Origin of the sequence: Marinomonas ostreistagni, from assembly GCF_016461785.1 — a bacterium.
In the GTDB taxonomy this organism is placed as follows: domain Bacteria; phylum Pseudomonadota; class Gammaproteobacteria; order Pseudomonadales; family Marinomonadaceae; genus Marinomonas; species Marinomonas ostreistagni_A.
Genome location: NZ_JAEMUH010000013.1, coordinates 1 through 57,671 on the forward strand (window position 1 = coordinate 1; position 57,671 = coordinate 57,671).

The following is a 57,671-nucleotide window of genomic DNA, read 5'->3' on the forward strand; positions in this document are numbered from 1 at the left end:
CAGAGCCAGAGCCAGAGCCAGAGCCAGAGCCAGAGCCAGAGCCAGAGCCAGAGCCAGAACCAGAGCCAAAATCGCAAACATCAAAGTCTTGGGTGTCAGGCCTGAGTAAATTGTTTCGTCGCCAGCAAAAAGCTAACGATTACGAAGGGAATCTTGCGCCTGCAAGTGCTTCCGAAACAAGCATGCATCATTCCGTTGTTGATTCTAATACGACGAGTGAGGGAGCTGAAAACGCCACCCCTTATGAAACAGAGATTCTGCATAAAGAAAATATTTCTGCTAAGCAGTCAAATGCGAAGAGGCAAAAAGAGTCCTGGGATCAGGACGTTGAACATTTAGAAAGCGTTGATCCTTTGTTAGATTGTTTAGTTTCGCTGTCTCGCTATTATGACAACCCTTATACAGCGGATGGTGTAAAAGCAGGTATGCCAGTATCTAATGAAGGCATGACGCCGGAACTCTTTATGAGAGCAGCCAAGAAAATGGGCTATGTGACTCGTTTTGTGAAGCGTCCGGTTGATAAGATCGCAGATGTATTGATGCCTGTAGTATTGCTTTTAAATGACAAGAAAGCCTGTATTTTACTTCATGTTGATCAGAAAGCGGACTCCGCTCGGGTATTGTTACCTGAGTCTGGGGATGGAGAGGTTTCGATGTCGTTATCGAAGCTAACCTCTCTTTACTCCGGTTATTGTTTTTTCATCAGACCTCAGTTTCGGTTTGATAAACGTTCGGGTATTGAAGAAAGCGCTGCGTCAGATAAGCATTGGTTTTGGGGGACTTTGGTTAGCTCTTGGCGGATTTATCGTGATGTATTTATCGCGTCACTATTGATCAATATATTTGCTTTAGTCAGCCCGCTTTTTGTCATGAATGTTTACGATCGAGTTGTGCCAAATAACGCGTTTGATACGTTGTGGGTTTTAGCGGCGGGCGTATCCGTTGTCTATATTTTTGATTTTATTTTGAGGTCTTTGCGCGCCTATTTTATAGACGTAGCAGGAAAAAAATCAGACATACTGATATCCGCGAATATTTTTGCCAAAGTGAATAATATCACGATGGCATCTAGGCCCACCTCTGTTGGTGGCTTCGCCAAAAACCTGCAAGACTTCGACAGTATTCGAGACTTTATTACATCAGCTTCGGTAACTACTCTAGTTGATATCCCATTTATGTTTTTGATTGTGTTCGTCATTTATTTGGTGGGTGGCCCGTTAGGCTTAATCCCTATCGTGACGATACTTTTAGTGCTGATCTATTCTCTGGCGATCCAAAAGCCTCTTCGACGCTCAATTGAAGAAGGACAAAAGACATCGGTTCAAAAGAATGCTGTTTTGATTGAGAGTTTATCGAATGCTGAAATTGTGAAGCTTAATAATGCGCAAGGCACACTACAGCAACAATGGGAGCAGGCCGTTGGTAATATTGCTGATTGGGGGTTAAAAACACGACAGTTAGCTCAATCATGTTCCTCTTTTGCAATGGTTGCTCAGCAGATGACCACTGTTGCTATGGTCATTTTAGGAGTGTACATGATTTCTGAGCGCGAAATGACCATGGGAGCCTTGGTTGCTTGTGTCATGTTAACTGGGAGAGCATTGACACCGATGGCACAGTTCGCGGCATTAGCGGCTCGTTATAATCATGCCAAGAATGCTTTTGATGGTCTAAAAACCATTATGGGGTCCCCAGTAGAGCAACCTGAGAATATTAAGTTTGTACATCGACCAAAGTTTGATGGTGCTTTTGAATTCGACAACGTGGCCTTTGAATACCCTGAGCAGGAACAAAATGCCATCTCGGGAATTAACCTCAAGGTTAAAAAAGGTGAGAAGATAGGCATCATAGGGCGTATTGGCTCTGGGAAATCTACTCTTGGTAAATTAATGATGGGGCTATATGAGCCTAAAGAAGGTGCTGTACGAATCGATGGCGTCGATTTAAGACAGATAAATCCAGTGGATCTTCGACGAAATATCGGTGCCGTGTCGCAAGATGTTTCTTTGTTCTATGGCTCTATTAAAGAAAATATTTGTTTTGGTGTCCCGTACATAGAAGATGAAGCAATTATCAGAGCTGCAAATTTGTCGGGTGTGTCAGAGTTTGCTAACCGAAAAGCTTCAGGGCTTGATAGCATCGTTGGTGAACGGGGTCATAAGCTCTCTGGAGGTCAAAGACAAAGTGTCGCTATTGCGCGAGCGTTACTATTTGATCCAAATATTTTGATTTTGGATGAGCCAACTGCATCAATGGATAATACAACTGAGACAAGAATGCGCCGTCGCTTAGCGGAAGTGATCGAAGATAAAACATTTATTTTGATTACTCATAAATCTTCTATGTTGGATCTAGTGGATAGATTAATTGTGATGGACAATGGCCGGATTCTTGCTGATGGACCTAAGGCTCATGTGTTTGATGCATTACGCCAAGGCAAGCTTAAAGTGAGCTAATGATGTTTAATAAGTTAAGTTCTAAACAAACCATTGAGCAATCTGATTTAGATTTCCTGAGTGATCGCAATGCCGCAATGATGTTAAAGACACCACGAGGCGGTAGGCTGTTACTTTGGAGTGTGTTTGCATTTTTAGTTTGTGCTCTGGTTTGGGCAAATTTTACATATCTAGATGAAGTAACGGTAGGGCAAGGAAAGGTTATTCCATCTAGCCAAGTTCAAGTTATTCAGAACTTGGAAGGTGGTATTTTAAAAGAAGTGAACGTTAGAGTTGGCCAGTCTGTTGCTCAAGGCGAGTTGCTCATGACGATTGAGAATACGGAAGCTCTTTCGTCGTTAAGAGAGCGACAAGTCGAGCGAATGAACTTGATGGTTAGGGCCGCGCGGTTAGATGCGGAAGCGAATGGAGAGGAGCCAAAGTTTACGACGGAAATGCAAAGTGGCTATCAAGAGATTATTAATCGTGAGATGGATTTGTATCGAAACAGGCAGATCTCTTTGACCACTAATCAAGCGATTTTTGAGCAGCAAATTGCTCAGAAAGAACAAGAAGTGGTGGAGCAAAATGCTAAGCTCAGTAATTTAGAAGACAGCTTCCAACTGGCAAGTGAAGAGCTGAGATTAACGCGACCTGCATTTGAACAAGGTGCCGTATCCCGAGTTGAGCTTTTGCAATTAGAAAGGCAAGTCAACCAATTGCAGGGCGACCTCCAGGCTACCAAGCTGGCGATTCCAAGAGCAAGATCTGCATTGCAAGAAGCTCGTACCAAACTAGCGGAGAGTACCGCGAAGTTTAGAGCGGATGCGCAAGAACAATTAACCGATGTTAGGGCTCAGCTGGACCAATTGAGGGAGTCCAGCGTGACGCTTGAAGATAAAGTTGATAGAACCTTAGTGCGTTCGCCGGTGAAAGGTATTGTAAAGCAAGTTCAAATCAATACGGTGGGCGGTGTTATCAAACCGGGTATGAGTTTAATGGAAATCGTTCCCGTCGATGACTCACTATTGATTGAGGCAAAAGTACGCCCTGAAGATGTCGGCTTTATAAAACCTGAGCTTAAAGCGGTCGTTAAGCTATCAGCCTATGACTTTTCAATTTATGGTGGTTTAGACGCTGAGGTTGAGAATATTTCAGCGGATACCATCTTAGATGAAGAGGGAAACAGTTTTTATGTTGTTCGTGTTCGAACGAATAAGAACTTTCTAGGACCCTCTGATGCTCCTCTCAATATTATTCCTGGTATGCAGTCTACGGTAGATATTATTACAGGTAAGAAATCAGTGTTGGATTACCTAATGAAACCGATTTTCAAGGCACAGCAGAATGCATTGCGTGAACGATAGTTACAATATTTTCGTCATTTTTTACAAAAGTTAACAATTGTGTGATGCGTTCATTAATAGAATTAGGTGTTAGTAACGCTTGTATTAAGGGGCTTAACTTGAGAGTACTGTGCTGGAATGTAAATGAATCTGTTTGGGATCATTGGAATAAAGTCTGTCCGACAGGTGCTGCATTAGTGAGAAGCCAAAGTTTTGAGCAAACCATTGAATCTATTGAGAGCAATGAATTTGAGTTTTGTTTTGTTTATCTTGATGATGCGGAGTTTTCCTTAAAAGTTGAACAAGTTGTTAGTCTTCGAGAGCGTTTTTCAAATATCAAAATCATTGCATTTCCATATTTAAGAAGTCAAACCGCTGCCATGCGAATGTTGTCAATGGGAGTGAATGGGCAATGTTCACCCTTTATTGCGAAAGAGCAGTTGAAGCTAGTTTTGTCTGTGGTGGATTCAGGTGAAATCTGGGGAGGAAAAGATTTCATCCAGCAGTTAATTAAACAATCTAGTGCTCCGATTGAATCTCAAAGTGATTTGCTCATGTTTGAGCATTCAGACTTACTTTCTGATCGTGAACTAAGTGTGGCTGATTTAGTGGCCAAAGGCATGTCGAACAAAGAAATTGCACGTCGATTAGAAGTAACTGAAAGAACGGTGAAAGCTCACCTAACGACTGTGTATAAGAAGTTAAGTATTAAAGATCGGTTGTCTTTAGCATTATTGGTAAACAACTCGCGTGATTCTGTGGAAGCGTCTGTTATCCATCATTAATTTTGTGCATTAATTAAGGTCGTCACTAGAAGGCTGGTGATCAGTGATTGTGCGTTTTGATGATTTTGTTTGAGTTTTTTTAGTCTGATTTTTTTAATGCATTGAAAAATATAAATTTATTTTTTTGGCATGTAAAGTGCTTATATAAAATTGTTAATTTTGGATGTTTGCTTTGATACTACAAAGGTGTAGTCAAAGCTTCATTTAGAGTAGAAAGATTTGGCAAAGGCGCCTGCGACCAGTGATGGATGCAGGCGCTTTTTTTGTTTTTGGACTTTGAAATGGTATTGGAGTAATAGCGAATGAAGGCCGTATTTAATACTAAACATGTTCTATCGAAAGTAATGGGAGCAGTCAAAGTTGCAACGTTAGGTGCAACATTGTCTGTATGCTTTTCAACTCAAGCACTGGCAGAGTTAGGCTACCCTGAAAAAGAAGAATTGAAATTTGGCTTTATAAAGCTGACTGATATGGCCCCTTTGGCGATCGCTTATGAGAAAGGCTACTTTGAAGATGAAGGTCTGTATGTGACGCTGGAAGCACAAGCAAACTGGAAAGTGTTGCTAGATCGAGTCATTGATGGCCAGCTAGATGGTGCGCACATGTTGGCTGGTCAGCCACTGGGTGCAACGATTGGTTTTGGTACACAAGCACATATCATTACGGCATTCAGTATGGATTTAAACGGTAATGGTATTACTGTTTCTAACGAAGTCTGGGATGAAATGAAGAAAAATATCCCAGTCGGCCCAGATGGCAAAGTCGTTCATCCCATTTCTGCTTCCGCTTTAAAGCCAGTGGTTGAGTCTTACAAAGCACAAGGTAAGCCATTTAACATGGGTATGGTATTTCCAGTGTCAACTCACAATTACGAGCTTCGTTACTGGTTAGCGGCTGGTGGTATCAAGCCAGGTTACTATGCACCGCATAATGGCGATACCAGTGGTCAATTGGATGCAGATGCTTTGTTATCTGTCACGCCACCACCTCAAATGCCAGCAACGCTAGAAGCCGGCACTATCTATGGTTACTGTGTCGGTGAGCCATGGAACCAACAAGCTGTGTTCAAAGGTATCGGTGTACCAGTCATTACTGACTACGAAATCTGGAAAAACAATCCAGAGAAAGTGTTTGGTGTGAGCAATGAATGGGCTGAAGAGTTTCCAAATACGCATATCCGTGTTGTGAAGGCGATGATTCGTGCTGCGAAGTGGTTGGATGAAAACAACAACGCGAACCGCCCTGAAGCAGTAGAAATCCTATCTCGCTCTGAATACGTAGGTGCGGATTACGACGTTATTGCAAACTCTATGACGGGTACATTCGAATACGAGAAAGGCGACAAACGTGAAGTGCCTGACTTCAACGTATTCTTCCGTCACAACGCAACTTATCCTTACTACAGTGATGCAATTTGGTACCTGACTCAGATGAGACGTTGGGGGCAAATCTCTGAGCAAAAAACTGATGGCTGGTATATGGATATTGCTAAGAAAGTATACCGTCCTGATATCTATGCAGAAGCAGCGAAATCGTTAATTGAGGATGGTGTGATGAATGCCTCAGAGTTCCCTAATTTCGAAACAGAAGATGGATTTAAAGCGCCACAATCTGACTTCATCGATGGTGTGGTGTTTGATGGGAAAAAACCAAACGATTACATCGATAGTTTTGAAATTGGTTTAAAAGGTGATGAAACACTTTAAGTGTTGATTCCCGTAATAGATCAAGAAGCCTACGGGCTTCTTGAATCTTCGGAGTAGAAAATATGAGTGCATTGGTACAATCAATTCGATCATTTGGTATGCAGAAATTGGAAGCATTTCAGCTGAAAAACCTGTTTATGCCCCTTATTGGGATCGTAGTATTCCTGTTTGTTTGGCAAGTGGGGGCAGATCGCATCGATACTTCTTTAGGTAAGTTTCCAGGTCCTGTTGCTGTCTATGAACAATGGCAAGGCTTAGTGGCTGATCATCAGCGTGAACGTAGCAAAGAGAGTTCTTTTTACGAGCGTCAAGAAAAGCGCAATGCAGATAGAGTTGCCAAAGACCCAAATTACGTACCAAAAATTCGTGAATATACCGGCAAACCTACTTTCTTTGATCAAATTTTTACTAGTTTGTATACCGTATTGGCAGGATTTGGTTTGGCCACATTGATTGCCATTCCTTTGGGTATTGTTATTGGTCTAAATAGTATGGTGTACAGTGCGCTAAACCCAGTCATACAGATATTTAAACCTGTTTCACCTCTCGCTTGGTTGCCATTGGTGACGATGGTGGTCAGTGCGACCTATGTGTCTAATGATCCAATGTTTTCGAAGTCGTTCTTGACCTCAATGTTTACTGTCACCATGTGTTGTATGTGGCCTACGTTAATCAACACTGCAGTAGGTGTTGCCGCTATTGAAAAAGATCTTTTGAATGTATCAAAGGTGTTGCGTCTAAGTTGGTTGACTCATGTCGTCAAGATTGTCATCCCATCTGCAATGCCAATGATGTTTACTGGTCTGCGTTTGTCTTTGGGTATTGCTTGGATGGTGTTGATTGCGGCAGAGATGCTCGCGCAAAACCCTGGTCTAGGTAAATTTGTTTGGGATGAATTCCAAAACGGAAGCTCAAGTTCATTAGGTCGCATTATGGTAGCTGTATTAATGATCGGCTTCATCGGATTCTTACTCGACCGCGCAATGCTGTTTGCTCAGCGTTACTTCTCTTGGGACAAAACTCAGGTACTTCGTTAAGGGAGCATTAAAAATGACACATTTAGACATTAGTCAGGTATCTATTGAATTTCCTACACCTAAAGGCTCCTTCAAAGCATTAGACGGTGTAAATCTAAAGATCGAAAAAGGTGAGTTTGTTTCGCTGATTGGTCACTCTGGTTGTGGTAAATCTACAGTTCTTAATATTGTTGCGGGTTTATATGATGCAACAGAAGGTGGTGTGTTGTTGGATGGCAAAGAAGTTCGTGGCCCAGGCCCTGAGCGAGCAGTGGTTTTCCAAAACCATTCATTGCTTCCATGGCTAACCTCTTATGAAAACGTTGAGCTAGCGGTTAAACAGGTTTTCAAGGGTAAAAAAAGCAAGAAAGAAATGCACGATTGGATTATGCATAATCTTGAGCTGGTTCACATGACTCACGCAGCAGACAAACGTCCTTCTGAAATTTCAGGTGGTATGAAGCAGCGTGTTGGTATCGCACGAGCACTGGCGATGGAGCCAAGTGTGCTGTTGATGGATGAGCCATTTGGGGCATTAGATGCTCTGACGCGTGCTCACCTACAAGATTCATTGATGGAAATTCAAAAAGATTTGAATAACACCGTCATTATGATTACGCACGATGTTGATGAAGCGGTGTTGCTATCTGATCGTATTGTAATGATGACCAATGGTCCAGCCGCAACCGTAGGCGAGATATTAAAAGTAGATCTTGAGCGGCCTCGTGATCGTCTTGCTTTGGCAGATGATCCTAAATACGTAGATTATCGCGCACAAGTATTAACATTCTTGTATGAGAAACAACGTAAAGTTGAGCCAATTAACAAGGCGTCACATACGACAAAAGACGATAAGCTAGCATCAAACGGTTAATTTTTGAGAGACAATCAATGGCCAAATTACATGTAGTCATTATTGGTGCGGGCATGGCAGGTTCAAAACTGGCATTTGAATTAGCGCATTTACCTGGAATGCCTTTTGATGTGACCTTGGTTGGAGAAGAAGCTCAAATAGGGTACAACCGCATTATGTTGTCTTCAGTATTGGCTAAGGAGGTGTCAGAGGATGATATCTCGTTGGTTGATGTTGGTGCAATGACGCAAAATGGTGCAAGAATTATTGCCAGTGATCCCGCTGTAGAAGTCAACAATGCAGCAAAAACCGTTCTATTAGACAGTGGTTTAAGATTGCATTTTGATGCTTTAGTGTATGCCACAGGGGCGCGTTCCTATTTGCCTGATTGGGCAAGAGTAGCGGCAAAAAATGTGGTTGGTTTTCGTGACTGGAAAGATGTTAACGCATTGTTATCCTTAGGTTTAGGGGATAAGGTTGCAGTGATTGGCGGTGGTCTATTGGGGCTTGAAGCAGCGGTGGGTTTGGCTAAGAATGGCCAGCATCCTACGGTTATCCAGCGTTCATCCTATATCTTAAACAGACAATTAGATGAAAGATCGGCACACTTGTTGCAAGATTGTTTGCAGGATAAAGGTGTTTCATTTTTTACCAGTGCGACACCAATAGGATTGAATGTTGATCAAACTACTTCTTTGGTGACATCAGTCGAGACCGACAGAGGCTGTATCGAAGCGGATATGGTCGTGGTCGCAACGGGTATTGCTCCAGAAGTTGCATTGGCGAAGTCCAGTGGGCTGGATGTGGACAAAGCGATACTAGTGAGTTCGGATATGCAGACATCACATCCTGGTATTTATGCCTTAGGGGAGTGTTGTCAGTTTAAGCACCATACATTTGGATTAGTCGCTCCGATTTGGGATCAACTAGATGTTTTGCTTAAAACCTTACTCGGTGCAGATGCCGAGTTTGATGTAAAGCCTATTCCAACTAAATTAAAAGTTTCTGGCGTCGACCTATATTCTGTAGGGCAAATAGACGCGGAGCCTGAGCAAGAAATTACTTTTCTTGATCGTGGCTTAAATCATTATCGCAAACTGGTGGTCAAAGATGATCTCTTAGTAGGCGCAATTCTTTATGGCAACGTCGCCGATGGTAGCTGGTATAGCCAGCTTATTCAGAACCAAACCAATATTTCTGAAATGTTGGAGTTTCTGGCCTTTGGCGAAGCGTACTGCCAGTCTTAAACGCTTTTAGAACTCCAACGTCAGATGTTGCTAGCCCGAAAGGGTGTATGTAAGGGGAACATAATGACGTCACTCACAGATTCAAAACAACAGGTTGTTGTTGTCGGTAATGGCATGGTTGGCCACCATTTTGTCGAGCAAATGGTAGAGCTTGGTGGCCTAGATGAATACAAGGTAACTGTCTTTGGTGAAGAGACTCATCTAGCTTACGACCGTGTGCATTTGAGTGATTACTTTAATGGTGCGTCAGCGGCTGATTTAGCCATGACGACCAGTGAGTACTATGAAAGCAATGGTGTTGCATTTAATACAAATAGCAAAGTGGTTGCGATTGATCGTTCGGCAAAATTAGTAGAACTTGAAAACGGTGAAAAAGTTGCATACGACAAACTGGTATTAGCTACGGGTTCTTATGCTTTCGTACCGCCTATTCCAGGTCATCAACGTGAGAACACGTTTGTTTACCGTACTATCGAAGATCTAGATGCCATCAAAGCGTACGCTAAAAATGCGAAAACCGGTACGGTTGTTGGTGGTGGTCTATTAGGTCTGGAAGCGGCCAATGCGCTGAAAAACCTTGGTTTAGAAACGAGTGTTGTGGAGTTTGCTCCACGTCTAATGCCGGTTCAGTTGGATGAAACTGGTGGTTCGCTACTTAAAGAGATGATTGAAGGGTTAGGTGTGTCCGTACTAACGGCAACTGCAACCAATGACATTACTGATGGTGAAACGGCATTCCACCGAATGAACTTTGCGGGTGGCGAATATCTTGAAACAGATCTCATTCTTTTTTCAGCGGGTATTCGTCCTCGTGATGAATTAGGCCGTCAGTCTGAATTGGAAATGGGTGAGCGCGGTGGAGTTGTCGTTAATAACCAGTGTATAACAAGTGATGCTGATATTTTTGCAATTGGTGAATGTGCGCTTTGGGAAGGGCGTATTTTCGGTCTGGTTGCACCTGGCTATATGATGGCAAAAACAGTCGCAGGATACCTAATGCGCAATGCTGCAGCTTCATTTACTGGCGCAGACATGAGCACTAAATTAAAACTACTCGGTTGCGATGTTGGTTCAATTGGTGATGCGCATGCAATGAGTCAAGGGGCTCGTAGTTTTATATATCAAGATCAGCTGAACCAAGAATACCGGAAATTGGTGGTTAGCGAAGACGGTAAGAAATTGATTGGTGCGGTATTGGTGGGTGATAACTCCTACTACGATACGTTAATCCAATATTATCTAAATGGGATTGACCTTCCTGCACAACCACAAGCATTAATTTTACCAGCAAGTAACGGTGAGTCGGTTGGTTTAGGTGTGGATGCACTACCTGCGACGGCATCTATTTGTTCATGTCATAACGTTACCAAGCAAAGCATTGCCGATGCGGTTGCAGATGGCGCAATGTCCGTTGCTGATGTTAAAAGCGTAACCAAAGCTGCAACAGGTTGTGGTGGTTGTGCTGCGTTGCTGAAAAAAGTGGTTGATAATGAGTTGACCGCTCTGGGTGTTGAAGTCAGTACAGATATTTGTGAGCACTTTGCTCATACGCGTCAGGATTTATATAACATTGTCAAAGTAGAGGGTATTCGTACTTTCTCTGAATTGCTGCATAAGCATGGAAAAGGGCATGGGTGTGAAATTTGTAAACCCGCTATTGGTTCTATCTTAGCCTCTGTTTGGAATGATTACGTTCTAACGAGTGATCATATTAGTTTGCAGGATACTAATGACCGTTTCTTAGCGAATATGCAAAAAGACGGTACTTATTCCGTTGTGCCTCGTATTCCTGGCGGTGAAATTACGCCTGAGAAGCTGATCGCTATCGGTGAAGTTGCAAAAGAGTACAAGCTTTACACCAAAATTACGGGTGGCCAGCGTATTGATCTATTTGGTGCAACTTTGCCTCAACTGCCTGAAATTTGGAAGAAATTGATCGATGCGGGATTTGAAACAGGTCAAGCTTACGGTAAGTCAGTGCGTACAGTGAAATCATGTGTCGGCAGTACATGGTGTCGATTTGGTGTCAAAGACAGTGTTGGAATGGCGATTGATATAGAAAATCGTTACAAAGGTCTTCGTGCACCACATAAGTTGAAGTTTGCTGTGTCTGGTTGTACCCGAGAGTGTGCGGAAGCCCAGAGTAAAGACATCGGTGTGATTGCAACGGAAGGTGGTTGGAACTTGTACGTCTGTGGTAACGGCGGTATGAAGCCTCGTCATGCAGATCTGTTTGCAACAGATCTTGATGATGAAACCTTGATCAAGTACATCGATCGTGTACTCATGTTTTACATCAAAACAGCTGATCGTTTGCAACGTACTTCCGTGTGGATGGACGGTTTAGAAGGCGGTTTGGATTATCTTAAAGAAGTGGTAATCAATGATGCTTTGGGGATTGCTGAAGAGTTAGAGCAACAAATGAATCACGTAGTAGATACCTTCCAATGTGAATGGAAAACTACGATTGATGATGAGCAAGCTCTGAAGAAATTCCGTCAATTCGTGAACTTCGACGGCTCAGATGAAAACGTGGTGTTTGTGGAGGAGCGAAGTCAAATTCGCCCCGCCACAGAAGAAGAGAAAATGAAGCTTATCGCAACAGCTGTCTAAAGGAGGCATCTGATGAATTGGAATATGGTTTGTACTAAAGACGATTTGATCGAAGATGCGGGTGTTGCCGCTATGATTAATGGTGAGCAAGTAGCGATTTTCTTTTTGCCACAAACTCAAGAGCAGATTTTTGCCGTGAGTAATTGGGATCCAGTTGGCAAGGCGAATGTAATGTCTCGCGGTTTAACTGCTCATTTACAGGATCAATGGGTTGTGGCTAGCCCATTATATAAGCAACATTACAATCTGATGACAGGTCAATGTTTAGAAGGTGAGTGCACATTAAAAGTTTGGCCGGCTAAGATCGAAAATGATCAGGTGCTCATCGAATCTTAGGATTGGATGATATTGGTGCATTGTTGCACTAATGAAATGCGAAAAACCATTGGTTTAACTAAGTAGGCGATTATTTAGGCTGCATTTATTGGCCCGGTTATTGCTTTAGATTATTTGTTCAGAATCTCCGCAGTTGGAGTTCTGCTGTTTGGCAAAGTAGCCCTGTTGTTCTCACGAATGCAGGGCTTTTTTTATGCAAAGAGGAAACTATGGCAGCTTTAACAACGTGTCCTTATTGCGGTGTAGGTTGTGGTGTAAAAGTAACAGTGGATCAAAACCCTGAAAGTGGGCTTGCTACTTTAGAAGGTGATGAATCACATCCTGCTAATTTCGGTCGCTTATGCGTCAAAGGCAGTAATTTGTCCGACACTTTAGTCCATGATGATCGTCTCTTGGCTCCACAAATAAATGGTCACCAAGTGGAGTGGCATGAAGCCGTTGATCATATTGCAGATAAAATTAAGCAAGTTGTTGCCAAATATGGTCCAGATTCCTTTGCATTTTATCTTTCGGGACAAATCCTTACTGAAGATTATTACGTTGCTAACAAGTTTGCTAAAGGATTTATTGGTACGGCTAACGTCGATACCAATTCCCGCTTATGTATGGCCTCGGCTGTCGTAGGGTATAAGCGTGCGTTTGGCTCTGACACGGTGCCTTGTAACTATGAAGATCTAGAATTGTGTGATTTGCTAATTATGGTTGGGTCTAATGCAGCGTGGACACACCCAATATTGTTCCAGCGTATCGCTGCTGCAAAAGAGAAGCGTCCTGAGATGAAGGTCGTTGTTATTGACCCACGTGCGACAGCGACGTGTGATATTGCAGACTTACATTTAGCGATTGAACCAGGTTCTGATGCAGCTATTTTCAATTTTTTATTGGCCGAATCAGAACGCAAAGGGGTTGTTGATCAGACTTACGTTAAAAAGTTTACCAAGGGATATTCTGACGCGTTAAAACAAGCTAAAAAGCAATGCGGTTCGTTAGAGAAAACGGCTCAGTATTGTGGTCTTTCAACTGATGATTTGTCACAACTCGCTGCATGGTGGTGTGAAACAGATAAGACCATCAGCTTCTATTCACAAGGGGTCAATCAGTCTTCTTCTGGAGTTGATAAATGTAATGCCATCATTAACTGTCACCTAGCAACAGCGCGTATTGGTAAAGAAGGTATGGGGCCTTTTTCTATTACTGGCCAACCAAATGCCATGGGTGGACGAGAAGTCGGTGGTTTAGCCAATCAACTCGCAGCTCATATGGATTTTGCGACACCTAATGCCATTGAATTGGTTCAACGTTTTTGGCAAGCGCCGAATATGGCTACTGAAAATGGTTTAAAAGCCGTAGATATGTTTAAAGCAGTTGAAGAAGGCAAAGTAAAAGTGCTTTGGATTATGTCCACCAATCCAATGGTCAGTTTGCCGGATACGGCCCAAGTGCAACGAGCTCTTGAAAAGTGTGAAATGGTCATTGTTAGTGATTGTAAACAGCATACAGATACCACACCGTTCGCTGATGTGTTGCTACCTGCATTACCGTGGAGTGAAAAAGACGGCACGGTTACCAATTCTGAGCGCCGAATTTCTCGTCAGCGTGGTTTATTACCACCTCGTGGCGAGGCAAAGCCAGATTGGTGGTCAATTTGCCAAGTTGCTGGAACGATGGGCTATCAGAGCGGATTCAGCTATCGTGGGGTTGATGATATTTTCCGTGAACATGCAGCATTATCAGAGTTTGAAAATAACGGTAAACGAGACTTCGATATAGGGTATTTCAGTGATATAACAGAAGATGAATATAACCAGCTACTGCCGATACAATGGCCGGTTACTCGACATAAGCCGCACGGCACCGCAAGAATGTTTACGGATGGTAAGTTCTTTACTCCGGATCAAAAAGCTAACTTTATTCCGATCAAAGTGAAAAAGCCGGTGACAGGGCAATCCAAAGAATGGCCATTTATTCTCAATACAGGGCGAGTTCGTGATCAATGGCATACCATGACTCGTACAGGGGATGCGGCGATTTTGTCACGTCATACTGATCAGCCCTATGTCGAAATTCATCCAGACGATGCTGCGGAATTAGACATTCAAAATCATGCCTTAGTCAGCGTTTTTTCTGCGTATGGTGAAACGCGCCTCAGGGCGAAACTGTCTACTCAAGTCCGAAGAAAAGCTCTGTTTGTGCCGATTCACTGGACTAAACAGTTCGCTAATCAACCGATAGTGTCTTCGTTAATCCCGCAAGTTGTTGATGCATTATCTGGTCAGCCTGAATCAAAACATGCTGTGGTGAATGTCAAAACCATCTCTGCACTTCAATATGGTTATGTAATCTCGAGTCAATTACCTGTTGAACATGATTTAGTGTATTGGTGTCGAGTACCAACGTTGACCGGAGAGCGCATGGAATTTGCTTGTTCAGATGATTTGGTTGCAGTTCATTCACTCAAGAAAGTGATTGAAGAGAAGTATCCAAATGGTGAATGGATGACGTATGAAAATCCGCTCTCATTACAAAATAGGCAGGTTTACCTGCTAGAGGATGTTCCCGTTGCCTTGATCTTTATCCAGCAGTCTCCCGATTTACCCGTTTCAAATTGGTTGGAAGAGCAAGTGTTAGCTAATAAGGCTTTGACGGCTAATGAGCGTATTGCTTTATTAGTTGGGCGTTCGGTTGATGTTGAAGATAAAGGGAATATTGTCTGCTCTTGTTATCAAGTGGGTGATAAGCAGATAAAAGCTGCTATTGAACATGGGGATATGACATTAGAGGCGTTGGGGATGACTTTAAAATGTGGGAGCAACTGTGGGTCTTGCATTCCAGAAATTAAGCAATTATTGCCTGTACTAGAGGAAATTTAAAATGAGCATGGACTTTGTTCGCTTTGTGCAATTGCTTGGGCGTGGTAAGCGAGGTGCGCGTCCACTAACAGCTGAAGAAGCTGAGTTGGCGATGGGAATGTTGCTTCGAGGCGAGGTTGCACCAGAGCAAGAGGGCGCATTTTGGATGTTGATTCGCATTAGAGAGGAGACGGTTGATGAGACCCTTGGTTTTACTCGTGCAGTACGACAATATCTTACAGAAAGTATTTCACTAACAGGTGTTGATATTGATTGGCCCGCCTATGCGGGTAAACGTAGTGAGCTTCCTTGGTTTTTGCTCGCGGCGTTAGCTTTAGTTGATTCTGGCTATAAAATTGTGATGCATGGCCATTCGTTTGCAAATGAGGATCGTGTATATGTGGATGAATTTGTTTCTGCATTGGGGTTATCTACGTTAACAGATCTAAGTCAACAGGACGCGGAAGCCATGTTGTCTAAAGATGGATTTCTATATGCGCCTTTGTCCTCTGTTAGTAAACGCCTTGCTCAAATGATGGATCTAAAGCTCACTCTTGGGCTCAGATCTCCAGTAAATACAGTGGTTCGTATGATGAACCCATTTAACGCTAAGCACAGCGTTCATGGCGTATTTCATAAGGGCTATGATGATCTCCATGCACAGGCCTGCCTTCAGCTCAAAGACCCCTCTGTTTTGATTTTTAGAGGTGGGAATGGTGAGGCTGAAATTAATCCTGAGAGAGATGTTACGCTAGCAAGGGTATCTAATGGTGTCTTGAGCTGGGAAAAATGGAACCGTTTTGAATACGATCATACGCGAAACAAAAATAACTTATCTGTTAACCGTTTGATCAATCATTGGACAGGTCTTACAACGGATCCATTTGGTGAAAAAGCAGTGTTGCAAACTATGGCGGGGGTATTGGGTTTGGTTCATAATGAAACTGACCAGCTGCACTGTTTGCATTTGGCTGAAATGCTATGGCAATCGAGAAGTCGTGATTTGAAAGTGTTATGCGACGTTTTTTAATATGCTAGTGAAATGTGATGAACAAAAATTTAACAGCTTTAATTTTGGCGGGTGGTAAAGCTCAGCGAATGGGGGGGCTGGATAAAGGACAGCAATTATATAAAGGTCGCCCTTTGGTTGAACATGTGCTGGGTGTGACTAAGTCACTGGTTGATAGTGTTGTTATCAGCACTAACCAAAACTTTGATTTCTACTCAGCACTTGCAGATGATGTTATTGAAGACGTTGATCCATGGATATCAATTGGCCCTTTAGCTGGACTGTACGCACTGGTTCATGAATACACAGATTTACGTGGTCACGTTTTGTTGTTGCCTTGCGACACTCCCTGTATTTCAAAAGAAGCGTTGATGGCGTTAATATCTTCTACAGAGTCGAATGAGAGTAAAGTCAGTTGTCTAAAAACGGAATCAGGCTGGCAGCCACTGCATGCTGTGATTCCAGTTGAGAAACTGCAAATACATCTTCCGGAATATTTGGAGCATGCACAACACTACGGTGTCATGGGTTTCTACCATCATCTAGGTTGCTTGCCTATTAATTGGAGTAACCAAACAGAGCTGCTTAATATTAATCGACTTGATGAATTGTAGAATCTGTTTTATGAGTCTGTTTAAGAGTTGTTACACTATCGATGTTCAGAGTGTAGGACTCTCCTTTCTCAAAATGTTCCATTTTGACTAATAAGAACCCTTGCTCTGGAGCGAACCAAAAATACTGGTGGCGCTTGTCAGATAAATTGTCGGTTCGAACAACTTTAATAGTTTCAAGTTCACCAAGTTTTGTGTTGATTAATTCGGTTGTTTGTTTCTTAAAAATATAGCGCTTTAGCTTTCCACCATCAGCAATATCGTAAGACAAGTCATCTCGATTATTGAGAAGATCATACCTGAGTTGAAGCTGAAGAGTTAATCGATCTAATGTAATGTCATTGATAGACATTTTCCACTGAGAACCTTTTACGTTATTGAGGGCGGTCATTTTATTCCAGTCAAAAGTAACCGTAACGTTCTTTTTTTTGCCTAAAATGCTTGAGCTATAGCGGTATTCAATGGGACGTAGGTTTTGCTCTTGAAGTTCAAAAGTGCTTGTCTCATTAAGCGACGCAAGTAGCGTATCGACTTCAAAATCGAATTGCCAATGTTTGTCGTCTTTACGAGTTAAGGTCTGGCTTCCTTCAACGCGAAGAGTAATGCCTTTTTTGTATAAAGCACTGTAGGTCACAGTATAAGGAGGTAGGAAATCCGTTTTAATGAGGGAATTAGCATAAGAGGGTACTATCGAGAGCAACAGCATCGCGATCAATATACGTCTGATAATACCCATCTTGAGTTCCTAGTGCTGGTTTAAGTCCGTCGAATAGCGTATGCCTGATTCAGAAAGCGGAGCTCCATCGAATGTCGCCTGCCCATTTTCTAGTTTCAAGCGTCCAGAACTAAACCACTTAACACTTAGTGGATAAATGATGTGTTCAAGTGCATGAACTTTTTGTGCGAGCGAGTCCGCTGTATCATCCGCTTCAATTGTAGTGCTTGCTTGTAAGACCACTGATCCTGCATCAAGTTCCGATGTTACAAAATGAACCGACACACCATGCTCCGATTCTCCCGCATCAATCGCACGTTGATGAGTATTCAGACCTTTGTATTTCGGTAACAAAGAAGGGTGAATATTCAACATGCGGCCTTCATAGTGGCGTGTGAACTCTTCGGTAAGAATACGCATAAATCCAGCCAGAACAACCAGCTTAGGTTGATATTGATCAATCAGGCTCATTAAAGCTTGATCAAACAACTCTCTACTTTCAAATTGCTTATGATCCAAGGCGTGGTTTGCAATGCCAGCTTGACTGGCGCGCTCTAGCCCGTACGCAGACGCTTTATTGCTGATAACGGCTTTGATATCAATGTCTAATTGACCTTGCAGGCTTTGATCAATCAAAGCCTGCAAATTGCTGCCGCTGCCAGAAATTAGCACAACGACTGGAAAACTCATGCAGAAGCCTCAAGGTCAGAGATTACAACCTCTTTACCAGCTTTCTCACGAATTTCACCGATTACCCAAGCGTTTTCGCCTTCAGCTTTAAGAATTGCAAGAGCGTTTTCTACATCTGCTTTATCGATAGCAAGTACCATACCGACACCGCAGTTTAGTACGCGGTACATTTCTTCTTGCTCAACGTTGCCTTGCTCTTGTAGCCAATCAAAGATGGCAGGACGAGTCCAGCTTGCTGCATCAATGTAGGCCGCAGCACCTTCAGGAAGAACGCGCGGGATGTTCTCAAGTAGACCACCACCCGTGATGTGTGACAGTGCTTTTACGTTTACTGACTCCATCAATTTAAGGATAGATTTAACGTAAATTTTAGTTGGCGCAAGTAGAGCGTCTTTCAGTGCTACACCGTCAACTTCTTGATCCAGTTTGGCACCACTTACTTCAAGGATCTTACGGATCAAAGAGTAGCCATTTGAGTGTGGACCAGATGAGCCAAGTGCGATCAGGGTGTTACCTGCTTCAACTTTGCTACCATCAATGATTTGGTCTTCTTCAACCACACCAACACAGAAGCCAGCTAGGTCGTAATCACCGTCATGGTACATGCCAGGCATCTCTGCTGTTTCGCCACCAACTAGCGCACAACCAGATTGAAGACAGCCTTCACCGATACCTGTTACAACGTCCGCAGCAACATCAACGTCTAGTTTGCCAGTTGCGTAGTAGTCAAGGAACAATAGTGGCTCGGCACCTGCAACAACAAGGTCGTTAACACACATCGCTACCAAGTCGATACCAATCGTATCGTGTTTGTTAAGGTCCATTGCCAAGCGTAATTTTGTACCCACGCCATCAGTACCAGAAACTAAGACAGGGTTTTTGTACTTTTGAGGTAGTCGTGTCAGTGCGCCAAAGCCACCTAAGCCACCTAGTACTTCAGGTCGGCGTGTTTTTTTACTGACGCCCTTAATACGTTCAACCAATTCGTTGCCCGCGTTAATGTCTACGCCTGCGTCTTTGTAACTAATCGAGGTTTTTTTCGATTCGGTCATTGCCTATGCCTTATCATGGTGTGGGAAAAGCGGCATTTTAACACAGTGGAAAATAAGGGCTATGGTTCTTTGCATAGAAGACAGTAGAATAGAGAAAATACGATAGGAAAGGGGATAGTTTTGAAGCGTATTGTTTGTTTATGGTTGCTGATGTTGTCGTCCCTCGGGCACGCGGTGCAAGTATCTAACTTATATTCATCAGTTGTGCAGGTGCCTTCGAGTTTAGAGGGGAGCCAAATGTTACAACGTGCGTTTAATGAAGCGATTGATGATGTGTTGATACGGGTGTCGGGTCAACAGCAGGGATTGTCCGATTCTGTGCTACGAAAAGCTCATCAAGCCGCCTCAAGTTGGGTTGCGCAGCATTCTGTGCAGGATGTCGTGGATCTTGTTGAGGGGGCTGGCGGATTAGAATCTGCAAAGGAAATTAATGTAACGTTTTATAAAGAGTCTGTTGATGGCTTTTTGTTTGATAATCAATTACCCGTCTGGTCCAGTAATCGTCCAAGTATTTTAGTTTGGTTGATCGAAGACCAAAATGGACAACGTCAGATGTTTGGTGCCAACAAGCCTTCGCAAGCTTTGTCAGGGCTTTTTGAGGGGGCAAAGCACTTTGGGCTTCCTGTTTATGCGCCTTTGCTAGATTCCACTGATTTAAATGCTCTGAGCGCTGGAGCGCTTTGGGGATTTTTTGAGGACGATATCCAAGCAGCCAGCCAACGTTATCAAACTGACATTGTGCTCGCTGTTCGCTTGAGTCAGTACCATGGTGAATCCGTTGTAGATAGTATGTTGCTGTCTCCTAATCAGTCTTCAAATCTGATTTCAGTTACTAAGCCAACAACGCAAGAAGCTATGTCAGAGGTGCTTGTTCGGTTGTCTTCCCTTTTATCTGATCGCTATGCATCCGTTCAAATGTCTACGCCTTATGAGATGTTTGTTAAAGTAAATGGTGTTAAAAATTACACGGCAATGTCAACTCTACGACAATATCTTTCCTCTATAGGCGTGGTTAATCAGGTTCAGTTGAATAGCATCGTTAATGGTGGAGTAGGGTTTGATTTAAAGTTGAATGGAACTCCAGAAAAATTTGCTAACAGTGTGGCGCTGAATACAGTTCTAACTAAAAGCTTATCGGACGCTCCTTACGACAGTATGCAGCGCTCGGTTCTTCAATATCAATACACCGGTAAGGGTAATATAAATGACTAATGACGTGGAAATTAAGCCTGTAGTCCGGGACTTTTTTTCAAGATCTGAAGAAGAGCAAAATGACTTTTTGCAGCAAACTTGGTGTAACCAATGTATGGAGATGGATTTAGGTATGAAGAACCCTCAAGAGTTTGAGGCGGGTGAACGTATTTGGATCGAAGGTGACTGCGTGAAGTGTGGCTCTAAAGTTGTTACAGAACTGGTTTTTGAGGATGATGAATAAGCTTATTTAGGACGGGGCATAAGCAAAAAAAAGCGGCTGAGAAGCCGCTTTTTTATGGATACCCAATTATTTATCAGTTGGGTAATCGCGTTCTGCGTGTCCAACATACAGTTGACGTGGACGGCCGATCTTGTAGTTGCCACTGATCATTTCATTCCAGTGCGAGATCCAACCGATCGTACGAGACATAGCAAAGATCACTGTGAACATTGACGTTGGAATACCGATGGCTTTCATGATGATGCCAGAGTAGAAGTCAACGTTAGGGTACAGCTTGCGCTCCACAAAGTAAGGGTCTTCAAGAGCAATTTGCTCAAGGCGTTTCGCAATCTTAAGCATAGGATCATCTGATTGACCAAGCTCAGCAAGTACCTGATCACAAGTTTCACGCATAACTTTCGCGCGAGGGTCGAAGTTCTTGTAAACACGGTGACCGAAGCCCATTAGACGGAATGGATCGTTTTTGTCTTTTGCCTTGGCAATGAATTCATCAATGTTTGATTCATCGCCAATTTCTTCAAGCATGTTCAGAACTGCTTCGTTCGCGCCGCCATGGGCTGGGCCCCAAAGCGTAACGAAACCAGCCGCAATACAAGCAAATGGGTTAGCGCCCGATGAACCTGCAAGACGAACAGTAGAGGTAGACGCGTTTTGCTCGTGATCCGCATGTAGGATAAAGATGCGGTCCATGGCCTTAGCGAAAACAGGGTTTACTTTGTATTCTTCACAAGGTGTTGCAAACATCATGTGAAGGAAGTTTTCTGCATAGCTCAAGTCGTTACGTGGGTACATGGTCGGTTGACCTTTTGAGTACTTGTAACACATTGCTGCAAGAGTTGGCATTTTAGAAATCAAGCGGAATGCTGCGATTTCGCGGTGTTTAGGATCATTAATGTCCATGTGATCTTGATAGAAGGCAGATAAAGCACCTACAAGACCCACCATGATCGCCATAGGGTGAGCATCGTTGCGGAAGCCGTCTAAGAACTTCTGCATGGACTCAGCAACCATTGTGTGGTTTTTAACAGTTTCTACGAATTCAGCTTTCTGCGCTGCGCTAGGAAGCTCTCCGTACAAAAGTAGGTAACAAGTCTCAAGGTAATCTGAGTTTTCTGCTAGATCGGCTATTTTGTAACCGCGATGTAGTAAAACACCTGCTTCACCATCGATATAAGTGATCGCAGATTCACATGAGCCAGTCGACATGAAGCCAGGATCGTAAGTAAAGACGCCGTGAGAACCCAAAGTTCTTACATCTATTACGTCTTGTCCAGCTGTGCCTGATAATACAGGAAGTTCAATCGGTTGATCGATACCGTCTACTGTTATGCGAGCTTTTTTGTCAGCCATTTTTGGTCTCCTTCGTACTCTGGTCCGGGGCAAAGAGCCTTGAATTAGCTCTCCAGGCCCAGAAGGTGCGGAAAAAATACTTTCTTAGTGGTAACAAAGTCAATTAGACAAATTTCATAGTATTTATTAGATCTTAGTAATTTCTATGTAAATTTCTAACAAGATAATAATTTGAACTTGAGTGAAATGTGCTCAAATCATTTTTAAGTTATTGAAAATATGTGCTTTTATTATTTTATTGCCGTGTTTTTAAAATGTAATTTTATACCATTATTGCTTAAATTTATGGCTCCATTCATTTTATGAATGGCGACCATCAAAAACCCTGCGTTCTGTCTATTTGTCTTAGGTTTTTTGCCTAGTCTATAATTGCGCCCCGATGATTTTATTGATTTGTCGGTGTTATTTGGCAAGTTTGAGTCGCTTGTAGCAATATCGTTTGCAAATCGATGAGATTTTCAGGGAGGCCTATGTGATCCAATATCTATTTACAGACGTTGGTGACAATAGAACTTGGGTCGTGATTGACCGTTCAATCAAACAAAGTGGTGTAAAGAGTCGTGAACAAAAAAAGACCAGTCAACCTTGATATTTCTACAATATCAATGCCCGTAACCGCAATTGTCTCTATCCTGCATCGTGTAACAGGGATCATCCTTTTCGTAGGTTTGGTATTTCTGTTTTATGCGTTTGACACATCTTTGTCTTCACAGCAAGGCTTTGATCAAGTGGTAGACGTACTACAAACTAGCTTCTTGGCGAAATTTGTTGTGTGGGGCGTTGTATCAGCTTTGATGTATCACTTCGTAGCAGGTGTTAAACACTTGTTTATGGATTTGGGGCATTTCGAAGAGCTTGAAAGTGGCCGCGCTGCGGCAAAGGCGAACCTTGTGATCGCTGTTGTTCTGATTCTATTAGCAGGGGTGTGGATATGGTAACTCAAATTACTAGTTTTGGCCGTTCAGGTTTATATGACTGGATGATGCAGCGTATTTCTGCACTAGTTCTTTCCGTATACAGTATCTTTATTATTGCTTACTTACTGCTAAATCCAGATCTTACATACGAACAGTGGAGTGGTTTGTTCGAAACGACTTCTATGCGCATCTTTTCTTTGTTAGCGCTTCTTTCTGTTGGTATTCATTCTTGGATCGGTTTGTGGTCTGTGTCAACTGACTACATCAAAGCAACAGGTGTTCGTTTCTTCTTTCAATCTCTATGTGGCTTAGTGATGTTTATCTATGTCGTATGGGGTGTTCAGGTTCTTTGGGGGCTGTAAGTAATGGCTAATATTCGTACTATTTCTTTTGATGCCATTGTAATCGGTGGTGGTGGCGCAGGTATGCGTGCGGCACTTCAATTGACTGAGTCTGGGTTAAACACTGCGTGTGTAACAAAAGTATTCCCAACTCGTTCTCATACTGTATCTGCACAAGGTGGTATTACTTGTGCAATCGCAAGTGAAGATCCAAATGATGATTGGCGCTGGCACATGTACGATACCGTTAAAGGTTCTGATTACATCGGTGACCAAGACGCTATCGAGTACATGTGTTCTGTAGGTCCACAAGCGGTATTTGAGCTTGAACACATGGGGCTACCGTTCTCTCGTAAAGAAAATGGTCGTATCTACCAGCGTCCTTTTGGTGGTCAGTCAAAAGATTTCGGTAAAGGTGGTCAGGCAGCGCGTACTTGTGCGGCAGCTGACCGTACTGGACACGCACTTCTGCATACTCTTTATCAAGCAAACCTTAAAGGTGGCACAACATTCTTTAACGAATGGTATGCAGTTGACTTGGTTAAGAACTCTGATGGAGCAATCGTTGGTGCGGTTTCTATCTGTGTAGAAACGGGTGAAGTAGTTTACCTTAAAGCGAAAGCGACTGTTCTTGCTACAGGTGGTGCAGGTCGTATCTACCAGTCAACGACAAACGCACACATTAATACTGGTGACGGTGTAGGTATGGCGCTGCGTGCTGGTGTACCAATGCAAGACATGGAGATGTGGCAGTTCCATCCAACTGGTATTTACGGTGCCGGTACACTGGTTACTGAGGGTTGTCGTGGTGAAGGTGGTTACCTAATCAATAAAGATGGTGAACGTTTCATGGAGCGTTACGCTCCAAACGCGAAAGACCTTGCTGGTCGTGACGTAGTAGCTCGTTCAATGATTCTTGAGATTCTTGAAGGTCGTGGCTGTGGTGAAAACGGTGACCATGTTCTTCTAAAACTTGATCACCTTGGTGAAGAGACGCTAAACAAGCGCTTGCCAGGTATCCTTGAGCTGTCTCGCACATTTGCGCACGTTGATCCAGTTAAAGAACCAATTCCAGTGGTGCCTACTTGTCACTATATGATGGGTGGTGTGCCAACAAACATCGGTGGTCAAGCTCTGCTGCAAAATGAAGCTGGGGAAGATGTAATTATTCCTGGTCTTTATGCTTGTGGTGAAATCGCTTGTGTATCCGTACACGGTGCGAACCGTCTAGGTGGTAACTCGTTGCTAGACTTGGTGGTGTTTGGTCGTGCGGTAGGTCTACAGGTTAAGAAATCTCTAGATGAAGGTTTCGACTCTATGGACGCTAGCGATACAGACGTTGAAAAAGCAATGGCTCGTCTAAATCGTTTGAACAGTAGTACAGGTGGTGAATCTGTAGCTGAGGTTCGTGCTGAGCTTCAGAAAACAATGCAGTTGTACTTTGGTGTATTCCGTGAAGGCCCATCTATGCAGAAAGGTCTTGAGCAGCTTAAAGAGCTTCGCAAACGCGTTGAGAATCTGCACCTAGAAGATAAGAGTCAGGCATTCAACACAGCACGTATTGAAGCTCTTGAACTTGAGAACTTGTTAGAAGTTGCCGAAGCAACTGCGATTCCAGCGGAATTCCGTAAAGAGAGTCGTGGTGCTCACGCCCGTAATGACTTTACTGAACGTGACGATGAAAACTGGCTGAAACACTCTTTGTTCCATCCAGCTACTAAGGAAGTGACCAAGCGTGATGTTAACTTCGCGCCGAAAACCATGGAAGCTTTCCCACCTAAAGTGCGTTCATACTAAGGAGTTATATCGATGTTAGTTAGTATCTATCGTTACAATCCTGAGAAGGACGATGCGCCTTACATGCAGGATTTTGAAATCGAGTTGCCAGCAGGTAAAGATCTGATGGTGCTTGATGTGCTGAATTTGCTTAAGGCACAGGATCCAAGTATTTCTTACCGTCGTTCTTGCCGTGAAGGTGTATGTGGTTCTGATGGTATGAATATGTCAGGCAAAAATGGTCTGGCTTGTATCACGCCTGTTTCTGCAGCGGCTAAGAACAATAAGCTGGTTTTACGCCCACTTCCTGGTCTGCCAGTAGTGCGTGACTTAGTTGTGGATATGGGGCAGTTCTACAAACAGTACGAAAAGATCAAGCCGTTCTTGATCAACGATACGCCAGCGCCTGCAATCGAGCGTCTACAAAGCCCAGAAGAGCGTGAAAAGCTTGACGGTCTTTACGAGTGTATTTTGTGTGCTTGTTGTTCTACGTCTTGCCCATCTTTCTGGTGGAACCCTGATAAGTTCATTGGTCCTTCTGGTCTGCTTCAAGCTTACCGCTTCTTGGCGGATAGCCGTGATACAGCGACACAAGATCGTCTTGGCGATCTAGATGATCCGTTCAGTGTATTCCGTTGCCACGGTATCATGAACTGTGTGAATGTATGTCCTAAAGGGCTAAACCCAACAAAAGCAATTGGCAACATTCGTACTATGTTAATTCAGCGTGCAACGTAAGAATTAATCTATGTAAAGCGCATTTTTCTATGTGCGCAGTAAGCAGCTTCTTCTTTAGAAGCTGCTTACCTATTCAGGCGCAACCCTGAATACATAAAATAAAGTTGCGAAGAATTTAGTTTTTCATGGCAAATATGAATTTGAGCATGAAAAAACACTAAATAGCCCCATTTGTTACTAAAAACTCTAGTCTTAGTGATTTAGAATAGGGCTGTTTAAGTGTCGTTAGGCAAAAAAGCAAATAATAACCTGGCAACTATCTTAAATAGTTTAACCAGAATGAAAATTTGAGTTATCGCTCATGGTGATAGCTGGCTCGAACATAAAAGGGTGATCGAGAATGCATGAAAGTTTGATGGAGTTGCTATGGAGCACTTCTCACTTTTCAGGGGGCAACCTTGAATATGTTGAGGGGCTGTTTGAGAGCTACTTAGTTGACCCCAACTCAGTATCGGAAGAATGGCGGAAATGTTTTGATCAGTTGCCGAGAGTTAGCGAAGCGCAGTCAACCGATCTTCCTCACTCTGTTATTCAACAACAATTCTTAGAACTTGGAAAAAACAAGTTCCGCAATGTTCCTGTTTCTACAGGTATCGCTGCAAGCTCAGAACATGAGCAAAAGCAAATCAATGTACTTCAACTCATTAACGCTTACCGCGTACGAGGCCATCAGCACTCTAATCTAGATCCACTTGGACTACAGAAGCGAGATAAAGTTGCTGACCTTGACTTAGGTTACCACCAGCTTACTGGTGCTGATCTTGATACAGCGTTTAATACAGGCTCACTTTTTTTCAATCAAGAAACAATGCCTCTAAAAGACATTGTTGCAGAACTTGAGAAAACCTACTGTGGCTCTATCGGCTACGAATTCATGCATATTGTTGATACCCAAGAAAAAGCTTGGCTGCAACAGCGTGTTGAATCCGTTCGCTCGCGACCTGAGTATTCAGCTGAAACTCGTAAAGCTTTGCTTGAGCGATTAACAGCTGCAGAAGGTTTAGAAAAGTATTTAGCAAGTCGTTACCCAGGGGCGAAGCGATTCGGCCTTGAGGGTGGTGAAAGCTTAATTCCAATGGTAAACGAACTGATTCAGCGTTCTGGTGCACTGGGTGCTAAAGAAGTTGTTATTGGTATGGCTCACCGTGGTCGCTTAAACGTTCTTGTTAACACTTTAGGTAAGAACCCTAAAGACCTGTTTGACGAATTCGAAGGTAAGAAGTTGGTCAATACGTCTGGTGACGTAAAGTATCACCAAGGCTTCTCTTCAAATGTCATGACGGCTGGTGGCGAAGTCCATACAGTGCTTGCCTTTAACCCTTCACATCTTGAGATCGTATCTCCAGTAGTTGAAGGTTCGGTTCGAGCTCGCCAAGATCGTCGTCAAGATAATACTGGTAAAACAGTAGTGCCAATCTCTATCCATGGTGATGCAGCATTCGCAGGCCAAGGCGTAGTAATGGAAACGTTCCAAATGTCACAAACTCGCGCCTACAAGACTGGCGGTACAGTGCACATTGTCGTGAACAACCAAGTTGGCTTTACAACGAACCGTCAAGAAGATTCTCGATCAACTGAATACGCAACAGATGTTGCCAAAATGATTCAGGCTCCGATCTTCCATGTCAACGGCGATGATCCAGAAGCCGTTTTATTCGTTACCCAATTAGCATTGGATTACCGTTACGAGTTCGGTCGTGATGTTGTGATTGACATGGTTTGTTACCGTCGTCGTGGTCACAACGAAACAGACGAACCTTCAGGTACTCAGCCGCTGATGTACAAAATTATCAGCAAGCTTAAGACGACTCGTACTAAGTACGCAGATTTCTTAGTTGCTAATAATGTAGTTACAGAAGCAGAAGCGGATGAGCTGGTAAATGAAAACCGTGAAGATCTAGATAACGGTCGTCATGTCGCTAAAAGTTTGGTGCTTGAGCCAAACTCTCAGTTGTTCGTTGACTGGACTCCTTACCTTGGCGTTGAATGGACCGATGCAGGTGATACAACTTATCCCCTAGCACAGTTGCAAGAAGTTGCTAAGAAAACGACATCTATTCCAGATGGCGTAGTGGTTCAACGTCAGGTTATGAAGATCTATGAAGATCGAGATAAAATGACAGCTGGTGCGATGCCTCTAAACTGGGGTTATGCTGAAACCTTGGCATTTGCCACTTTGCTAGAGCAAGGCTATCCAATTCGTATTACGGGTCAGGATTCTGGTCGCGGTACGTTCTCTCACCGTCATGCTGTTGTTCACAGTCAAAAAGACGGTAGTACTTACATTCCTCTTAAGCACTTGTCAGACGATCAGCCCACGCTTGATCTTTATGACTCATACCTTTCTGAAGAAGCGGTATTGGCTTTCGAATACGGTTACTCAACAACTTCACCAAAAGGTTTAGTAGTTTGGGAAGCTCAATTCGGTGATTTTGCCAACGGTGCACAAGTTGTAATTGACCAATTTATTACCAGTGGTGAGCACAAGTGGGGCCGTTTATGTGGTCTAACAATGTTGTTGCCTCATGGCTATGAAGGCCAAGGCCCAGAGCACTCTTCTGCACGTCTTGAGCGATTCATGCAGTTATGTGCCGAATACAACATCCAAGTGTGTGTGCCGACGACACCATCGCAGATCTTCCATATCTTGCGTCGTCAGGCTATTCGACCAATGCGTCGTCCACTGATCATTATGTCTCCTAAGAGTTTGCTACGTCATAAGCAAGCAATCTCTACATTAGAAGATTTATCTGAAGGTAGCTTCAAAACGGTATTGCCTGAAGTGGCAGACAACATCAAACCTGAAAACGTAAAACGTTTGGTGATCTGTAGCGGTAAGGTTTACTACGATTTATACAATCGTCGTGAAGAGCTGGCTAAGGATGATGTGGCTATCATTCGTCTTGAGCAATTGTATCCGTTCCCTTACGCTGATTTTGAAGCGATTTTGGAACCGTACAAAAATGTTGAAGAGTTAGTTTGGTGTCAAGAAGAACCTAAGAACCAAGGTGCTTGGCATGCAAATCGCCACCGTATGAGCCGTGTGTTAGAAAAGCTGTATCCTGAACTTAAGATCCGCTTTGCTGGACGTATTTCTTCTGCTGCTCCGGCTGCAGGTTACATGTCCGTACACGTTGAAGAACAAGAAGCGCTGGTTAACGACGCGATTGTCGGCTAGCAACACTGCCTGTCAGAGATAAGGGTAAAAAATGAGTATTGAAATTAAAGCACCTACTTTTCCAGAATCTGTAGCGGATGGCACTGTCGCTACGTGGTACAAACAGCCAGGTGAAGCGTGTAAGCGCGACGAGCACATTGTAGATATCGAAACAGATAAAGTTGTTCTTGAAGTCGTAGCACCAGCTGATGGTGTACTGAAAGACGTACTGAAAGCTGAGGGTGATATTGTCCTTAGTGAAGAAGTTCTTGCGGTATTTGATTCGGGTGCTGCTGCGTCTGAAGCGCCAGCTGCAAAAGCTGAAGCTGCGCCATCGGCACCAGCCGCTACTGAAGCTAAAGAAACTGTTCAAATTAAAGCGCCAACTTTCCCAGAGTCTGTTGCTGACGGCACAGTTGCTGCTTGGCACAAACAACCAGGTGAAGCTTGTAAGCGTGATGAGCACATCGTTGACATCGAAACTGACAAGGTTGTTCTAGAAGTCGTTGCCCCAGCGGATGGTGTGATTGCTGACATCGTTAAAGCGGAAGGCGACACGGTACTGAGTGAAGAAGTGCTAGCGAACTTCTCTGTTGGCGCAACGGGTGGTGCAGCGGCACCAGCTGAAGCTCCAGCGGCAGCACCTGCTGCTGAAGAAGCCGGTGATGAAGATGGCATCGCAGGACCTGCGGCGCGTAAAGCTCTTGCTGAAGCTGGTCTAACAGCTGCTCAAGTGAAAGGTACTGGTAAAGGCGGTCGTATCACTAAGGAAGATGTTGAAGCGGCGGCGAAGAACAAACCAGCTGCAGCAGCGGCACCTGCAAAAGCAGCCCCTGCAGCGCCAGCGCCACTAAGTGCTGATGGTCGTGTTGAAAAACGTGTGCCAATGACACGTCTACGTGCAACGATTGCGAAGCGTCTTGTTGAAGCACAGCAAACAGCAGCAATGTTGACAACATACAACGAAGTTAACATGGGCCCTGTAATGGAGCTTCGTAGTAAATACAAAGACTTGTTCCAGAAGACTCATAACGGCACTAAACTTGGTTTCATGTCATTCTTCGTTAAAGCCGCGACGGAAGCTCTAAAACGCTTCCCAGCTGTAAACGCTTCTATCGATGGTAACGACATGGTTTACCACGGTTACCAAGATATCGGTGTAGCAGTATCAACTAACCGCGGTTTGATGGTACCTGTATTGCGTAACACAGAAGCAATGGGTCTTGCGGACATTGAATCTGGCATCATGGACTTTGCTGTTCGAGGTCGTGAAGGCAAGCTAGGTATGGAAGATATGCAAGGTGGTACTTTTACTATCACTAACGGCGGTATCTTCGGTTCTCTAATGTCTACTCCAATCCTTAACCCACCTCAAACAGCAATCTTGGGTATGCACAAAATCCAAGAGCGCCCAATGGCGGTTAACGGTCAGGTTGTGATTCAACCGATGATGTACTTAGCGCTATCATACGATCACCGTATGATCGACGGTAAAGAAGCGGTGCAATTCCTTGTAACCATCAAGGACCTTCTAGAAGATCCAGCACGTCTACTGCTTGAAATCTAAGTAATTGCACCCACTTCTGTGGATGAGAGTAAAACTTGCTAGGGCGCAAAATGCCCTAGCAAACAACAATGGATAAATCCTATGTCTGAAAAATTTGATGTAATCGTAATTGGTGGTGGCCCAGGTGGTTACGTTGCCGCAATCCGTGCAGCGCAATTGGGTCTAAAAACAGCTTGTATCGAAAAATGGCTGGATAAAGACAACAAGCCAAAGCTAGGTGGTACTTGTCTAAACGTAGGTTGTATCCCATCTAAAGCTCTATTGGACTCTTCACACAAATACCACGATGCAAAAGAAGAATTCGCTGTACATGGTATCGGTGTTGATGGTGTATCGATGGACGTTAATGCGATGGTAGATCGCAAAGACAAAATCGTAAACCAATTGACTGGTGGTATTGCTGGCCTGTTCAAAGCGAACGGTGTAACAAGCTTTGAAGGTTTCGGTAAGCTACTTGCTAACAAAAAAGTTGAATTCACTGCGCATGATGGCTCAGTTCAAACACTAGAAGCTGGTAACGTAATTCTTGCGACAGGTTCTGTACCTGTGAACATTCCACCTGCGCCACGTACTGGTGACATCATCGTTGATAACGAAGGTGCTCTTGAGTTCCGTGAAGTGCCTAAGCGTCTTGGCGTGATCGGTGCGGGTGTTATCGGTCTTGAGCTAGGTTCTGTATGGAAGCGCCTAGGTTCAGAAGTCGTTGTACTTGAAGCACAAGATCAATTCCTAAGCCTATGTGACCAAGATCTAGCGAAAGAAGCGGCTAAGATCTTCAAAAAACAAGGTCTAGACATTCGCGTTGGTGCTCGTGTAACGGGCAGTGAAGTGAAAGGTGAAGAAGTTGAAGTGACTTACCTTGATGCGAAAGGTGAAGAGCAGAAGCAAACTTTCGACAAGCTAATCGTAGCGGTTGGCCGTAAACCATTCACAGACGGCTGTCTAGCCGCTGATTCTGGTGTAAACCTAGATGAGCGTGGTTTTGTGTTCGTTGACGAACAATGCCGTACAAACGTTCCTGGTGTTTTCGCGATCGGTGATATCGTTCGTGGCCCAATGTTAGCACACAAAGCATCTGAAGAAGGTGTAATGGTTGCTGACATCATCGCTGGTCACAAAGCGCAAATGAACTACGACTGCATCCCATCTGTTATCTACACTCACCCAGAACTTGCTTGGGTAGGTAAGAACGAGCAACAACTTAAAGCTGAAGGCGTGAAATACAAAGTGGGTAAATTCCCATTTGCTGCGTCTGGCCGTGCAATGGCAGCTAACGATACTGATGGTTTCGTTAAAATGCTTGCTTGTGAAGAAACAGACCGTATCCTAGGCTGCCATATCATTGGTGGTCATGCTGCAGACCTAATCGCACAAGCAGTTATCGCGATGGAATTCGGCTCTACAGCTGAAGACATTGCTCTGACTGTATTCGCTCACCCAACGGTAAGTGAAGCTGTGCATGAAGCAGCACTAGCAGTTGACGGTCACGCTATCCACGTAGCAAACCGTAAACGCAAATAACAAAATTCGATTTGCCGGCTGAGAAGCCGGCAATTTCTGTCAAACAGACAGACTTATGTCAATCATTAAGATGAGCGGAAGAATCAAATGAACCTACATGAATATCAGGCTAAGCAGCTTTTTGCTGAATACGGCCTGCCAGTATCTACAGGGTACGCAGTAGACACGCCAGAAGAGGCAGTAGAAGCAGCGAAAAAAATTGGTGGTGACAAGTGGGTTGTAAAAGCTCAAGTTCACGCTGGTGGTCGCGGTAAAGCGGGCGGTGTAAAGCTTGTTGATTCTTTGGATGAAGTAAAAGAATTCGCAGCGAACTGGTTAGGTAAAAACCTAGTAACTTACCAAACTGACGAAAATGGTCAGCCAGTTGCTAAAATCCTAGTTGAGTCTTGCACAGACATCGCTAACGAATTGTACCTAGGTGCTGTAGTAGACCGTTCTACTCGTCGCGTAGTTTTCATGGCATCTACTGAAGGTGGTGTTGAGATCGAGAAAGTAGCTGAGGAAACTCCTGAGCTAATCCACAAAGCGGAAATCGATCCACTTGTAGGCGCACAGCCATACCAAGCTCGTGAAATGGCATTCAAAATGGGTCTTAACCCAGCTCAAATCAAGCAGTTCACTAAGATCTTCCTTGGTTTGTCACAAATGTTCCACGACTACGACTTCGCTCTACTAGAAATCAACCCTCTAGTAATCACTGACGAAGGTAACCTTCACTGTCTAGACGGTAAGATCAACATCGACAGCAACGCTGTTTACCGTCAGAAGAAAATGCAAGAGTTCCACGATCCATCTCAAGAAGATGAGCGTGAAGCACATGCAGCACAGTGGGAACTTAACTACGTTGCACTAGACGGTAACGTTGGTTGTATGGTTAACGGTGCAGGTCTAGCGATGGGTACAATGGACATCGTAAACCTACACGGCGGTAAACCAGCTAACTTCCTAGACGTAGGTGGCGGTGCGACGAAAGAGCGTGTAGCGGAAGCATTCAAAATCATTCTTTCTGACAGCAATGTTAAAGCGGTATTGGTTAACATCTTCGGTGGTATCGTACGTTGTGACATGATTGCAGAAGGCATCATCGGTGCAGTTGAGCAGGTAGGTGTAAACGTTCCTGTTGTTGTACGTCTAGAAGGTACTAATGCAGAGAAAGGCCGTGAAGTTCTAGCGAACTCTGGTCTAGACATCATCGCTGCATCAAGTCTAAAAGACGCAGCTGAACAAGTTGTTAAAGCTGCGGAGGGCAAATAATAATGTCTGTTTTAATTAACAAAGATACTAAAGTAATCTGTCAAGGTTTCACTGGCGGCCAAGGTACATTCCACTCTGAGCAAGCGATTGCTTACGGTACAAAAATGGTTGGTGGTGTAACACCAGGTAAAGGTGGTCAAACTCACCTTGGTCTACCTGTATTCAACACTGTTAAAGAAGCTGTTGAAACAACGGGCGCTGAAGCATCTGTAATCTACGTTCCAGCTCCATTCGTTAAGGATTCTATCCTTGAAGCTGCGAACGCTGGTATCAAACTAATCGTTTGTATCACTGAAGGTGTTCCTACGCTTGATATGCTTGACTGTAAAGTTAAGTGTGACGAGCTAGGTGTTCGCCTAATCGGTCCTAACTGTCCAGGTGTTATCACTCCTGGAGAGTGTAAAATCGGTATCATGCCTGGCCACATCCATATGCCTGGTAAAGTAGGTATCGTTTCTCGTTCTGGTACTTTGACGTACGAAGCTGTTAAGCAAACAACTGACGCTGGTTACGGTCAATCTACTTGTGTTGGTATCGGTGGTGACCCAATCCCAGGTACTAACTTCATTGACGTACTAGAAATGTTCCAAAACGATCCTCAAACTGAAGCGATCGTTATGATCGGTGAGATCGGTGGTACGGCAGAAGAAGAAGCGGCTGCTTACATCAAAGCAAACGTAACTAAGCCTGTTGTATCTTACATCGCTGGCGTAACAGCGCCTGCTGGTAAGCGTATGGGCCACGCTGGTGCGATCATCTCTGGTGGTAAAGGTACGGCTGACGAGAAATTCGCAGCACTACAAGACGCAGGCGTTAAGACTGTTCGCTCTCTAGCGGACATCGGTGCTGGTCTTAAAGAAATCACTGGCTGGTAAGCAAACGCTTATTAGTAATTGATTATAAAAATCCCCGCCTAGTGCGGGGATTTTTTTGTCGTAAAAAAAGTGTATAAACTGTAAAACAGTGCAAATATGCATGCATAGTTCGATGATAAAAGTAGTATGAATCTACTCACAGTAAGGTAGGGAATGATTATGAAGTTATTTGGACTAGTGGTAGGCACCGCTGCACTGATGGATATAAGTAAAATGGCTTGGGTTATGGCAACCCTACCTTGCTAAATCTAGCCTAAATTTCGGAGGTAATCTCTTCTAAAAACTGAATGACCGCTCTGACTCGTGTAGATCTAAATAAACGGCTTGGGTAAACCATCTTAAGATGAGCGGATTCAACATTCGGTGTAATAGCTGTACACACTTCAACTAAACTCCCTTCAGATATAAGACGCTTACAATACTGCTCCGGTAGCATTGAAATACCACATCCGTTTAATAAGGCTTCTCGGACGACTATAGGGTCATTGCAACAATTTTTATTTTGCAGGCTTAGTTGATATTGTTTCGCACCATAATTGACAACGAATTTATGAACGCTATAGCGTGTCTCACAATATTGAATGTGTTCCTCTAATTCTCTAGGTGTTTCAAAAGGACCATTTTTACTTAAATATTCAGGACTAGTGACCCATTTTAGCTTGCCTGGGTAGAGTGTTTTAGCGATCAAATCAGAACTCTCGATAGAGCCTACTATAACCGCAATGTCCACTTCGTCTCTTAATACATCCATGGGATGTTGACTGGTCTGAATCTGCAATGTTATTTCAGGAAAAGCTTGATGGAATCTCGCTAAGTTTGGTGCTAAAACTTCCCTGCTAAACGCTAAAGGTGCTGCAAGTTTTACCGTTCCCTGAGGCGTTGATTGCATTCCCACCAGTGCATGTGATGCTTCATCAGCAAGCAATAACAGCCGCTCTGCATACTCAAGCAATGTTTGTCCTTCAGCGGTTAAGCGAATATTTCGGGAATTTCGTTCAAACAGTCGAACTTGATATTGCTCTTCTAAACGAACAATAGCTTTGCTCACGGTTGCTTTAGAAACAGATAGTTTTTCTCCAGCAGCAGATATGCTTAGAAGCTTAGCTGCCCAGTAAAATGCAGGAAGTTCTTTAAGTGCTTGCGAATTGTTCATTTTGGAAACGGTATGTATCAATTAGTGGTATTGTTTCAAAAAGTATATCCAATTATTGTAGAAAACATAACAACAACTTTCATTGGAGATTAACATGGCAAACATAATTGGTGGTATTGGTGCATCTCACTCACCCACAATTGCTTTTGCAAAAGATACTAACAAGCAAAATGATCCAGCTTGGAGTCCTATTTTTGAAGGGTTTGATAAAGTTAAAGATTGGGTTGCAGCGAAGGATGTCGATGTATTGTTTTTCATTTTCAATGATCACGTCACATCATTTTTCTTTGATCATTACTCTCCTTTTGTACTTGGGATTGACGATCAGTACGTTACTGCAGACGAGGGTGGTGGTGCACGTAATTTCCCAGCAGCTCAAGCTCATCAAGCGTTGTCACGTCATATAGCTCATAGCTTAGCTGCTCAAGAATTTGATATTTCGACTTTTCAAAAGAAACCTCTTGATCATGGTTTTTTTTCTCCTTACTCAATGATTATCCCGAGTGACCCTAGTGATTGGAAAGGCCGAGTCATCCCGCTACAGGTTGGTGTGCTTCAATTCCCTGCACCAACAGCAAAGCGCTGCTTTAACTTTGGTAAAGCCTTACGAAATGCGATTTTAAGCTTTCCTGAGAATTTGAATGTGGCCATTGTTGCGACTGGTGGCTTGTCTCATCAGGTACATGGTGAACGGTGTGGTTTTAATGATGAGCAATGGGACTCAGAGTTTTTAGAATTACTGGAATCAAACCCAGAGGAGTTGACTAAACTAACGCATGCGGAATATGCCACAAAAGGTGGTATGGAAGGTGCTGAAGTGATCATGTGGCTCATTATGCGCGGTGCATTATCTGATGACTTAACATGTGTACATAAGAGCAGCTATTGTCCTTCGATGACAAATATCGCGACCGTAATTTTTGAAGAGAACACACCATCTGAGAAAATACAACATGACCCTTATGTTCAGCTTCATGGCGTGGAAAAACTAGAGGGTACTTATCCATTTACCATTGAGACAAGTCACAAAGCTTATCGTCTGAATGCCTTTTTAAGGCAGCTGATCGATCCTACTCATCGTGATCGTTTCATTAATGACCAACCAGCATTAATGGAAGAGTTTGGATTAAGCGATATCGAAAAGGAAATGGTCGCAGGGAAACAATGGATTGAATTGATCCGATATGGCGTTATTTTCTTCTGCTTGGAAAAAATGGCAGCTGTTTTAGGTCAATCTAATCCTGAAGTCTATGCCGCCATGCGTGGTGAGACAATTGAAGAATTTCAAGCATCACGAAAAGTCTCAATGACTTATTCTGTGTCAGCTAAATAAGTTGAACTAGCCGTTCGCGTTTTGGCGACCCTTGGGTCGCCTTTTTTTATCTTGATGAAAGGGGACGTCGATTGCTTTGGCAACGTATAATGTTATTAAAATAATATTAGCACGGAGCAATCATGACATCTTTCAATCCTAATTATTTTTCTCCGGATCAACAGTACGACATAGCTATCATTGGAGCGGGAATTGTTGGCTTATCAACCGCTTGGCAATTACTGAAAAAGTATCCTGAAAAACGCTTGGTTGTGTTAGAAAAAGAAGAGCACGTAGCTACTCATCAAACGGGCCATAATTCTGGTGTGATTCATGCGGGTGTTTACTATGCTCCGGGAAGCTTGAAAGCAAGATTTTGCAAAGAAGGAGCGGCCGCAACCAAGTCTTTCTGCCAGCAATATCAGATTCCTTATGAAGAATGCGGTAAGTTGTTAGTGGCAACGAATGAGCTTGAATTACAACGCATGGATGATTTGTTTGAGCGCTGTAAAACCAATGATTTGGAGGTGCATTACTTAACGCAAGCGCAGCTAAAGGAGCGAGAGCCTAATGTGGTTGGTAAAGGGGCGTTATTTGTTCCTTCTACGGGCATCGTTAACTACCGAAAACTCTGTGAAAAACTGTCTGTCTTGGTTCAGGAGTTAGGTGGAGCGATACAGTTAGCAACGCAAGTAAAAGGGCTGAATGAAGATGCCTCTGGCGTTCAAATTGAGACCAATCGAGGCCCATTTTCTGCGCGCTATTTAGTCTCCTGTGGCGGTCTAATGGCCGATCGTCTAACTAAGATGTTAGGTATCGAAACGGACTTTCAAATCGTACCCTTTCGAGGGGAGTACTACCGTTTAAGCCCTCATCATAATCATATTGTTAATCACTTGATTTACCCCATCCCCGATCCTGATCTGCCTTTTTTAGGTGTGCATTTGACACGTATGATTGACGGTTCAGTCACCGTCGGACCCAATGCAGTTCAAGGTTGGAAACGGGAAGGTTATGGTCGTATTAACGTTGATTTGAAAGATGTGGCTACCATGTTTAGCTTTGCTGGTTATTGGCGCCTTCTTAAGGACTATTGGAAAATAGGCCTTAAAGAAACTTATAACTCTTGGTACAAAGCGGGTTACCTGAAGGAAGTCAAAAAATACTGCCCTATGGTGCAACTTTCTGACTTAGAGCCTTATCCAGCAGGTATTCGCGCCCAAGCGGTATTAAAGGATGGCAAGTTGGTACACGATTTCTTATTTGCTCAGAGCAAGCGAACATTGCATGTTTGCAATGCACCTTCTCCTGCCGCGACCAGTGCCTTTCCAATTGGTGCGCACATCCTAGAGAAGCTAGAGCTGCTAATGTCTTAAAGTAGTTTGTAAAAAAACTGGTTAGATCTCTAACTATTGTGGTTAAAAGGCGCAAACAAAGACCAATTGCGGTTTCTTGCTTGATTAGTTGTGTGAATGCAGTCAAATTGAAAATGTAAATTTTCTAAAGGAGAAATGCATGAACATTACATCGAAAGGGATGAGCAAGGTCGTTGTTGGTTCTCTGATCGCTTCCCAGCTGGCTGCATGTGGTACGTTAATTTACCCTGAAAGACAAGGACAAAACGGTGGCAAGCTTGACATAGGCGTGGTGGCATTAGATGCGATAGGATTGCTTTTTTGGTTTGTGCCTGGTGTCGTTGCCTTTGGCGTTGACTTCATTACGGGCGCTATTTATTTACCGAGTGGTGCAGTTGCTCAATTATCTCCAGAGGACATGGAAAAGATGCAGCTGCCTAATGGTGAGCTGAATCAAGAGGCTCTGAAAGGGTGGCTGGTTGAGCGAAATTATCTAGATTCTGAGCAGGTTGATGGTCAGCAATTTATGACCCAAGTGTACCAAACCCCTGACGCATTAAAACGCGCAGTTAATATGGCTTCAAACGAACAATATGCCTCGTTGATGACAATGAAGTAGCTCAAAGCGATTTTTCATACTCGCCAAGCCATTTGGCCAGTAGGTTTCCTAAAGTCTGTTGCTCCTCGGAAGTGAAACTTTCGAGGAGTTTTTTTTGGTTTCCGACATGGTCATCTACCGCAGGGTCAATGACGTTAAGGCCTTGCTCAGTGAGTACTACTCGACAGCTGCGTCGATCTTCTTCATTGATTAAACGTTCCACCCACTGCCTTTCAACTAATTTATCGAGTTTGCTTGATACTGCTCCAGATGAAAGCATGGTTGTTTTATAGAGTTCAGTTGGCGTAAGCGGGCCATTTGCACGGCGAAGCGTTGCCATCAGGTCAAACTCAATGCGACTCATTCCATGCTCATTGATGACTTTCTCAACTGCTGGACTGATGAATTTTTCCATTCTTCCTATGCGACCGATAATTCCCATTGGACTGCAATCTAAGTCTGGGCGGACGTTTTGCCACTGCTTTAGTAACTTTTCAACGTGATCAGGCATAAACCATCTATGTGTGTATTTGTCTTTTGTAAAAGATACTTGATTTGCGGAGTGGAATACAATATCTTTTGCGAAAGTATCTTTTGTAAAAGATAAATTTAATTGGAGGTTCCTTGTATCCGTTTCTTTTGACAGCACTTGCCCCGATTTTGTGGGGCAGTACCTATGCCGCAGTTGGCTTATATTTAACGGATTTATCACCACTTTGGGTCGCTGTGTTTAGGGCGCTTGGAGCGGGGGTGTTCTTGATGCTGTTATTGCGCCGTTTGCCCAGGATGGCGATGAGCAAGGTTGTGATCCTTGGTTTCTTTAATATCGGTGTATTTTTTATTTTGCTTATGGTTGCTGCGTACCGCCTTCCAGGTAGCGTCGCAGGCACGCTAGGTGCCACATTGCCATTGTTGCTAATCGTTATTCAGTGGTTGGCTCAAGGGAAACGTCCCGCTGTTAAGGCGACTCTGAGTGCAGTGGTGGGGTTGCTTGGTGTTCTTTTGCTATTAAACCCATCCGCTAATCTTGATCCAATAGGCGTAGCGTGTGCTTTAGGAGCAACCTTTGTCATTGCTATCGCAACATTGCTGACCCAACACTGGCAGGTGAAAGATATTCTAGGTGTGGCTACATGGCAGTTGCTAACAGCGGGCACACTGCTCATTCCAGTTGCTTGGTTGTGGGAAGGAGCGCCAACAATGGTCACCTTGGAGCAATTGCCTGGGCTTTTCTGGTTAATTATCTTGAATACCGCATTGGGTTACATCATTGCAGTTAACGGTATTAAGCAGATAGGCCCAAATGCGTTTGGTATGCTGTCGCTGCTGAACCCAATGATGGCCGTGGTATTGGGAATGTTTTTAATGGGCGAAACTTTAGGGTTTTGGCAATGGTTTGGCGTTATCTTAATTATCGGCTCTTTAATTGCTTCAAATGTCCGCTGGCGAGGGACGGTACCCGCCAACGTTATACTTGAGAGACAACATGATAAAGTTGCTTAGGGCGTCCACCAGTATTGTAGTTTAAGCTCATACTGACCATACCTTGTTCTTCAAGATATTCGAGGTAGCGGCGTGCAGTGATTCTACTTAAGTCCAACTCATCACCAATTTCCTGTGCAGAAAAAGGGGTGTTGCGCTGTTTGATGTGCTCAATCATCGTGGATAGAGTCGTGGCATCGATGCCTTTAGGCGTTTTTCGTGTGCGTGGTTGGGCTTTATTTTTTCGCATCAAGTCGTCAATCTGAAGTTGATCAATTTTTTCTGATTCTTCGAGCTTTGTTTTGAATGCTATGAAGTCATTTAGAGCTTGATGAACTCGAGAAAGTCTCAGCGGTTTAACTAGGTAATCATTCACACCTAATTGGATAGCTTGTGCAACCGTAGAGGTTTCTCTCTCTGCCGTCGTCATGATGACAGAAGCCTGTATACCTTGTTGACGTATTTCACGTAACAATGTCATGCCATCCCCATCAGGAAGAGTAATATCAAGTAAGATTAAATCTGGAGTCTGAGATAAACACTGGCGAGTTTCTTTTGCCGTTTCTGCTGCAGCACAGACGGTGAATTGAGGGTGCTGGTTGACCGCTTGTTCAAGGGTGTAGCTAGCTTGCTGATCGTCTTCAACGATCAATACAGAATACTGTGTCATTTATTTAACTCACTTTTATCTAAGTACACACTAAATACAGTGGTATGGTCGTCGCTACGTTCCCAGTCTAGGCTTCCATTATATCTCTTCACAATCCGGCTAACCAAGTATAAACCTACACCATGCTCAGACAGATTGGCTTTGCTGCTGACTCCCAGATCGTAGATTCGTTCGGCAATTTTTTCATCAATTCCTAGGCCGGAATCTTCCACTGTTATCATCAAAAAACGAGTGCGGTCGCTGATGAATATACTGGTTTTAGGTTGCTGTTCAGGGTTCTGAAGCGCTGCATAGAATGCGTTTTCAATAAGATTACCAATTAAAGTAATCAGATCGTCATTGACCGATTGGGTGTAGTTTCTTAAATGGCTGTCATCGTCTAGCGAAAACTCAATTCCATGGTCATTAGCATAATTATATTTGCCCAATAACATGCCTGCGATGGGGCTATTTTCAATGCTCTTCACCAGTACACCTAAGATTTTCTGGTGGTAATCGCTTTCTTGCTGAAGATAGTCAATGGCCGCTTGTGTTCGTCCTGCCTGCAAAAGCCCTGAAATAACATTTAGTTTGTTACTATGTTCGTGAGTTTTAGCTCTGAGCTGATTAGCGTAAGCTGTTGTTCGAGCTAACTCTTGCTCTAATTCAGACATGTCTTGTTCGTGATTCAAAACAATTAAATAGCCAGAATCGGTAGTTTCAATATTTAACGGATAAAGTGTTGCTGCAAACTCGTGACGTCCAAGGGTAATAGAGTGCTTGTGGCGGTTATCTAATGCCTCTACGATCAAAAGCGAAAGTCCTTGGGAGAGTTTTGATAATGGTAAGCCAATCAATTGTTCGTGGTCTTGATCGGGGGCTAGCCAATAACTTGCAGCATCATTGATTGCGGTAACACGATGATGCCTATCTATGGCGATGATGCCCTCACGGATGCTTCCAAGTAATAATCGATGCTCTTTAAAGCGTTGGACTATTTCTTCCGGCTCGTATTCTAAAAAGGTCCGTTTAAGCTTACTCATCAACGACAGTGATAACAGAATGGCGATTACATATATAAAACCAAGCCAAAGCACGGCTTCTAAGTAGTAGTTAAATAAAAGGTCTGTAACGGATTGTTGCAAATAACCAATGCTGACAGCGCCAATAATTTCTGTATTTATTGTGATGGGGGCGAAGTTTCTAATGGCTGGACCAAGTGTTCCAGTAGCAACCGTTGTTCTAGTAAGGCCATTCTCTAGAGTAGGGTATATATCATCTCCTATAAATTGTTTACCAACTCGCTTAATAAGAGGATGACTTAAACGTATTCCCGCTTTGTTGGTTACCACAATGTATGAAGCATCTGTTTTAGAGCGGATGGTCTCAATGTAATTCTGTAATGACTCGGTTTGACCAAAATTTGAACGTTGAACAGCGTCAACAACATTTGCATCATTGGCTAAGACGCGAGCTAACTCAATACCACGCTGACTAACGGTGTCTAGATAGGTTTGTTTTGTGATAAACACCATTAGGCTTCCCGATACCACAATAATAAGTGTAATCGTACTAAGAATAATGGCTTTTAAGTAGAATTTAAGTGTCATGGTATTGGCGTTCATTGGCGAATACCTTGCATTATAAAGGACACAAAAGAGCCCTCATAGAGGACTCTTTTGAGGGGGGGGATTTTAAGCAAGCAGTTGGATAGCAAAGGTTGCTAAAATCAACATGAATGCACCACCGATACGTGATGAAATTTGCGCAAACGGCATTAGCTGCATACGTTTGCTGGCAGCCAGTACCGCCACGTCACCAGTACCACCCATGTTAGCCATACATAGACCACCAGTAATTGCCGATTCGATTGGGTAGAAGCCCATTACACGGCCGATGATGCCCGCGCCGATTGCTGCGCCTAATACGGTTGCAAAAACCATTGCAAAGTACATTGGTGTGAGAGCATCAATGATCTGGTTCAGGTCCGTGTAGGCAACACCGATGCCCACAAGTAATGCTGGGGTTAAGTTGCTAACAACGAACGTGTACCAAGCGTGAGCTGCTTTTTCTAGGCGCTCAGGCATTAGACCAGAGACTTTGATCAAAGCGATGGATAGGATCATCAATGCGTATGTGTGCATGCTGATAACCGTTGATAGCAATGTGCCTAGGAAGAACATGCTGATAGCAATCAGTGCGCCCATACCAAGCTTTTTAACATCCAAAGAATCGTTGGACGTTGACTTGTCTTCAATCGCTTCTTCTGAGCCACGGATAAGCTCGCCGTTACCCGTCCAAGAAGGCTTCATATTGCCCACTTTGTTCAACAAGCCTGCGATGACAATGGCAATAGCGTTACCGATGGCTAGAGCTGGAACCATTTGCGACATCAGTGTCGAAGCGTCCATACCAGTACGCCCCGACATGATTTCAACAAGTGGTACTGCGCCAGCGCCCATGCCGCCACCCATGATAGGTAGGGCGATCAACATTAGCGATTCGAACAAGTTCTTGCCAAAGAATAAGCCAATAACGCCAGCGAATAGGAATGAGACTGCTACTGCCCCTAAAATAACAGGAATGTATTTAAGTGCTGCTTTTTTAAGAGTATCCGTACTCATGCCTAAAATAGAACCTGTCACTAGGCTGGCTACATAAAAAGAAAGGAAGCCACCGCTCTTCGTGAACGTTGTTATTTGCTTTTCAATGTCGCCTGACAAGAATCCACTGTGGAAAAGGTATGATGAACCAAAGATAACGACAATAGCACCACCACCAAAGAATTGGTTGATAATAGGGGTGCGGTCACCTAAGTAGTTCAGAATGAAACCGACAATAACCATTGCGCCTAATGCGCCAATCATACCGCCTGGTAATTGGTTAAAGAAGGTTGCAAGTAGGATAACAAACGCTGCGATCAATAGAACAATTTTTACTTCACGCTGGTCGTTTGGGGAGACTGCTTCGTTAGTGATCATGAAGGATACTCTCTATAAAAGTTTGTGATTATTATTGGCGGAGCAGTCTACCAATCTCTGATATTTACAGAAGTCTTGCTTGAATTAAGAAAGTAAACAGTCGATCTGAAACTTTTGTAACCTAAGCAAGTTAATTTTATGTTTTGAAGATTTTTCTAGAGACAGAAATACTTTGTTCAAATAACAAAAAAGCTCTGAATTTTATGGAAATTCAGAGCTTTTTAAGACTTTTACTGATCTTTTGGTCTTAGTAATTGGCTTTGAAGCCAATCCTGAAACCACCCCAATGCTTACCGTTCACATAAATTGGAATTGATAAATCATGCAAGATGTCACCTGTGTCACGCTTATAAGTTTGCAACAAAAATGAATCTGTATGGCTACCACAGCGTCGCCCCGTCGGATCATCAAAGATCCGTTTGGTACGATTATTAATCAAGTCTTTTTCATATTCTCCGGTTAAAGGTTGTGAGTAACGGCGATTGTGAGTAGGGAAATAGCCTTTACGATCAACGGCCCCCGCATACAAAATGTGATTATGTCGGTTAAGAATCGGTTCTTGAATGTCGGGCAAGGACTGATCCGTCATTTTGTCGTATGAAGTAGAGAATTTCGTTGGATTAGTGTTGGCGATGGGTGTGTAATTTTGCTCAAACAAAGCATTCTCACTGATTTTTCCCTGAGAAATCCAAGTTTCGAAAAGCTGACCGATTTGCTCTGCTGCCTTACGTCCCTCTGCTAGTGTTTCAGAAAAAAAGCTTTCATGTGTGATACCGTCTAAGGCAAGGAAAACACTTTCTGCGCCTTGGCTCAATCCATTCGCTTGGCTAGACAGCTCCTCACTGCGAATGGATAGCGTTGCTAATGCAGCACTGATGTCATCAATTGAACCATTGATTTGTAAGCTAGTGGTTTGAAACCCAAGGCTGGATTGTTTAATCTCTTCCATTGATTGGGAAGCCTCTTGAACGTCTTGAGTTATACCTAAAAAAGTTTGCGTAACTTCCGTTAACTCATCCTCTAACAAGCGGCTTTGTTCAGTGACTTGGGCCATGTCATCCCGAGTGCGTAAAGTATTACTTCGTACTTCATTAAGCATGTCTGCAATTTGTTGAGAAGCTTCTGCACTCTTTGCTGCGAGCGTTCTTACCTCATCGGCTACTACAGCAAAGCCTCGCCCTTGTTCACCAGCACGAGCAGCTTCTATTGCAGCATTCAGTGCCAACAGGTTAGTTTGCTCGGAAACCCCTTTTATAACATCTGTAATAGTTTCAATATCATCAGCACTTTGCTTAAGTCGTTCTAATTGCTCTGCAGCACTGTTGACTGCTAGCGCTAAAGAGGAAACACGTTCGGCACCTTCTCTCAATTTATGTTCTGATTGTGACGCTGCGTTTGCAGTTTGTTCCATTGTTTGGTTAACGTTGACGATATGATTTGAAAGCTCTTCACCAGTACGGCTAAGGTCAGAGGTTGCCCCAGAAATCTGCTGACTGTGATTTTCAACCTCTTGGATATTTTTAGTAAGGCTATCTACGGCATAAGAGACCTCGGCAGAATTAATAGCCATCTTCGATGCCGTAGAAGAAACCGATGATGCGATGTGTGAAGTGCTGTTTTTAGGTTGGCTGCTATGAGTCGCTTGGTGGTTAGGGGACTCTTTTTTCAGAAAGGGTTGATGGCTCACCATGGCTATGACCCCGTTGGCTGCACAAATCATGGTTGCTAACACTGCAAACCATAATGGGATTCCACTGACTACCACAGACGCGATCGCGACAATGACCATTACAATGGTTGCAATCCAAATTCGCACCATACTGCTATCTCCGAATTATTATCGTTGTTTTTGAATTACATCACTCGGGGCATTGCTTTGCATTAGTATTGCGACGAAAGTATTAAGTAAAATGTTGATTTCATCCTAATGAAAAGACAAAGGAACTCGTTGATACGTATCGATACCACAGGTGACTTACGTTAGTCTTTAAAGATTACCTGAATTGATAGAGGTTAAAGATGACTTCAGTTATAAAACAACGCCTAAAGCTTGAAATGTTTTGGCCAACGTTTGATCCTTTCCTATTTTGTGCATTTCATAATGACCGTTTTCCCAATGGCAATGGTTCACTAGGTCCTGATGCCTCATTGGCTGGAAGAAGGATAGGGCAAGATTTTGTAGGTATTGATGGATGGCGCATGTACCACGGAAGCAAAGTCCCCGGATTTCCTGCTCACCCGCACCGTGGCTTTGAAACGGTTACAATCGTCAATGAAGGCTTTGTTGATCATGCGGACTCAATGGGTGCGGCAGGACGATATGGTGAGGGTGATACACAGTGGATGACCGCTGGTAAAGGTGTTCAGCACTCTGAAATGTTTCCTCTCGTTTATCAAGATAAACCTAACCCTATTGAGCTGTTTCAAGTTTGGTTGAATTTACCTGCCAAAAACAAAATGGTTGAGCCTCATTTTGCTATGTTGTGGAATGAGCAAACACCGATAGCCGAAGTGCAAGATGAATCGGGTCATAAGGCGAGAGTTAAAGTGGTGGCGGGGTCATACCAAAATCCAAATGGTGAAACCGTCACCCCCTTATCACCACCACCAGATTCATGGGCAGGGGCGGATCAAAATGAGGTGGCAATTTGGATTATAGACCTTGAACCTCATGCTAGCTGGACTTTGCCAGCAGCGAGCGCTGAACTTAACCGAACTCTTTACTTTTTTGAAGGGCAGGCGGGTACATTTGATGCCGCAGACGTTGCAGTCGGAGAAGCATATGCTTTAGAAAGTAGCTCTGAAGTTGTGATCCGAAATGCTGGAGTGAAGGCAAGATTTCTTCTTTTGCAAGGTCGTCCTATTGGTGAGCCTGTACAGCAGCATGGTCCATTTGTGATGAACACACGTCAAGAATTACAACAAGCGTTTTATGATTATCAGCGTACCCAATTTGGTGGTTGGCCATGGTCTGAGAGTGATCAGACACATGGTGTAGAGAAAGGTCGGTTTGCAAAATTTGCTGATGGTACAGTGGAAACACCATAATGCAATTTAAGCTTTGAAAACCCAAACCTTAGATAAAGAAAAGTTAATAATCATACCGGCAAGGACGCCAGGTATAATCGCAACATAAGGAAAAATGGCATAGTTTGTGAAACCTTGAACTTCTCCAAACCACATCATTATTACGAATCCGCCCCAATTTGGAATAAAGCCAACCAACGATGCTAGAAAAAATTTGCCCCATTGTTGATGAGGCTTTTCGGCATGTTCTGCATCTTGAAAGGTAAAAACACGATTCAGCCACCAGTTTGAGGTGACTGCGCCCCAAAAGGATACTGCCCTAGCAGTTGGATAAGGTAACCAATGGGAAAGTAGCCAAAGGATACTAATGTCTACAAGAAAACCAATGCTGCCAACTAGGCCAAATTTAATAAATTGTCGTTTCACTAAAAAGTCGCTTGTTCTGAACGAAAGGAAATTACATTCCAAGTAGGAATGCCAGTAATTCTAATTATTCCTTTTACAAATAGGAATAAGGGGAGCATTCTTCCTGCCTTTCTAAACGCAAGGAAAAACTTTCGACATGTGGATCTTCGTCACTCTGTTTGCTGCAGCTTGCCAAGCTCTTAGAACAGCACATCAAAAAACATTATCACAAGAGCAAGGTTTTTTACATGCCACAATGGCTCGATCTCTCTATGGCCTGCCGCTGGTCTCTATTTATTTAGTTGTCTGTTGGTTAATGGTTGGTGAAATTAAATTTCCAGAGATGGGTAGGTTTATATTGTTTGCCAGTATTTGCGCATCGGCTCAAGTGCTGGCGACCTATTTGATGCTTAGAGTTTTTCAATCTGGAAGTTTTGCATTGGGAACGTTACTGGCAAAGACAGAAGCTGTTTTGGCTGCTTTAATTGGAATTCCACTGTTGCACTATTCTTTAAGTGTCATGGGGTGGGTAGGAGTTTTGCTTGGTGTGGCCGGTGCACTGGTGATGAGTTTACGTTTAGAAACGCTACGTCAAGTTCATAAGGATATTTCTCTAATGGCAGGGCTTGGTAGTGGTTTATGTTTTGCTATCACGTCTGTTACGGCTGCAATGGCGAGCCACTCTCTACAAGGATCTTTGATTACCAGCGCTGGCGTCACTTTATGGTATGTACTAGCCTTTCAATCGGTTGTGCTGTGTTCTCTACAGATTTATAAGGCCAAAGATATTAAGGCGCCATTGAACCGATCGGTGCGATTGAGTTGGAAGGTGGGCATTCTAAGCTCTCTCGGTTCAATTGGCTGGTTTACAGCTTTTGCTTTGGTGAACCCAGCATTAGTTAAGACGCTCGGCCAAGCTGAAATACTAGGGACTTTGTATTTATCTAAGCGGCGTTTTAATGAACGTATTTCAACTCAGCAATGGCTTGGTGGTGTTATGATCGTTGCGAGTGTAATGTTGGTCACAATCGCAACAATTTAAATGAGATTAAAATGCAATCAAATCATATTAATTATGTCGAAATGGCTGCCTGTGACTTAGAAGCCAATAAACGCTTTTTCGAACAGGCCTTTGGTTGGAGCTTTGAGGACTTTGGGCCGGATTACACCGCGTTTAAAAATTCAGGTTTAGATGGAGGCTTTTTTCGAGCCAATTACACATCACGACCACAAAACGGCGCTGCGTTGGTGGTGTTATACAGCGATGACTTAGAAGCAACCTTGGAAACTGTTCATCTTTATGGCGGGAGTATTGAACAAGAAATTTTCGAGTTTCCAGGTGGCCGACGTTTTCACTTTCTGGATCCATGCGGTAATGAGTGGGCGGTATGGTCTAAATTATAAGTCTCTGTCACATTTGGAGGGGTGCAATGAATGAGTTAGTTAACAGTGAATTTATTAGTTGTCCATATTGTGGCGAAACGATTGAGGTTCTGTTTGAGCAAACAGATGAAAGTTACGAATATATTGAAGACTGTCAGGTTTGTTGTCGCCCGATTGTTTTTCATGTGGAAGTGAGTATTTCAGGAGAGGAGACGCTCTACGTCCACTCTGAAAATGATACGTTTTAACCTAGCTTCAGTTACGCTTTTTGATCTTAGATTTAAAGTCAACTTTAAAATTTTGCAGGTGTACATCGAGTGCATCACAGGAAATATTAATCTCGCGTACAGACAAAAAGAGCGAATATAGTAAGCAAGCTAAGCTGGCTGCGAAAATATAGCCGCCAGCCGTTTCATAATTCCAGTAAAGCGCCAGCATAGAAACAACACAGAGACAAAAGCTAATAACTCCAGCCTCTTGCATACGACGAATCAAATAAATACGTTTTCTAAGATTGGCAATTTGCTGTTGCGTGCTTTCAGTACTGTGTTCTGGGTCAAAGTTTCGAATCAAAGAGGCTAAGGTGACGAAACGGTTTGTGTAGGCTAGCAGTAGTAATGACACTGCAGGGAAAAGCATGGCTGGTGTGGTAAGTGATATGGTCATTGGTATCATCTGGTCGTGTAGAAGTTACCAGAATCATCCACTAAGCCTTTAATGCTTTCAACCAGCCAAGTGATTTTTAACGAAACTAACATGTTTTTGTAAGTTTCGTTATCCAATTATTCTTCAGTAAACTCCCCAATGACTCCTTTAAGCCAGCTCTGTTGGATTTCATCATAAGAGTGGCCTTTTGCAATTAGCCAATGTAGCTTTGAAAATGCCGCTTCTAAGGTAATATCTTTACCATCTAGAACGGATAGCCGCTCCAGTAAAGAGCCCGCGGCGTAAGCGCCTTGAGATGTGCCACCATGGGAACACTGAGTTACATTCACAACAACCTTCTTAGCAGCTTGCATCGCTTGCAAAAATTCGACATAGCTCTCATTAGAATCCGCAATATTGCCTGCCCCATAGGTTTGCAAAACGACAGCACGGCATTGATCGTCTTCTAAAAAGCCTTGGTAAGCGCTTTTAGGCATGCTCGGGTAGAGAGGTAAAACAGCAACGGAATGGTTTAAAAACGTAAAATTTCTAACAACAGGTGAGCATAAAGAGTCATTGCTATTTCTTGTTCCTACGTAGGTCTTATGAATAGATAGCTTTGCCAGAGGTTCAGCATTAAAGGACTGGAACGCAGCAAAATCATGACTACTGAATTTTGTCACACGACTACCTTGCATCAAAGTGTGGTGAAACAAGACGGTTGTCATGCCGAAACTACTCTCTGCCGCAAGAGCTAAAGCTGCTTCAAGGTTGTTGATACCGTCACTTCGGCTCATGCCGAGAGGAATTTGCGAGCCGGTAATAATTACATTCTTATCGCATTGACCTAGCATGAAAGAAAGCACCGCTGAAGTGTAGGCAAGTGTATCCGTTCCATGCAAAACGATAAAACCGCTATAGTCTGCCCAATTTTCTTGTAAGGTGTCGTAAATCTTACCCCAATGATCTGGGGTTATGTTTGAACTATCAATCAGTGGGTTTAGTTCAATCACATCAAAGTTTGGTAACCCTTGTAAACTCTCACCTAAGGTGTCATGAATACGTTCGTATAGGCCTTCTGATGGTGCAAGCCCTTTTTCGGTATGAACCATTCCAATAGTGCCACCTGTATACACGATAAGAATTTTGTCTGTCACGTTATCTCCTTATGATTCGCTCTTTGTTCGCATCGGAGCGATCATGTTTTCTGGCTTTAATAGCTCGTTCAACTCATCTTCTGTAAGCAAGTCTTCTTGCAGTATAAGAGACTTAACTGTCATGCCGCTCAGTAACGCTTGTCGAGCAATACGTGAGGAGTTTGAGTAGCCAATGTGTGGCACCAAAGCTGTAATGATGCCAATACTATTCTCGACATGTGCCAAACAAGCCTCCTGGTTAGCTTGAATGCCTCGGACACATTTGTGCTCTAACATATGGCAAGCTTGTTTTAGCATTTTTAGCGAGTTTAAAAGATTATAGATAATCATTGGCTCCATCGCGTTTAGCTGGAGCTGGCCAGCCTCGGCTGCAAGGGTAACAGCCAAGTCAGATGCCATGACCTGATATGCTGTTTGGTTCATAGCTTCAGGTATCACTGGATTGACTTTGCCCGGCATGATGGATGAGCCGGGTTGCATTTCTGGCAGCTTTATTTCACCGAAACCAGTTCGTGGGCCGCTAGAAAGTAGGCGTAAGTCATTGCTCATCTTACTCAATTTAATAGCTAAACGCTTCAAAATCCCAGAGAAGAATACAAATGCGCCCATATCTGATGTTGCTTCAACTAGATTTGATGCTGGCACAAGCGGCTTATGCGACAGGACAGCGAGCTTCTCTATGACCTTATTTGAATAGCCTTCTGGGGTATTAAGCCCAGTGCCAATCGCTGTTCCGCCTAAATTCACCTCACACAATAATAAGCAAGCTTCTTTTATTCGATCTAAATCTTCGCCAAGAGTGACAGCAAAAGCGTCGAATTCTTGACCAAGTGTCATTGGTACAGCATCTTGTAGCTGGGTGCGTCCCATTTTTAGGACATTAGCAAACTCTTTCCCTTTTTCCTCAAGAGCAGACTTTAATGATGCCAGAGTTGGAACAAAGTTATCCGCTGCAAATTGAATTCCTAAGCATGCTGCCGTAGGGTAGGCATCATTAGTTGACTGAGAGCGGTTTACATCATCGTTTGGGTGAAGGAATTGGTATTCACCAAGTCGATGACCTAATTTCGTTAGGGCGATATTCGCTATAACCTCGTTGGCATTCATATTAGTGGACGTCCCGGCACCACCTTGAATGACATCGACGATAAACTGTTCATGGTATTTACCATTGATTAGGTCTTGGCATGCGTAAACGATTGCATCAGCTTTGGGTTCACTTAAAAGGCCAAAGTCCTGATTTGTCCTAGCTGCGGCGGCTTTTACCATCGCAAGAGCTTTTAGTAACTCCGGAAAATGAGAAATCGGTACGCCAGTGATTGAAAAGTTTTGAGCAGCTCTTAGTGTCTGAATGCCATAATAGGCATCTTCAGGCACATCTAAAGTGCCTAATAGGTCGTATTCTGAACGGGTGCTCATAATGTCCTCTAAAACTAATTTGAACGTACGAAGGTATAAAGTGATTCGTGTTTGTGTTGCTGATTCACTGTATTGAATAGAAAAAACAAATGAAAAGGCAGTTTGTAAGCTGGTTATTTATGGCGTTATTTGGTGTTTTAGTAGCACCAAATAACGCTATTGTATTGGAAATGACCAGCCTACTGATGTTATAACTTGCTTACAAAAAAGGGGGGGGCTATGAACGAAAATTTTCCAGAGAACTTAAGGTTACTCTGTAGCTATTATAAATCCATTGCAGATGTTTGTCGGCGATTGTCTATTAATCGGCCGCAATTTAACCGTTATTTAAGCGGAACAACATTTCCATCTAATAGCACTTTAAGAAGAATCTGTGATTTCTTTGGTGTTGAAGAGCATGAAATTTTGTTACCACACACGCAGTTTAGACGCTTGCTGCAAGTAAGGCCAATTGCTGAACAAGAGCCTATTGCTGCTACACCAGAACAACAGTACTTCGAAAAGCTAAACAGCATCGGTCAGCACGGTGTTGATAAGTATATTGGTTACTATTTTGAATACTATTTGTCTATGGCTTATCCAGGTAAAGTATTACGAACGCTAGTATGTATGGAGCGACAGGGAAATAAAACCTATTACCAGCGCACTGAGCGTTTAAATCCACGACGATCTGGGAAACCATTTCATGGCATGTACAAAGGTGTGATGCAATTTCTAGGAGATCGGATATTCCTACACGACTACGAGACATTAACAAATTTAGAAATGACTCAAACGATCCTGTACCCTACGTTTAAAAATCGAGTAGATCGATTGACTGGGCTGCGGTTAGGTGTCTCAGGAAGTGGTGAGAGGATGCCTTGCTGTACTCGTGTGGTCTATGAATTTATTGGGAAAGAGATAAAGCGTAACAAAGTATTTCCTTTACTAGGGTTATATGATTTTGATGACGAACGTTTAGATGACGATATACGTGACTCAATTAAAAATGACATTGCCGTAGGTGAATGGCATTTCAGAGCGCGTTTTTGATCTGGTTCGTTTATTTTGAGTTATTCAGGAGTGATATCGAATGCAAGATAAGACAGTTTGGCAAACTCGTAATTTGGATGATCATTTATCTAGAGTTGCTTCTGATATTCTCAATCAAGCTGAGCATGTCTTTATCAATCCATTTATTGTTCCTAATTTTCTCAAGACGGGCAAGCTGTCCGGTGCTGTCGTTTCAGTTAAGGCGACGTTTGATGTTGCAGGCTATCCTACAACAATGGGCTCAAGGCTGCTGGGCGGGAGGGCGGCGTCCGTTGATGCTGAGGTTATCACAAGGTTAAAACATGAAGGCGCTAGCTTGATAGGCCATACGAATATGACTGAGCTGGCCTATTCTGGCGTGGGACTTAATCCGCATTATGGCACTCCCGAAAACCCTCTTCTTAAAAATCGCATTACAGGAGGCTCTACTAGTGGAGGAGCCGTTTCTGTTGCGAGTGGTCTAGCGGATATGGCGCTTGGGACCGATACCGGTGGCTCTTTACGTATTCCTGCCGCCTTCTGTGGGTTAGTTGGCTTTAAGCCAAGTCAGCAGAGTGTTTCGAGGGAAGGGTGTCTACCTTTATCAGAGTCCTTAGACAGTATTGGCGTTATGGCTAATAATGTTCACGACTGCGAATTGGTTTGGCGTATCCTCGGAAAGGCCTCTGAAAGTCCTAATTTTAGGCAAGCACCGTGTTTTAAAATAGCCAATAACTTTGGCTTAACCGATTTATCACCTGAGGTAGAAAAGGGCTTTAATGCCGTGCTTACACTTTTACAACAGCAGGGAATCTTGATTCAAAAAGAAGAGAACTCTTTGTTCGAAAACTATAAGCAACTTCCAGTATGGCAGTTTTCTGCGGTCGAAAGTCGTCGCTATTATCAGCAGAGTTTTGACTTAAACAGTGAGTTGCTCGATCCTAGGGTCCGACAGCGTATCGCCAGGGGCGAAAGTGTTTCAAATGAAGAGTTTGCAGGCTTAAAATCTGCTCGAAATGAACTTATTAAGGCGTTTGAGAAACATGAAAACAACAGTGTTTTCTTAATGCCAACCGTTGCTTGTACGGCACCAAAGTTAACTGACTTTGAGAGTGATGAAGACTTTAATCGCGTTAATTTGTTGTGCCTACGCAATACATCATTCGCTAATGTCATTGATGGTTGCAGTATCTCTTTGCCCTTTGTTTTTGAAGGTGAACAAATGGGTCTAATGTTAACGTCAAGAAACGGCTTTGATACAAATCTACTCGCAATTGCGAAACGCTTCGAGCAGCATTTAGCGCTACTGTGACTTTCCTCTCAACTGCTTTGAAGTCCTGCAAAAGTATTTTCAGAATCTATTAATATTTCTTGAGTTATATCTGGCTACTCCTGTCATTGCTTAAAATTTATAAGTCTGTCATTTAAAAGTAAAACTGCGCTCTTAGCTTTGTCTTATCGGTTAACTACAATGTGATGAAATGTATCTTTGTGCATTTAAGTGTGTCTAATTTGCCTTTTATTTGCACATATTCCTTTTAATAATCATATTTTTTTGTGTGGTAAAATGACATTTATCAGTTTTCTAGTGATAGGTGAGTTATTTTTGTAAAATTTTTTTTCTTTCATGTTCTCTAATATAGGTTTTCTTGGCATTATGCCCCCGAAAACCGGATGTTTATAAAATTTTCTAATGGATCAACAATGCGTCAGAACCTTCCCGTTACACAGCATGAGCAAAAGTTCCCTAGTCAAAATACTTTGCTCATTTCCACGACCGATTTAAAAGGTCGTATAGTTAGTTGTAATCAGGCGTTCATTAATATCAGTGGTTATTCTAAGCGTGAATTAATTGGTCAGCCGCATAATTTGGTTCGTCATCCAGATATGCCCGCTGCTGCTTTTGAGAATATGTGGCGCAATTTAAAATCTGGTAACGCCTGGATGGGGTTGGTCAAAAACCGCTGTAAAAACGGGGATTTTTATTGGGTTGATGCCTATGTCATGCCTATTTATGAAAATGATCAGGTGGTTGGTTATGAATCCGTTCGCTCGTGCCCTGCTCGAGAAGACATTAAACGGGCGGAAAAGGTTTACCAATCCATTAACAAGGGCAAGAGTGATGGCCAATTTTTAACGTGGCTTCGTTCTCCTGTTTTAGCAATAAGTGTTGCGGCGTTGCTTGTTGTGGCATTTAGTACTTTTTGGGGCGATATGCTTTCTGGGTTAATTGCGGCCCTGATGATGAGCCTCGGCTTTAGTGGATGGTTAGCCTATCGATTAAATGCATTACCAAAAATGATTTTAAATGCGATGGGCAATAACGCGTTTACAGATCCTTTGATTTCAACTACTTACTGTTCGGATAGTAAAGATATTGCGCGAGTTTTAACCGGCCTTAAATCCTTGAGAAGTCGGATGATTACTGTGTTAGCGCGAATAGAAGAAGCCAGTGTTGATGTTGAAGATGGAATGACTTCTTGTTATCAAAACTTAGCGAATGGACAAGAAAAGCTTGCTGATCAAAATAATCAAACTGACATGATCGCTACCGCCATGACGGAAATGTCTTCCACAACTGAGGAAATGTCTCGTCATGTAACCGAAACAGCTGATATTACTCAGTCCTGTGCAAGCTTAACTGAGAAAGCAGCTGGGCTCGGTAGCCAAGTAAAAGACTCAATAGCTGATTTGGGCAGGCAAGTCCAGGCAATTGAAGCGGCTATCGAAAGTGTTCAAGAGCAAACAAATCTTATTTCTACAGCGACTCAATCGATTGACCAGATTGCGGAGCAAACCAATTTACTGGCTCTCAACGCGGCCATTGAAGCGGCCCGTGCAGGAGAGCATGGACGCGGATTTGCGGTCGTTGCCGACGAAGTGCGTCATTTGGCCTCGAAAACACAAGCATTGACCCATGATATTGAGTCACAGGTTAGACTCCTACAGGATTCCGTAAAGCAAACTATGGTTCAAGCACAAGACAGTGGCAGAAGTTCTGAGGTAACTATTTCGCTTGTTGCCGAAGAAGAATCGTTGGTGCAAGACGCTACAAGTCAGATCTCTGATATTGCCGATCGAACTATGCAAATGTCGGCTGCAGCGGTTCAGCAGGCAAGTGTATTGGAAGAAACAAGTGGGCAAGTTATCCGTGTTGCTCAACTTGCTAGCGAGAACTCTGAATTAATGACGGTGTTGACTACCGCTGTTTCAGATGCCAAAAAAGCTTCAAATAATATGCATGAATTGGTTCAGCGCTTTAGGAAATAGTTATGTCAGAAGAGGGATCTTTATATCAAGCGCTAATTAATGCTGCGGCAGATGGCATTATTATGATCGACTGCAGGGGCAGAATAGAAACTTTTTCTCCTGCAGCAGAAGCGTTGTTTGGCTACAGTGCGGATGAAGTTATTGGGCAGAACGTTTCTATTCTGATGCCTAGTGATATGGCAAGTCAGCACGATGGTTATTTACAGAATCATGTGCGTACAGGGAATGAGGCCATCATCGGCAAAGGTCGTGAAGTGACAGGGCGTCGTAAAAATGGCGAATTGTTTGAGATGCATTTGTCCGTTGGCAAAGCGATGGGTAGGGATGGTCAACCGTCGTTCGTAGGTATATGTCACGATTTAACTGACTACAAAACCGCTTTATATCAACTTCAACGAGTGGATACTCGATATCAATCTGTTTTAGATAGCCAAGGGTTGCTGATTGTCCGCATGTCATTAAACGGTGATGTGTTGTTATCAAATCAGGCATTCGAAAACTTCCTGGCAGAGCTTCCAAAACGTGATCACTTTAAGTTTGTAGATTGCTTGCAAGGTAACGATATTGATACTTTTCAATCGCATTTAAGTTCTTTGCGAGAAGAAGGTAATACCGAGTTTAAGCTTATGCTAACCATGAAATCACTTGGCCAGTCGTCCTGTGAGGTAGAGTGGTGGATTAGGCGTGTCATGGACCCTGATGGTGTTCATATTCAGGCAGTAGGGATTGATGTGTCTGAAAAAGTATTGGCGTCGAATGAGGCGTATTTACTAAAACACTTTGATCCAGTGACTAAGCTGCCTAATGTAGATTTTTTGCGCAAAAAGTTTGCTGAGTCTGAAAGGTGTCATCCAGATCAGTCGTTTGTATTTGTTCAATTTGAGCTAGTGAGTTTTCAGCGCATGAGGAAGCTTGGAAGTGATTTAGAGGTTGATGAAAACCTTCGCTTTCTTGCGTCAACATTTAAGCAAGATCCAAGTGTAGAGGCGGTGAGTCGCATTGCCCAAGGACGCTTCTTGATTATATATAGGGCTCCTAGGCAACATGATGCAAAAGAGGTGGTATCTACGTATTTAAACTATTTGGAACAGCGAATTCAAGCTCAATCAATAGTAGCGCCAGAATGGCGGGCTGGTTGTGCGCCTCACTGGGAAGGAACCTCTTTTGATCATACTTTAGCGTGTTCTGAGATGGCGCTAAGTTATTCGCACCAAAAAAATCATGCCATTGTTTTTTATAGTTCTGAAATTCAAAAACTTTGTGAAAGAACAAAAATTTTACACAGGCGTTTGGTGAATGCTCTGGCATTTGGTCACATTAAAGTGTTCATGCAGCCGAAAATTAATCTTAAAACTCATACTATCTGTGGTTTTGAGGCTTTGATGCGCTGGAGTGATGATATTTTGGGATTCGTGTCGCCCTTTGAGATCATTCAAGTGGTACAAGAGCTCGGTTTAGAGGCTGAGTTAGATCGCTATATTATTACTAAAACTTTGAATGCTATTTCTGAACACAAAACATTATTTTCTACTGAAGCACCTGTATCAATAAACATTTCAGCAAAAAGCTTCATTCGAAGGGATGTTATTGAGCACTTGGTGTACGGTATTGCCGAGCGTGATCTTTGTTA

General features: G+C 43.2%; 49 protein-coding genes (1 of these 49 running past the window's edge). 35 read left to right on the top strand and 14 right to left on the bottom strand.

Translation table 11 applies throughout. From position 1 onward, the window contains the following. Positions 1-182: 182 nt before the first annotated feature. The 12 genes from JHD44_RS13590 (at position 183) to mobA (ending at position 16,809) form a co-directional block, all read left to right on the top strand. The gene (locus JHD44_RS13590) at positions 183-2,456 is read left to right on the top strand and encodes a type I secretion system permease/ATPase (RefSeq protein ID WP_199463436.1); all 2,274 of its coding nucleotides are present in this window, start codon (positions 183-185) and stop codon (positions 2,454-2,456) included. Beyond that, positions 2,456-3,802: an HlyD family type I secretion periplasmic adaptor subunit gene (locus JHD44_RS13595; RefSeq protein ID WP_233402133.1), complete on the top strand. Its 1,347-nt coding sequence runs from the start codon at positions 2,456-2,458 to the stop codon at positions 3,800-3,802. Before JHD44_RS13590 ends, JHD44_RS13595 begins: the two co-directional genes overlap by 1 nt. Positions 3,803-3,846: 44 nt before the next feature. Further along, a complete protein-coding gene (locus JHD44_RS13600; protein ID WP_233402145.1) occupies positions 3,847-4,566 on the top strand; it encodes a response regulator transcription factor in 720 nt (239 codons plus the stop codon). A 344-nt stretch (positions 4,567-4,910) separates the two neighbouring features. Then, positions 4,911-6,272, top strand: coding sequence for a CmpA/NrtA family ABC transporter substrate-binding protein (locus JHD44_RS13605; RefSeq protein ID WP_199463439.1), 1,362 nt, complete (start codon positions 4,911-4,913; stop codon positions 6,270-6,272). 98 nt (positions 6,273-6,370) lie between these two features. Then, on the top strand, positions 6,371-7,309 hold the full coding sequence (locus JHD44_RS13610) for an ABC transporter permease (RefSeq protein ID WP_418903735.1): 939 nt from the start codon (positions 6,371-6,373) through the stop codon (positions 7,307-7,309). A 13-nt stretch (positions 7,310-7,322) separates the two neighbouring features. Beyond that, on the top strand, positions 7,323-8,162 hold the full coding sequence (locus tag JHD44_RS13615; protein WP_199463324.1) for an ABC transporter ATP-binding protein: 840 nt from the start codon (positions 7,323-7,325) through the stop codon (positions 8,160-8,162). Positions 8,163-8,179: 17 nt separating this feature from the next. After that, complete coding sequence (locus JHD44_RS13620; protein ID WP_199463325.1) at positions 8,180-9,388, top strand: NAD(P)/FAD-dependent oxidoreductase; 1,209 nt, start codon at positions 8,180-8,182, stop codon at positions 9,386-9,388. Between the two features lie 63 nt (positions 9,389-9,451). Further along, positions 9,452-12,001 carry a nitrite reductase large subunit NirB gene (gene nirB, locus JHD44_RS13625; protein ID WP_199463326.1) on the top strand — a complete coding sequence of 850 codons (2,550 nt, stop codon included), beginning with the start codon at positions 9,452-9,454 and terminating at the stop codon, positions 11,999-12,001. Between the two features lie 12 nt (positions 12,002-12,013). Continuing rightward, complete coding sequence (gene nirD / locus JHD44_RS13630; RefSeq protein ID WP_199463327.1) at positions 12,014-12,337, top strand: nitrite reductase small subunit NirD; 324 nt, start codon at positions 12,014-12,016, stop codon at positions 12,335-12,337. Positions 12,338-12,546: 209 nt separating this feature from the next. Continuing rightward, positions 12,547-15,207 (top strand): nitrate reductase, encoded by a 2,661-nt coding sequence (locus tag JHD44_RS13635; RefSeq protein WP_199463328.1) that lies wholly within the window; start codon positions 12,547-12,549, stop codon positions 15,205-15,207. Position 15,208: 1 nt separating this feature from the next. Continuing rightward, positions 15,209-16,216 carry a glycosyl transferase family protein gene (locus tag JHD44_RS13640; RefSeq protein WP_199463329.1) on the top strand — a complete coding sequence of 336 codons (1,008 nt, stop codon included), beginning with the start codon at positions 15,209-15,211 and terminating at the stop codon, positions 16,214-16,216. 17 nt (positions 16,217-16,233) lie between these two features. Beyond that, positions 16,234-16,809, top strand: coding sequence for a molybdenum cofactor guanylyltransferase (mobA, locus tag JHD44_RS13645; protein ID WP_199463330.1), 576 nt, complete (start codon positions 16,234-16,236; stop codon positions 16,807-16,809). Here the strand turns inward: mobA and JHD44_RS13650 are convergent. Genes JHD44_RS13650 through purM form a run of 3 tightly spaced genes read right to left on the bottom strand, consistent with a single transcriptional unit; the run spans position 16,787 to position 19,263 of the window. Next, entirely contained in the window at positions 16,787-17,542 is a 756-nt protein-coding gene (locus JHD44_RS13650; protein WP_199463331.1) for a DUF3108 domain-containing protein, read from the bottom strand. The two genes, mobA and JHD44_RS13650, sit on opposite strands and share 23 nt — an antisense overlap. A 9-nt stretch (positions 17,543-17,551) precedes the next feature. Continuing rightward, entirely contained in the window at positions 17,552-18,211 is a 660-nt protein-coding gene (gene purN / locus JHD44_RS13655; RefSeq protein WP_199463332.1) for a phosphoribosylglycinamide formyltransferase, read from the bottom strand. Continuing rightward, on the bottom strand, positions 18,208-19,263 hold the full coding sequence (purM, locus tag JHD44_RS13660; RefSeq protein WP_133564203.1) for a phosphoribosylformylglycinamidine cyclo-ligase: 1,056 nt from the start codon (positions 19,261-19,263) through the stop codon (positions 18,208-18,210). The genes purN and purM overlap by 4 nt, the downstream gene beginning before the upstream one ends. Before the next feature lie 150 nt (positions 19,264-19,413). On the opposite strand from purM, the gene JHD44_RS13665 reads away from it, so the two are divergent. Continuing rightward, positions 19,414-20,475 carry a DUF2066 domain-containing protein gene (locus JHD44_RS13665; RefSeq protein ID WP_233402147.1) on the top strand — a complete coding sequence of 354 codons (1,062 nt, stop codon included), beginning with the start codon at positions 19,414-19,416 and terminating at the stop codon, positions 20,473-20,475. Continuing rightward, positions 20,468-20,698 carry a hypothetical protein gene (locus JHD44_RS13670; RefSeq protein WP_199463334.1) on the top strand — a complete coding sequence of 77 codons (231 nt, stop codon included), beginning with the start codon at positions 20,468-20,470 and terminating at the stop codon, positions 20,696-20,698. The genes JHD44_RS13665 and JHD44_RS13670 overlap by 8 nt, the downstream gene beginning before the upstream one ends. Before the next feature lie 66 nt (positions 20,699-20,764). Here JHD44_RS13670 and gltA read toward each other — a convergent pair whose 3' ends face one another. Further along, a complete protein-coding gene (gene gltA / locus JHD44_RS13675; RefSeq protein ID WP_199463335.1) occupies positions 20,765-22,048 on the bottom strand; it encodes a citrate synthase in 1,284 nt (427 codons plus the stop codon). 560 nt (positions 22,049-22,608) lie between these two features. Here gltA and sdhC point away from each other — a divergent pair. The 9 genes from sdhC to sucD all read left to right on the top strand — a co-directional run bounded on the left by sdhC (position 22,609) and on the right by sucD (position 34,194). Beyond that, positions 22,609-22,986 carry a succinate dehydrogenase, cytochrome b556 subunit gene (sdhC, locus tag JHD44_RS13680; RefSeq protein WP_199463336.1) on the top strand — a complete coding sequence of 126 codons (378 nt, stop codon included), beginning with the start codon at positions 22,609-22,611 and terminating at the stop codon, positions 22,984-22,986. Beyond that, on the top strand, positions 22,980-23,327 hold the full coding sequence (gene sdhD, locus JHD44_RS13685; RefSeq protein ID WP_199463337.1) for a succinate dehydrogenase, hydrophobic membrane anchor protein: 348 nt from the start codon (positions 22,980-22,982) through the stop codon (positions 23,325-23,327). The genes sdhC and sdhD overlap by 7 nt, the downstream gene beginning before the upstream one ends. A 3-nt stretch (positions 23,328-23,330) precedes the next feature. After that, positions 23,331-25,103 carry a succinate dehydrogenase flavoprotein subunit gene (gene sdhA, locus JHD44_RS13690; protein WP_199463338.1) on the top strand — a complete coding sequence of 591 codons (1,773 nt, stop codon included), beginning with the start codon at positions 23,331-23,333 and terminating at the stop codon, positions 25,101-25,103. A gap of 12 nt (positions 25,104-25,115) precedes the next feature. Further along, complete coding sequence (locus JHD44_RS13695; protein ID WP_199463339.1) at positions 25,116-25,820, top strand: succinate dehydrogenase iron-sulfur subunit; 705 nt, start codon at positions 25,116-25,118, stop codon at positions 25,818-25,820. 340 nt (positions 25,821-26,160) lie between these two features. After that, positions 26,161-28,998, top strand: coding sequence for a 2-oxoglutarate dehydrogenase E1 component (locus JHD44_RS13700; protein ID WP_199463340.1), 2,838 nt, complete (start codon positions 26,161-26,163; stop codon positions 28,996-28,998). Positions 28,999-29,029: 31 nt separating this feature from the next. Then, positions 29,030-30,544: a 2-oxoglutarate dehydrogenase complex dihydrolipoyllysine-residue succinyltransferase gene (gene odhB, locus JHD44_RS13705; protein WP_199463341.1), complete on the top strand. Its 1,515-nt coding sequence runs from the start codon at positions 29,030-29,032 to the stop codon at positions 30,542-30,544. Between the two features lie 81 nt (positions 30,545-30,625). Beyond that, positions 30,626-32,065, top strand: coding sequence for a dihydrolipoyl dehydrogenase (lpdA, locus tag JHD44_RS13710; RefSeq protein WP_133564225.1), 1,440 nt, complete (start codon positions 30,626-30,628; stop codon positions 32,063-32,065). An 87-nt stretch (positions 32,066-32,152) separates the two neighbouring features. After that, positions 32,153-33,319, top strand: coding sequence for an ADP-forming succinate--CoA ligase subunit beta (gene sucC / locus JHD44_RS13715; protein WP_133564228.1), 1,167 nt, complete (start codon positions 32,153-32,155; stop codon positions 33,317-33,319). 2 nt (positions 33,320-33,321) lie between these two features. After that, positions 33,322-34,194 (top strand): succinate--CoA ligase subunit alpha, encoded by an 873-nt coding sequence (gene sucD, locus JHD44_RS13720; protein WP_067210799.1) that lies wholly within the window; start codon positions 33,322-33,324, stop codon positions 34,192-34,194. 253 nt (positions 34,195-34,447) lie between these two features. Here sucD and JHD44_RS13725 read toward each other — a convergent pair whose 3' ends face one another. Further along, positions 34,448-35,347 (bottom strand): LysR family transcriptional regulator, encoded by a 900-nt coding sequence (locus JHD44_RS13725; protein ID WP_199463342.1) that lies wholly within the window; start codon positions 35,345-35,347, stop codon positions 34,448-34,450. Positions 35,348-35,441: 94 nt separating this feature from the next. On the opposite strand from JHD44_RS13725, the gene JHD44_RS13730 reads away from it, so the two are divergent. From JHD44_RS13730 to JHD44_RS13740, 3 genes are all read left to right on the top strand, one after another. After that, entirely contained in the window at positions 35,442-36,680 is a 1,239-nt protein-coding gene (locus tag JHD44_RS13730) for a gallate dioxygenase (protein ID WP_199463343.1), read from the top strand. Positions 36,681-36,802: 122 nt separating this feature from the next. Next, entirely contained in the window at positions 36,803-38,035 is a 1,233-nt protein-coding gene (gene lhgO / locus JHD44_RS13735; protein WP_199463344.1) for an L-2-hydroxyglutarate oxidase, read from the top strand. A gap of 139 nt (positions 38,036-38,174) precedes the next feature. Continuing rightward, positions 38,175-38,633, top strand: a complete 459-nt coding sequence (locus JHD44_RS13740) for a hypothetical protein (protein ID WP_199463345.1) — start codon at positions 38,175-38,177, stop codon at positions 38,631-38,633. 1 nt (position 38,634) lies between these two features. Here the strand turns inward: JHD44_RS13740 and JHD44_RS13745 are convergent, their stop codons facing one another. Further along, positions 38,635-39,123, bottom strand: a complete 489-nt coding sequence (locus tag JHD44_RS13745; RefSeq protein ID WP_199463346.1) for a MarR family winged helix-turn-helix transcriptional regulator — start codon at positions 39,121-39,123, stop codon at positions 38,635-38,637. A 113-nt stretch (positions 39,124-39,236) separates the two neighbouring features. Between JHD44_RS13745 and JHD44_RS13750 the strand changes: the two genes are divergently transcribed. Further along, positions 39,237-40,115: a DMT family transporter gene (locus tag JHD44_RS13750; protein ID WP_233402138.1), complete on the top strand. Its 879-nt coding sequence runs from the start codon at positions 39,237-39,239 to the stop codon at positions 40,113-40,115. Here JHD44_RS13750 and JHD44_RS13755 read toward each other — a convergent pair. From JHD44_RS13755 to JHD44_RS13770, 4 genes are all read right to left on the bottom strand, one after another. Beyond that, positions 40,081-40,764 (bottom strand): response regulator, encoded by a 684-nt coding sequence (locus JHD44_RS13755; RefSeq protein WP_199463347.1) that lies wholly within the window; start codon positions 40,762-40,764, stop codon positions 40,081-40,083. The two genes, JHD44_RS13750 and JHD44_RS13755, sit on opposite strands and share 35 nt — an antisense overlap. Further along, positions 40,761-42,368: a sensor histidine kinase gene (locus JHD44_RS13760; RefSeq protein WP_199463348.1), complete on the bottom strand. Its 1,608-nt coding sequence runs from the start codon at positions 42,366-42,368 to the stop codon at positions 40,761-40,763. The genes JHD44_RS13755 and JHD44_RS13760 overlap by 4 nt, the downstream gene beginning before the upstream one ends. 69 nt (positions 42,369-42,437) lie before the next feature. Beyond that, positions 42,438-43,724, bottom strand: coding sequence for a 2-hydroxycarboxylate transporter family protein (locus tag JHD44_RS13765; protein ID WP_199463349.1), 1,287 nt, complete (start codon positions 43,722-43,724; stop codon positions 42,438-42,440). A 247-nt stretch (positions 43,725-43,971) separates the two neighbouring features. Beyond that, positions 43,972-45,543 (bottom strand): methyl-accepting chemotaxis protein, encoded by a 1,572-nt coding sequence (locus tag JHD44_RS13770; RefSeq protein ID WP_199463350.1) that lies wholly within the window; start codon positions 45,541-45,543, stop codon positions 43,972-43,974. 200 nt (positions 45,544-45,743) lie between these two features. Here JHD44_RS13770 and JHD44_RS13775 point away from each other — a divergent pair, with 200 nt between their 5' ends. Continuing rightward, on the top strand, positions 45,744-46,772 hold the full coding sequence (locus JHD44_RS13775) for a pirin family protein (protein WP_199463351.1): 1,029 nt from the start codon (positions 45,744-45,746) through the stop codon (positions 46,770-46,772). A 6-nt stretch (positions 46,773-46,778) separates the two neighbouring features. On the opposite strand, the gene JHD44_RS13780 is transcribed toward JHD44_RS13775, so the two are convergent. Then, positions 46,779-47,177, bottom strand: a complete 399-nt coding sequence (locus JHD44_RS13780) for a GtrA family protein (protein ID WP_199463352.1) — start codon at positions 47,175-47,177, stop codon at positions 46,779-46,781. Between the two features lie 136 nt (positions 47,178-47,313). On the opposite strand from JHD44_RS13780, the gene JHD44_RS13785 reads away from it, so the two are divergent. From JHD44_RS13785 to JHD44_RS13795, 3 genes are read left to right on the top strand one after another with little or no spacing between them, the layout of a single operon-like run. Then, positions 47,314-48,198 carry a DMT family transporter gene (locus tag JHD44_RS13785; protein ID WP_199463353.1) on the top strand — a complete coding sequence of 295 codons (885 nt, stop codon included), beginning with the start codon at positions 47,314-47,316 and terminating at the stop codon, positions 48,196-48,198. An 11-nt stretch (positions 48,199-48,209) separates the two neighbouring features. Then, entirely contained in the window at positions 48,210-48,560 is a 351-nt protein-coding gene (locus JHD44_RS13790) for a VOC family protein (RefSeq protein WP_199463354.1), read from the top strand. 26 nt (positions 48,561-48,586) lie between these two features. Then, positions 48,587-48,787 carry a CPXCG motif-containing cysteine-rich protein gene (locus tag JHD44_RS13795; protein WP_199463355.1) on the top strand — a complete coding sequence of 67 codons (201 nt, stop codon included), beginning with the start codon at positions 48,587-48,589 and terminating at the stop codon, positions 48,785-48,787. A 7-nt stretch (positions 48,788-48,794) separates the two neighbouring features. Here the strand turns inward: JHD44_RS13795 and JHD44_RS13800 are convergent, their stop codons facing one another. From JHD44_RS13800 to JHD44_RS13810, 3 genes are all read right to left on the bottom strand, one after another. Next, positions 48,795-49,205, bottom strand: a complete 411-nt coding sequence (locus JHD44_RS13800) for a DUF2721 domain-containing protein (RefSeq protein WP_199463356.1) — start codon at positions 49,203-49,205, stop codon at positions 48,795-48,797. Between the two features lie 116 nt (positions 49,206-49,321). Then, on the bottom strand, positions 49,322-50,341 hold the full coding sequence (locus JHD44_RS19155; RefSeq protein ID WP_199463357.1) for an asparaginase: 1,020 nt from the start codon (positions 50,339-50,341) through the stop codon (positions 49,322-49,324). Between the two features lie 9 nt (positions 50,342-50,350). Beyond that, entirely contained in the window at positions 50,351-51,760 is a 1,410-nt protein-coding gene (locus JHD44_RS13810) for an aspartate ammonia-lyase (protein ID WP_199463358.1), read from the bottom strand. A gap of 219 nt (positions 51,761-51,979) precedes the next feature. On the opposite strand from JHD44_RS13810, the gene JHD44_RS13815 reads away from it, so the two are divergent. The 4 genes from JHD44_RS13815 to JHD44_RS13830 all read left to right on the top strand — a co-directional run. Continuing rightward, entirely contained in the window at positions 51,980-52,792 is an 813-nt protein-coding gene (locus JHD44_RS13815) for a helix-turn-helix domain-containing protein (protein ID WP_199463359.1), read from the top strand. 40 nt (positions 52,793-52,832) lie between these two features. Beyond that, entirely contained in the window at positions 52,833-54,083 is a 1,251-nt protein-coding gene (locus JHD44_RS13820) for an amidase family protein (protein WP_199463360.1), read from the top strand. 392 nt (positions 54,084-54,475) lie between these two features. After that, positions 54,476-56,041, top strand: a complete 1,566-nt coding sequence (locus JHD44_RS13825) for a methyl-accepting chemotaxis protein (protein WP_199463361.1) — start codon at positions 54,476-54,478, stop codon at positions 56,039-56,041. A 2-nt stretch (positions 56,042-56,043) separates the two neighbouring features. Next, on the top strand, positions 56,044-57,671 hold the 5' portion of the coding sequence (locus tag JHD44_RS13830) for an EAL domain-containing protein (protein WP_199463362.1). Its footprint extends 406 nt past the window's final position; 1,628 of the gene's 2,034 nt are visible here — the first part of the coding sequence; it begins with the start codon at positions 56,044-56,046; its stop codon lies beyond the right edge, outside the window.

Excerpts from the sequence above, each read along its gene's own strand:
- JHD44_RS13590 (WP_199463436.1), top strand. The coding sequence starts at position 183 with ATGCATCATTCCGTTGTTGATTCTAATACGACGAGTGAGGGAGCTGAA.
- JHD44_RS13595 (WP_233402133.1), top strand. The coding sequence starts at position 2,456 with ATGATGTTTAATAAGTTAAGTTCTAAACAAACCATTGAGCAATCTGAT.
- JHD44_RS13600 (WP_233402145.1), top strand. The coding sequence starts at position 3,847 with ATGCGTTCATTAATAGAATTAGGTGTTAGTAACGCTTGTATTAAGGGG.
- JHD44_RS13605 (WP_199463439.1), top strand. The coding sequence starts at position 4,911 with ATGGGAGCAGTCAAAGTTGCAACGTTAGGTGCAACATTGTCTGTATGC.
- JHD44_RS13610 (WP_418903735.1), top strand. The coding sequence starts at position 6,371 with ATGCAGAAATTGGAAGCATTTCAGCTGAAAAACCTGTTTATGCCCCTT.
- JHD44_RS13615 (WP_199463324.1), top strand. The coding sequence starts at position 7,323 with ATGACACATTTAGACATTAGTCAGGTATCTATTGAATTTCCTACACCT.
- JHD44_RS13620 (WP_199463325.1), top strand. The coding sequence starts at position 8,180 with ATGGCCAAATTACATGTAGTCATTATTGGTGCGGGCATGGCAGGTTCA.
- nirB (WP_199463326.1), top strand. The coding sequence starts at position 9,452 with ATGACGTCACTCACAGATTCAAAACAACAGGTTGTTGTTGTCGGTAAT.
- nirD (WP_199463327.1), top strand. The coding sequence starts at position 12,014 with ATGAATTGGAATATGGTTTGTACTAAAGACGATTTGATCGAAGATGCG.
- JHD44_RS13635 (WP_199463328.1), top strand. The coding sequence starts at position 12,547 with ATGGCAGCTTTAACAACGTGTCCTTATTGCGGTGTAGGTTGTGGTGTA.
- JHD44_RS13640 (WP_199463329.1), top strand. The coding sequence starts at position 15,209 with ATGAGCATGGACTTTGTTCGCTTTGTGCAATTGCTTGGGCGTGGTAAG.
- mobA (WP_199463330.1), top strand. The coding sequence starts at position 16,234 with ATGAACAAAAATTTAACAGCTTTAATTTTGGCGGGTGGTAAAGCTCAG.
- JHD44_RS13650 (WP_199463331.1), bottom strand. The coding sequence starts at position 17,542 with ATGGGTATTATCAGACGTATATTGATCGCGATGCTGTTGCTCTCGATA.
- purN (WP_199463332.1), bottom strand. The coding sequence starts at position 18,211 with ATGAGTTTTCCAGTCGTTGTGCTAATTTCTGGCAGCGGCAGCAATTTG.
- purM (WP_133564203.1), bottom strand. The coding sequence starts at position 19,263 with ATGACCGAATCGAAAAAAACCTCGATTAGTTACAAAGACGCAGGCGTA.
- JHD44_RS13665 (WP_233402147.1), top strand. The coding sequence starts at position 19,414 with ATGTTGTCGTCCCTCGGGCACGCGGTGCAAGTATCTAACTTATATTCA.
- JHD44_RS13670 (WP_199463334.1), top strand. The coding sequence starts at position 20,468 with ATGACTAATGACGTGGAAATTAAGCCTGTAGTCCGGGACTTTTTTTCA.
- gltA (WP_199463335.1), bottom strand. The coding sequence starts at position 22,048 with ATGGCTGACAAAAAAGCTCGCATAACAGTAGACGGTATCGATCAACCG.
- sdhD (WP_199463337.1), top strand. The coding sequence starts at position 22,980 with ATGGTAACTCAAATTACTAGTTTTGGCCGTTCAGGTTTATATGACTGG.
- sdhA (WP_199463338.1), top strand. The coding sequence starts at position 23,331 with ATGGCTAATATTCGTACTATTTCTTTTGATGCCATTGTAATCGGTGGT.
- JHD44_RS13695 (WP_199463339.1), top strand. The coding sequence starts at position 25,116 with ATGTTAGTTAGTATCTATCGTTACAATCCTGAGAAGGACGATGCGCCT.
- JHD44_RS13700 (WP_199463340.1), top strand. The coding sequence starts at position 26,161 with ATGCATGAAAGTTTGATGGAGTTGCTATGGAGCACTTCTCACTTTTCA.
- odhB (WP_199463341.1), top strand. The coding sequence starts at position 29,030 with ATGAGTATTGAAATTAAAGCACCTACTTTTCCAGAATCTGTAGCGGAT.
- lpdA (WP_133564225.1), top strand. The coding sequence starts at position 30,626 with ATGTCTGAAAAATTTGATGTAATCGTAATTGGTGGTGGCCCAGGTGGT.
- sucC (WP_133564228.1), top strand. The coding sequence starts at position 32,153 with ATGAACCTACATGAATATCAGGCTAAGCAGCTTTTTGCTGAATACGGC.
- sucD (WP_067210799.1), top strand. The coding sequence starts at position 33,322 with ATGTCTGTTTTAATTAACAAAGATACTAAAGTAATCTGTCAAGGTTTC.
- JHD44_RS13725 (WP_199463342.1), bottom strand. The coding sequence starts at position 35,347 with ATGAACAATTCGCAAGCACTTAAAGAACTTCCTGCATTTTACTGGGCA.
- JHD44_RS13730 (WP_199463343.1), top strand. The coding sequence starts at position 35,442 with ATGGCAAACATAATTGGTGGTATTGGTGCATCTCACTCACCCACAATT.
- lhgO (WP_199463344.1), top strand. The coding sequence starts at position 36,803 with ATGACATCTTTCAATCCTAATTATTTTTCTCCGGATCAACAGTACGAC.
- JHD44_RS13740 (WP_199463345.1), top strand. The coding sequence starts at position 38,175 with ATGAACATTACATCGAAAGGGATGAGCAAGGTCGTTGTTGGTTCTCTG.
- JHD44_RS13745 (WP_199463346.1), bottom strand. The coding sequence starts at position 39,123 with ATGCCTGATCACGTTGAAAAGTTACTAAAGCAGTGGCAAAACGTCCGC.
- JHD44_RS13755 (WP_199463347.1), bottom strand. The coding sequence starts at position 40,764 with ATGACACAGTATTCTGTATTGATCGTTGAAGACGATCAGCAAGCTAGC.
- JHD44_RS13760 (WP_199463348.1), bottom strand. The coding sequence starts at position 42,368 with ATGAACGCCAATACCATGACACTTAAATTCTACTTAAAAGCCATTATT.
- JHD44_RS13765 (WP_199463349.1), bottom strand. The coding sequence starts at position 43,724 with ATGATCACTAACGAAGCAGTCTCCCCAAACGACCAGCGTGAAGTAAAA.
- JHD44_RS13770 (WP_199463350.1), bottom strand. The coding sequence starts at position 45,543 with ATGGTGCGAATTTGGATTGCAACCATTGTAATGGTCATTGTCGCGATC.
- JHD44_RS13775 (WP_199463351.1), top strand. The coding sequence starts at position 45,744 with ATGACTTCAGTTATAAAACAACGCCTAAAGCTTGAAATGTTTTGGCCA.
- JHD44_RS13785 (WP_199463353.1), top strand. The coding sequence starts at position 47,314 with ATGTGGATCTTCGTCACTCTGTTTGCTGCAGCTTGCCAAGCTCTTAGA.
- JHD44_RS13790 (WP_199463354.1), top strand. The coding sequence starts at position 48,210 with ATGCAATCAAATCATATTAATTATGTCGAAATGGCTGCCTGTGACTTA.
- JHD44_RS13795 (WP_199463355.1), top strand. The coding sequence starts at position 48,587 with ATGAATGAGTTAGTTAACAGTGAATTTATTAGTTGTCCATATTGTGGC.
- JHD44_RS13800 (WP_199463356.1), bottom strand. The coding sequence starts at position 49,205 with ATGACCATATCACTTACCACACCAGCCATGCTTTTCCCTGCAGTGTCA.
- JHD44_RS13810 (WP_199463358.1), bottom strand. The coding sequence starts at position 51,760 with ATGAGCACCCGTTCAGAATACGACCTATTAGGCACTTTAGATGTGCCT.
- JHD44_RS13815 (WP_199463359.1), top strand. The coding sequence starts at position 51,980 with ATGAACGAAAATTTTCCAGAGAACTTAAGGTTACTCTGTAGCTATTAT.
- JHD44_RS13820 (WP_199463360.1), top strand. The coding sequence starts at position 52,833 with ATGCAAGATAAGACAGTTTGGCAAACTCGTAATTTGGATGATCATTTA.
- JHD44_RS13825 (WP_199463361.1), top strand. The coding sequence starts at position 54,476 with ATGCGTCAGAACCTTCCCGTTACACAGCATGAGCAAAAGTTCCCTAGT.